This is a genomic window from Mesorhizobium sp. AR10, assembly GCF_024746795.1.
Taxonomy (GTDB): Bacteria; Pseudomonadota; Alphaproteobacteria; order Rhizobiales; family Rhizobiaceae; genus Mesorhizobium.
This window is the reverse complement of sequence record NZ_CP080524.1, coordinates 5,938,881-5,993,684: the sequence shown is the minus strand read 5'-3', so window position 1 is coordinate 5,993,684 and position 54,804 is coordinate 5,938,881. Positions and strand designations below refer to the sequence as shown.

Here is a 54,804-nt window from a genome sequence, read left to right as displayed (position 1 = left end):
CCGGGTGTGAGGACAATCTGAAGGATCGCCGATCTCTGAGCCACAGGGACATCTTTTTTCTTGCCAGTAGCTCAGCCCGATCGCCATCCGCGCCATGCTTGGCAGCAATCGCGTCGTCGGCCCTGTTCGCTCGATAGTCTTCCTTTTGCACAGACATCGTTTCCTCCCAGTCCGCGGCCCGGCGGAGGCACTAGCTGCCGGTGCATCGTAGGAGTCTACCAATTGGGGATTGCATTGGGATGATTTAGGCACAGTCGGGCTACATCTCGCTATTTTCGATGATGCCGGCTTCGCCCTCGCTGAGATGCGCCACAGCAGGGGTATGACGCTGCAGCCGCACGCCTGGCCCTCCTTCTGTCGTTTCGCCATCTGACATGAATACGACTCCAGCCGACTCTAGTGCTGCGCGGAGCGCTTCAAGCTTGGCTAGCGGAGGCGTCCGTCTTCCTTTTTCGAAATCACGAATTGTACCTTCGCTCAGGTTGGCTCTGGCACCGAGCCTCGCCGGCGGCCAATCCAGCAGTCCTCTTGCTGCACGAGATTGTTCGGGGGTCAGTCTGGGCAAGATCCTCTCCACGGAGTTAACGTTGCAAAGGTGGAAACGACTGTCGGCGCCGACCGTTCCTTCAAAGCCGGGATGCGCATTACGTGCGGGGAAATTTCCGAGGAAGTTGGCAGCGTGGCCGGCGCCGCGGGGCGCGCGGCCAGTCTATAGGTTCTAGCGAGCTTTCCGATGGATTCTCAGCCAATTGGAGGAACGCCCGGCGGTGCAACCTACTGCTGCGGTGGGTTCCAAGACGCCCCCGACAGCTTGGCTATACAATCTTCGAGAAGTTCCAGGCGAAACTTGTGCCAACGCAGCTGTTGGCCAAGCTCGGCCATCTTGAACATCCCGATAGAACGAGACGCTTTCTCGGCCAGTTCGCCTTGCAGCGAAGCTATTTGCTCTCGCAGTTTCACGGCTTCAGCGAGCCGCTGATCTCTGACCCAAGCCCGGCCATGCATGTTCCTGACTCACAGGTGAACACAGCGGATGATAGCGCCGGAGAGTTAATCCGCGAGACGTCCAACCTGTACAATTTTATCGGCTGCTAAACTTTCGCGACCTGAGGCGACGGCAGACAATCTCCACCTGACTGGAAGACCTCAAGTCGGCAGCAAGCCAGACCACTGCAGCAGGTGATAGGCCCAGAAGCCAACTAGATACAGCGACAGGAAAATGAAGGCGAGCCGGAGGAACCGGCGGGCTTCGGGGCGGATTCTCGTGTCATGCAACAGGGATGGAGCCCTAGGCCTTCGCCTTCCGCTTAGCTGGCGCCTTAACCGGAACGGCCTGGCGGCCAAGGCCGATAGCTTTCGCCAGTTGCGAACGCTTTGCCGAGTAATTTGGCGCTACCATCGGGTAGTCGTGCGGCGAAGCTCCATTTCGCCCGGTATTCGTTGGGGGTCATGCCCAAAAGGCCAAGGTGGCGCTTCATCGACTTGAACTTGCGACCATCCTCCAAAGAAACGATGTGGTCAGGAAACACCGATTTCTTCGGGTTGACGGCGGGAACAAGCGCCTCAGTAGCTGCAGCTTCAAGCTGCCTAATCCCCGATAGTGACGAGTGAACCGAAGCAATAAGATCCGGCAGCGCCGCTGCTGGTACTGGGTTGTTTCTCACATACGCAGAGACAACATCCGCCGTTAGCTCGGCTAATTCCGCGGCGAGGTCAGCTTCTTGCGTCATCAGTGTTCCTTTATGTGTGACAATCCCGTGGTGCGTTGGTGGCACCTTTCATCACAATGAAGGGAGATGTTTGCAAGCCCCTCTGTAATCGTGTCCAGGTAAATTGGGGCACCAACTGCCAATAGCCCCTTATCAAGGGAAAACTATCTGAAGGCAGCAGTAGGTCCTTACCGATGCCTCGGGAACCACCTCGGGCCTGTGTGCTGGAAGGTGCGAGAGTGGCTATCAGGTACCCTGTGAAAGCAAATAGCCCAATACCTGGGACGTTGAAGCTCAAATCTCACGCGTCAAATGCACAGGCAACAATGCCATCCCAAACGACGTAGTTAGCGCCGCTGCGATGGCCAAAACCTTGCGGCTACGATGGTGAGAAAGCCGGTGATTAGAATCCAGGCTTGCACTTCGCGTTTGCTGGCTGTGAGGAGGCACGATGGCTGCAGCGGTCGAGCATTCTCTGCCTCCACTATCGGTTGGAGATCCGAGCGGCTGCCGAAACGCACCGAGTAGGCTCGCGTGAATTCAGCCCCGAGCAAGAAGATCTCGGACGTGTAGTAAACCCAGAGCAACACGACCAGCAGTGCACCGGCCGCACCATAGGAAGATGCGATCGCACTGGTTCCGATGTACCAGCCGATCAGCGACTTGCCGATCGTGAAGAGCAAAGCGGTCACCACTGCGCCAATTCCGACGTCACGCCACTGGAGGGACCGGTCCGGCAGAATTTTATAGATCGCGGCAAACAGAGCGGAAATCAGAACGAACGATACAATGCCATTTATCGATGCGAGAATGATTGTGCCGAGCGGCAAATGGGCATTGATAGTTGCGCCAAGCGCGGAAATGGCGGTGCTCGCTGCCAATGAAACAAGCAGCAAGAATCCCAACGCCGCCACGAGGCCCAGGCTGGCGGCCCGCGCCCGCACCAATCCAGACAACGACATACCGGCAGGCTCGATCTTCCAGATTTTGTTAAGCGAAAGCTGCATTTCGCCAAACACCCCTGAGGCTGTAACGAAAAGGGTGACGATGCCCACCAGGGTGGCAAAAGTGCCAGCGGTTCTGTGAGATGCGCTTTCAATAGTGGCGCGCAGCAGGTCGGCGCTCTCCGAACCCATGACGCCTGCGATCTCGGCCGACAATGCCACCTGCGCCGCTTCATGACCGATGGCAAGTCCGGCCACAGCGACGACGATCAGCAGTATGGGCGCCAGAGACGTAACGGCATAGAACGCCATCGCCGCGCCGTGGCTCAGAGCGTTGTCGTTGATGAAGCCGGCAATGCTTTGCTTACCGAGAATCCAGGCTTCGCGTAGCAGTCGCATTTCCAGGCACCCCATTTACTTCCCAAGGCACGTCCTCCAGGCCCGCCAATTTCATTTTTGGATACGAGGGCGTTCAGCCCGGCGCGGCGGAAAGAAGCAGGACGGCGCGTAGAGTCGACATTGCATAAGGATGTCACTATATAGCGGCGGCTTCGACCCGCGTACCTCTGGTTGCGCCCACGAAGCAGCAGTAAATGTGCTACGTATTGTGATACCTATTGTGATACAAATCGGTCGTCGTAGCCAGAAAAAGCGAATAGAAACAGTAGCATAGGATCGCAAGCGATCCCAGCCAACGGTACCAGTCTCCTCAAGAATCAAAAACGTGCTGCTTGAACCTCCCATTTCCTTCGGCTCTGTGGACCTTGGACAAGATCGGCTTGCCGGGCGAAGCCGACTCGGTTGGAATGGGGACATGCATCCTTTCCGGGATGGCGACGTTTATGATTACCAACCGGCATAGCCGCCAGGGAACAGCAGTATGAGTGAACATGCGATCGAGTTCTTGCGCGGGTGGATTGGCGAAAAGGTCCAGTGCCAGCCCTCGCCGGCCAAGATCGAAAAGCAGGCCGAGACCTTGGCCAGGGAATGTGCGGCCAAGGCGGCTGAAGCCGGCATACCTCTGGAGGATATCCAGGAAGAAGTCGGCGACATTCAGGAACTGATCGCATCGCGGCTTGAAGAGGCGGCCGAGGCAGACGAGAGCGAAAAGAATTCGAGCAAGCCTGCCGAGTGAGGGTCATGCCGGCAGGAAGCCGGGCGGCCATTTCCAAAACCTGGCTGATGCGCCGCGCAGTCCTATCTCGGCGCAACGTCGCCAAATCTCTCCCCGGGCCCAGATCTCTCCGTGAGCCCAAATCTCTCCGTGAGCCATGTCTTCGGCAGCGCCGGCACGAAATTGCCGTCGCGCCCGGTCATGTCCTCATTGGCGACCAGCGCATTGAGGATCGCTTCCTCCACGCTTTGCACCACCGCATCGAAGAACGGGTTGATGTCGGCGTCCGGTATATAGAAGGCGCCGGCCATCTTGCCCGGCGCGCCCCTGGCAGCATCGGGATTGGCCGTGCTGAAGGCCAGGAAGATATCGCCCGATGTATTATATCCATAGCCGCCGGTCAGCGCCACGCCGAGCGGCACGCGCTTGGCCAGCCGCCTCATCTGATGCGGCATGAATGGCGCATCGGTGGCGATGACCGCGATGATCGAGCTCTTTTCGGCTCGCAGCGTGTTGTCCCGGATCGCCGGCTCGGCAAGCTCGACGCCGGTCCTGATGCCACGCACGACGAGGTTTCGCCGTGCACCAAAATTCGACTGGACGAAGCAGCCGATTGTAAAATGTTCGCCGTTCCAGGCGACTCTGCGCGAAGAGGTGCCCGACCCCGCCTTGAAGCCGAAGGTGATCATGCCGGTGCCGCCACCGACGCTGCCTTCTTCGATCGGCCCGTTTTGAGCTGCATCGAGAGCGGCAAAGACATGCTCAAAGCCCAAGTGATGGCCGTTGATGTCGTTGAGGAAGCCGTCATAGGTCTCGCCCGCCACCGGCAGCGCCCAGGCGCCGTCGAGCGATTGCGGCAGCGTCTTTTGCATCCAGCGCAACGTCGCGTCGCGGCTGACGCCGCAGGAATGCGTGTTGGTGATGGTGACCGGAAAATTGAAGGCGCCGAGTTCATCGATCAGGTGCGAGCCGGTCAGTTCGCCATCGCCATTGCCGCTGAACATGCCGGCGAACACCGGAACCGCCAATTCGCCTATGGGCCGCGGCAGGATCGTCGTCACGCCGGTGCGCACAGGACCCTGGCCGACGACGAGCGGCCCGTCCCCGGAGATCAGCGTCGTATAGCCGACGGCCACATCAGGCACATCGGTGATCGCGTTGAAGCGGCCCGGCGTGCCGTCGAACGGGATCCCGAAAGCGCGGGCACGCGGTTTGCCCGATGGTGTCTGTAGATGCGGGTCGTATGCAGTCATGCCATCCTCTAAAAAAGCGACCCTTGGCTGCCCGGCGCCTTGGATTTGGCCGCTGGTTTGGCAACCGGCTTCGGCCGTTCCGTGCCGCTGGTGGCAACCGCATCCGCGATCCCGTCGGCGAATTCCAGCAAAAGCGCTGCCCCCGACACCACATCCGTCGCCCGCTTGATCACCACGCCGTCGGCGTCCTTGACCAATGCAAAGCCGCGCGCCAGCACCGCCTTGTGCGACAGCGTCGCCAGCAGCCGGTCGGCCTGGGTCAGTTTTCCGCGCAAGCTATCCAGCCGCCTCGAAACCGCCTGGTCCTGTCGCCGCGAAAGCCCGGTCAGGGCGTCTGCCTGCGCTTTCTGTCGCCTTGTGATCGGCGCGGGGGACAGTCGCGTCGCCGTGCGTGAAAATCGCGCGCGCCGTTCGCGCACGATGGCGAAGAACGCTGCTTGCGCGCGGGCGAGATCACGGCCGGTCAGTGTGCGGGCCTCGTTTATGCGTCGCGACAATGTGGCCGGCGTCAGCCGCTGCCCTGCAAGCTTGGCCCGCTTGCGATCGATATTGACGGTCAGCGCCCGGCCGAGGCGGCTCGTCGCTTCGTCCAGACGCCGGCGCGGCAACGCCAGCAACTGGTCGGGCGAGGGCAGCGCACGGGCAGCCGCGCGAGCCGCTTGCCGCTTGCGTTCGAAATTGCGCAACACCGCCGATTTGAGCCGCGCGCCGAGACTGGCAAGCGTCGCTTCAAGGTCTGCTTTGACAGGCACGGCAATCTCGGCAGCACCCGTTGGCGTCGGTGCCCGCACATCCGCCACCAGGTCGATCAGCGTCCAGTCCGTCTCGTGGCCAACGGCGGAAATCACCGGAATGCGCGAGGCGGCAACGGCGCGGGCCAGCGCCTCGTCGTTGAAGCCCCACAAATCCTCGAGGCTGCCGCCGCCGCGCGCCACGATCAACAGGTCGGGGTGCGGGATGGCGCCATCCCATGCCAGCGCGTTGAAGCCGTTGACGGCAGCGGTCACTTCCGCGCCTGCCGTCTCGCCCTGCACCCGCACCGGCCAGACAAGCACATGCAGCGGAAACCGGTCCTTGATGCGGTGGATGATGTCGCGAATGACCGACCCCGTCGGCGAGGTGACGACGCCGATGATGCGCGGCATGAACGGCAGCAAACGTTTGCGGCCGGTATCGAACAGGCCCTCGGCCTGCAGCCGCCGCTTGCGTTCCTCCAAAAGCGCCATCAGCGCACCGGCGCCCGCGGGCTCGAGATTGTCGATGACGATCTGGTAGTTGGACTTTCCGGGATAGGTGGTAAGCTTGCCGGTGGCGATTACCTCTATCCCCTCTTCGGGACGGAATTTCAGCCGGCTCATCGTGCCCTTCCAAACCACGGCGTCGAGCCGCGCACGATCGTCCTTCAGCGCGAAATAGGCATGGCCGGAGGAATGCGGCCCGCGATAGCCTGATATCTCGCCGCGCACCCGCACATTGCCGAAGACGTCTTCGACCGTGCGCTTCAGTGCGCCGGAAATCTCGCTCACCGTGTATTCGGCGGCATTCGTGCGTGATTCGGATGCTGCATCGCTCATGGGTCGATTGGGGGACGGTTGTCCGCCCGCGTCAAGGCGGCTGTGGCCCCATAGCCGATTTCATAACGCGATCTTAAGCCCGATTTGATTGACTCTACGGCAAGGGAGATGGCCCAGGAAGCATGAGCGTACGCCCAAACCGCAGCCCATTGACGTTCCAGGTCACCCTGACGGTGCTGGCGCTTGCCGTTTTCGCGCTGACCATGGTCGTCAGTTTCGGCTTTTACGCCACCATCCAGGCTGACCATGTCTCCCTCGAACGGCAGAAAATCTTTTTCGCCAACGGCCTCAGGGATCAGATCGCGGCGGTGGAGCGCGAGCAGGAAAGTATCGCCGTCTGGGACGATGCCGTCATCAACGCCAAGGCCGGCAATCTGGACTGGATGGTCGAGAATCTCAGCGTCTGGATGTTTTCCTACTACGGCCATAACCGGGTCTATGTGCTGGATGCCGCCAATCGTCCGATCCACGCGATGCGTGAAGGACAGGTGGTGGCGCCAGCCGCCTATGGCGAGGACGAACCCGCTCTGCTGCCCACCGTTGAAAGGCTGCGCCGGCTGATTAGCCAGCCATCCAGCGAAAACGAGGCAGACGCTCCGGTCAAATTGGTCGCCAAAGATCTGGTATCGCTTGGCGGCAAACCCGCCATCCTCAGCATCATGCCGCTGGTGCCAAGCTCCGAGCGTCTCACCCAGGAGACGGGCAGCGAATACCTCCATGTCTCGGTGGAGTTTATCAATGACGTCGTCATCGCCAAGATCGCCGGGAAGTATCTGCTCGCCGGCGCGCGCCTGTTGCCATTGTCGCAGCCGATCGGCTCGGCCGCCATTCCGCTGGTCGATTCGCGTGGTGTCATTCTGGGCTATATCGGCTGGGATCAGGAGCGTCCTGGCCTGACGCTGGTGCGCAAGGCCAGTCCGGCATTGATCGGCGGCGCGCTGCTTGCAGCGAGCGTCCTGGCATTCCTGTTGCGGCGCCTGCGCCGGGCATCGTCCGCGCTGCAGACCAGCCAGGACGAGGCACAGTATCTGGCTTTCCACGACACGCTGACGGGTCTTCCCAATCGGGCTCTGTTCGAGGACCGGCTGCGGCGCGCTTTGCTCACGGCCAGCCACGACACCGCCAGGGTGGCGCTGCTATATCTCGATATCGATCGCTTCAAGCACGTCAACGATACGCTCGGCCATCCGGCCGGCGACGAACTCGTCCGCCAGACTGCCGCCAGGCTCCAGCAGACAATTCGCGAAGTCGACACCGTGGCCCGGCTGGGCGGCGACGAGTTCGCCCTGATCCTGATCGATGTCCGCGATATCAGAACCGCCGAAGATATTTCGGAAAGACTTCTGCTGAAGTTGCAGGAGCCCTTCAAGCTGATCGACGATCAGGTCTTTGTCAGCGCCAGCATCGGCATTGCCTTGTCGACGGGGCCAGATGCCGACGCCGACGATTTGCTGCGCAAGGCCGACATCGCGCTCTACGAAGCCAAGAAGAATGGCCGCGGCCGCTATCAGGTCTTCGCCGGTGACATGGACGACCTTCTGCTGCGCAAGCGCAAGGTGGAGAGCGAGCTTCGCAATGCGTTGAATGGCGGAACCGGCATCAAGCTGGCATATCAGCCGATCTTCGCGACCGATGGCAAGACGATCCTCGGCGCGGAAGCGCTGATCCGCTGGGCGCATGAGGTCCACGGCGCATTGCCGCCGGCACAATTCATCGCCATCGCCGAAGAACGTGGCATGATCGGCCAGCTCGGCAAATGGGTGCTGCTCGAAGCTTGCTACTTTGCCATCGGCACCGAATTGCCCTGGGTGGCCGTCAACGTGTCGCCGCTGCAATTGCGCGACGCCGGTTTCGCCGAGCAGGTTGCCTCGATCCTTGCCGAGAGCGGGCTGGCGCCGAGCCGCCTGCAGCTTGAGATCACCGAAAGCGTGCTTTTGGAGAACAACGATACGGTCAGGATGGTTCTGGCTGCCTTGCGCAAGTCGGGCGTCGGCATCGTGCTCGATGACTTCGGCACCGGTTATTCGTCGCTCAGCTATCTGCGCCGCCACGCCATCGACAAGCTCAAGATCGATCGCTCGTTCGTGCGCCTTCTCGACGGCGACGGCAGTTCAGCGGCGATCGTCAAGGCGCTGATCGATCTCGCCGGCGCCCTCAATGTCGAGGTCACCGCGGAAGGTGTCGAGACCGAGGAGCAGAAGGCGCTGCTCGTCGGCATGGGTTGCCAACAACTGCAGGGCTACCTGCTGTCGCCACCGCTGGAGTCGGCTCAATTGCTGAGCCTTCCGGGTCTGTCGCCCAGCGACGGCAGCGAGCAGGCGGCCGCCCGCGCCTGACGCATGTTGCCCAAAAGCCTGCCCTCGGGCTTGACCCGAAGGTGCGCAGCGTTTTGGGACAACAACCTGCATAAAAACAAAGACCAAAGCGCGTCGCGACGCGCTTTGGAGCATTGTGAGAACCGTCCTACCAGCCGGGCAGAATCTGGTTCGGCTTGGTCCGCTTGATCTTCGTGAAGGCGAGCGCGGCAAAGTCGAATGTTCCGGTGTCTTCGCCGAGCGGCACGGAAATATTGTCGAGGCTTTCCGAAATGTGACGGGCAAGCGCGTCGACAATCTCCGGCCGTGAGGTCTGGCCGCGCATGATGCCGATCCGGCAGTCGGGCAGGGCGCCGAAGCCGTCGGCCTCGCCCAGCACCCGCATGCCGGGCCGAAGCGCGCACTCCGGCAGCACCGAGATCGCCAGGCCGGAAAGCACCGCGGCGGTGATGACCGTCGCCGAAAAGCTGGTGAACAGGATGCGGTAGTCGCGAGCCTGCCGGTCGAGCACGTCGACCGCGGCGCGCCGCCAGATGCAGTTCGGCCGGCCGAATGCCATCGGCAGAATTTCCTGCTCATGCGTGGTATGGTTGGCCGAGCTGACCCACAGCAGCGGTTCGCGCCGCACCACTTCCGACTGGCCACGCGTGTCGTTGTGGGTGACCAGCGCCAAGTCGAGATTGCCGCGCTTGATGTGCTCGACCAGCCCAGGCGTCGGCTCGCAGATGACGGTCAGTTCGACACGCGGATTGGAGCGCGTGAACCGCGCCATGATCTCGGGCAGGAAGCGATCGGCATAATCGTCCGGCGTGCCGATGCGGATCGTGCCTTCGAGGCGCCGGTCATCGAAGGCGGCCAGGGTTTCGCGGTTGAGATAGAGCAGCCGTCTGGCGTAGGAGAGCAGCTTGTCGCCTTCCTCGGTCAGCCTGTTGGTGCGCCCGTCCTTCTCGAACAGCGGCTTGCCGATCCGCTCCTCCAGCCGGCGCATCTGCATCGACACTGCCGACTGGGTCCGGTGCACCTCTTCGGCCGCGCGGGTGAAGCTGCCGGTGTCGGCAATCGAGATGAAGGTCTGCAACTGATCGAGATCGAGCGGCGCTTTCATCGGTCCAATCCATCACTAGAGTTGATGCTAAAGATTAGAAACATTCGTTGGATTAATCAATCGCGTGATGGCAAATTCGCATTGTCCACATGAAGGCATGTGAATCGAGACCGGAACGGCCGCTGTCGCCAGCGCCAGCGCCGATCGCCTGGTTTTGTCCCGTTCGAGTCTGAAGGAGACCGACATGACCACGTTTGATTTCGCCACCGAGACCTCGCGCATCACTTCGCGTCCGGCCGTTGCGACGCGCGTGGCCAATGCCGTCTCCAATGTCTACCGCGCCTGGAAAAACCGCCGCGCCTTCTATCGCCTTGGCGAGATGTCGGACGCCGAACTCGCCGATATCGGCCTGACACGCGCCGACCTTCACGTCGCCGTCGCTGTACCGTTCGGCCGCGACCCGACGGTGAAGTTGCGTTCGATCGCGACGGATCGCGCCGAGACGATCGAGGATCTCGCCCGCAAGGTGGCCTGATCGCGCTGGTTGCGTGCCCTTTCGGCTGCGTTGAACCTTTTTTGAGGCTCGGCGCGACCAAGGACTATCGCAGGCTCCCCACTCCCTGCCGGTTCCCCGCCGGCTCGCCTGCACATTGCCCGGTCCTCCCAGGACCGGGCTTTTCTTTTTTTGGCCGGCGCTGAAGTTAGATGCTGGCCGCTTTGTCAGGCTATCGCCGATCCATCCCCTTCTTGAACTGGTCGAAGATCGATTCCATGCCCTTCTGGTAGTCGTCGCGCTGCTGGGCGCCGGTCTCGAACATCTTGCCGAACAGATCGTCGAACGGGTTCTTGGGCCTGCCGCTCGGAGTGGTCTGCGGCTGTGGTGCCTGGCGCTGCTGGCGCGCCTGAGGTTGCTCCGGCGCCGGCTGCCCGCCGGGCATACCGCCGAATCCGCCACCACCGCCTTGCCGCAGCATCTCCTCGAAGATCTTGCCGAGCGGGTTGTCGCCATACGGGCTCTGTGTCTGTTGCGGCTGGGTTTGCTGCGGCTGGCTTTGCGGCTGTTGGCCACCGCCGCCGAACATATCCTGCAGCACCTTGCCGAGCGGATTTTCGCCATAGGGATTGGGCGCCTGCTGCGGCTGGCTTTGCGGCTGCTGCGCACCGCCGCCGAACATGTCCTGCAACACTTTGCCGAACGGATTGTCCATCGGGCTCTGAGGCTGCGGCGCCTGGCGCTGCTGCGGCGCTTGCGCGTCTCCACCTGCCTGCCGCATCATCTGCTCGATGATTTCGCCGAGCGGATTGCCGCCGGCGCCGAAGCCGCCCGCCGCTTGCATCTGATTGGTGGTCTGCTTGAACAGTCCGCCCATCATCATCGAGGCGATGGCGGGCAGCATCTGCTGCAAGACCTGCTGGCTGACCCCGGTCGCCTGTGCGGCCTGGCTGGCAACGGCGCGCGACAAATCCTTCGAGCCGAACAGATGCCCCAGAATGCCATTGCCTTCGTCGAGACCCTGCGGCGAGAAGGCTCTGGTTGCATCCTCGAAATACTTGGCGTGCTGGCCGCTCGCCATCGCCGTCATGAAGGCGCCAAGCCCGTAGGGATCGGCGGTGTTGCGCCGCAGCCCTTGTGAAAAGGCAGGCAGCAGCGCCTCGACCGCCGCTTGCGTCTGCTGCTGCGAAAGCCCGAACTGTTGGGCGAGCGCCTGCATGCCATTGCCGTTCTGGGCTTGCGCCAGCATGTCGAACAAGGAAGGCATTGGGTTCTCCTCCGAAAAATCCTCGTAGGAGAGCCTAGTTCGTTTCCGTCACCGATTGAAGCGGCTTTTCCCGAGCCGCCGGCCAACCGGATAGCGAAACGCTAGTACGCATACTCCATGAACACCGGCTCGATCGAGCCGCCCCAGCGCGTATGGTAGGCGGAGAGCATCTCTTCGGCGCTGGTCGTCCCGCGCGCGACAACCTCGTCCAGCGTGTTGAGGAACGAGGTCTCGTCGTAGCCGTCGCGGTTCTTCCGGTTGCGGTTCTTCAGCCCCATGCGTGAGATGACCAGCACGTCGCGCGCTATTTCGCGCAGGGTCCCGTTGCGGAAAGGCGCGGAAATGCCCTGTTCCGGCACCGCGTTGCGCATCGCCAGCACTTCCTTGTAGGTCCAGCTCGAGGTCAGCGCCTCTGCTGCATCGAGCGCCGCCTCGTCATAGAGCAGCCCGACCCAGAAGGCCGGCAGTGCGCAGATGCGCCGCCACGGCCCGCCATCGGCGCCGCGCATTTCAAGGAAGCGCTTCAGTCTGACGTCGGGGAACAGCGTCGACAGATGGTTGGCCCAGTCGCCCATCGTCGGCAGCCCGTCCGGCACCTCATTGCGTGCCGCACCCGCCATGAACTGGCGGAAGGTGACGTGCGTCATGTCGTGATACTGGCCGTCGCGAATGACGAAGTACATCGGCACGTCGAGCGCCCATTCGACATAGTCGGCGAAGCCGAACTCGGGCGAGAAGCAGAATTCGAGCAGACCCGAGCGCTGATTGTCGGTGTCGCGCCAGATGTCGCCGCGCCAGCTCTGCAGCCCATTGGGCCGGCTGTCGGTGAACGGCGAGTTGGCAAACAGCGCCGTCGACAGCGGCTGCAGCTTCAGCGAAACCTGCATCTTGCGGCGCATGTCCGCCTCGCTCTCGAAGTCGAGATTCACCTGGATGGTGCAGGTGCGATACATCATGTCGAGGCCTTTGGCTCCGACCTTGGGCATGTAGCGCGTCATGATCTCGTAGCGCGACTTCGGCATTTTCGGCGTCTCGGCCAACGACCATTTCGGGCTGCCGCCAAGGCCGAGGAACCGGATGCCCATCGGCTCGGCGATCTCGCGCACCTGCGCCAGATGCGCATTGCCCTCGCGGCAGGTCTGGTGGATGCTCTCCAGGGGCGCGCCGGACAGTTCGAACTGGCCCCCGGGCTCAAGTGAGATCGCGCCCTGGCCGGTCGGCTCGACCAGGCCAATGATGCGGCCGTCATCGATGATCGGATCCCAGCCGAGTTTGTCCTGCATGCCTTCGAGAATGGCGCGGATGCCGCGCTCACCGCCATAGGGCACTGGCGCGTTGCCGTCGATATAGAAGGGGAATTTCTCGTGCTCGGTGCCGATGCGCCATTTGTCGCGCGGCTTGTTGCCTTCGGCGAGGTGCTCGACAAGCTCGTCGACGCCTTCGATGGGCCGGAAATCGGTAGTGTCGCGCGCCATGAAAGGCCCCTCCCGCGCATGACCCCGAAAATCGTTATCGATTTTCGGAAAGGATCATGCGCCAAACCAAAATGCTACAGCGTCCTATGCGCGTCTAAAAGGACGCGCGGCGCTGTAGGCGGCGGAACAACCGCCGGCGCTAAATGGACGAAATGTCAGCAGCCGATCAAGCGAAAAATCCTGAGCCACAGCTCAACAGGAATTGATCACCAATCACCAATCGTCGCCTGCATCACCGCCAGTGCCGCCACCGCCGCCGTGTCGGCACGCAGGATCCGCGGCCCGAGCGGAATGGCGGTGACGAAGGGCAGCGTCCTCAGCATCTTGCGCTCGTCGTCGGAAAACCCGCCCTCCGGCCCGACCAGAAGCCCGAGCTTCTTTTCCCGCACCGCCTGCAGCGCGGGCAAGGGATTGTTGGTCGAGGCGTCCTCGTCGCAGAAGATCAGCCGCCGCTCCTTGTCCCAGCCGGCCAGCAGCCGTTCGAACTTTTCCGCCTCGCGCACCTTCGGCACCGCCAGTATGCCGCATTGCTCGGCCGCCTCGACGACATTGGCACGCAGACGATCGATGCCGGGTTTTGCTACCTGTGTGTGCTGGGTGATCACCGGCTGCAGGATGCCAGCACCCATCTCGACCGCCTTTTGCATGAGATAGTCGAGCCGCCCCTGCTTCAGCGGTGCGAAGCAGTAGACGAGGTCGGGCAGCGGCGGTTGCTGCCGCTGTAATGCCAGCACCTTCAGCCGCACCGCCTTCTTGTTTTTCCCGGCGATTGCCGCCGACCATTCGCCGTCGCGGCCATTGAACAAAAGGATTTCGGCGCCTTCGCCGAGCCGCAGCACATGCAAGAGATAGTGGCTCTGCTGCTGGGCGGCATCGAACTCGATGTCTGGCCCGAGATCATCCGGCACGAACAGCCGCTGCATCTTGTAATTGGCGCGCATCGCCGAGGAATGGGCGAGCCGGCCCTTGGCGTCAAGCCTCGGCCGTCGCGGACCACACGGGTTGATAGCCTTGCCTCAGCACGGAGACAGTGGTCGCTGGTGTAAGCACGCAAAGCGGACGGGCGGCAAGGTCGTCGAACCTTGTCGCATCACTATAGCCCGCAAACGACCATCGCAGTGTCCGGCCGCCGCGCAAGGCGTAGGCGTTGCCCCCATCCGCGATCATGGTGCCGTCCGGCAACCCGGCAAGCTCTTCCGCAGCCAGCATCGGCGGGCGGCCACCCGAGGCCAGCCGCTCCTTGTGCAGCCGCTTATCGACCTGCGGCGCGCGCGGCTCGGCTATGCCGAAGGCCTCACCGAAGCGCCGGACGAAATCCATAGCCCGTGCGCGCTGGCAGAAGAAGCAGGGCCGATGCCCGGCGGCAAGCGCCGTCACCTCGTCGAGGAAAAACAGCTCGGTCCAGCCGGGTTTGCCACCCAATTGGTCGTCGCTTTGCCGGTTGCGACCCATCGGCTCGCGCCGCACATTGCGGAATTTGCAGACGCAGATGATCCACGCCTGCAGCGCCCAGCGCTTCCTCAACAGCGTCTTTGTATCGGGATCGTGGATGATGCCACGATTGCCGGTGAACAGGCCGCGTTCGGGCACGGCGTGGACGGCGCCGAATGGATCGACCCGGTTCTGCAGTGGCATAGGTGCTCCTTCTTGGCTGCAAGGCTGGCGACATGATATCGCTCGTCGCATCATTTTGATGTCAGCAGGTTTTTTCATGCGGGTGCTGGTGGTTCAGAACTACGACAATACTGGCCTTGGTCAGGTCGGTGCCGCCCTTGCCGAGGCGGGCGCCGATCTCGACCTGCGCCGGCCTTACCAGGGTGACGCCTTGCCGGAAGATGCCACCCAGCATGACGCCATGGTGGTGCTTGGCGGCGGGCAGAACGCGCTGGCTGACGACGACTATCCCTATTTTCCCGCGCTGCTCGAATTGACCCGCGATTTCGCCGACAAGGATCGCGCCGTGCTTGGCATCTGCCTTGGCGGCCAGTTGGTCGCCCGCGCCTTCGGTGGCGAGAACCGGATCGGCGGCGCCAACGAATTCGGCTGGTGCGGCGTGTCGCTGACGCCGGATGCCAAGGCCGATCCGGTGCTCGCGGCACTCCCTGAAAAATTCCCCATCTTCCAGTGGCACGACGACACGTTTGCGCTGCCCGAAAGCGCGGTGCGGCTGGCCGGCAACGAAGTTGCCGAGAACCAGGCGTTCCGCGTTGGCCGCGCCATTTATGGCTTCCAGTTCCATTTCGAAGCCGACCGACCGATGGTCCGCGACTGGAGCACGTCCTTCGCACCGCTGATCGCCGAGCGGCATCCCGACTGGAGCGACCGGCTCGACGGAGAAATGGCCCGCAACGGGCCGGAAGCCGATGCCGCCGGCCTGGCCATCGCCCGCGCCTGGGTGGCGACGATCTGACGGTTCCCCCTGCGTGGTAAATTTGGCACGCGGCGCGAAATCCACCGGGGATAACGTGTTTCGTCCTTGGATTGTGTCCGCCCGCTACCCTAGAAGGCACGCGCTCTGCATCTTCCGTGCAACCGCGATGAACCTTTTGTGTGACCCGCGCGACACACCGCCGATACAGAACATGTCTAGAAGCCGCAAATCGTCGAAACTTTTAGACGCTTTTTTCGTTTCAACCCATTGGTAACCGCCGCGTGCACAGATGCAGAAAGCTCAACAAGAGATGACCTCCGTGAAAGCAGCGCTTTTGTCCTTTGTCATGCTGTCTGCCATCGTGGTGTGCGGCCTCGGCATCTATACCGCCGACGCAGCCAACGACCATCAGGCTGTCGACGGCTACGGCGTCACCGCAGCCCTTCGTTAGAACTCTCTGCCCGCACCCTCAGGATACGTTTCTCCGCGCCGTCCACGACGAGCGCGGTGAGGTTTCCCGACTGCCAGGCGAGCGTGTCGACATTGACGCGATTGGCCATGACTTCGGCATCGGGCACCGGCGTGTGGCCATGCACGATGATCTTCGGGTAGAGGCCGGGATGGTTGTGGAAGATGTCGCGGATCCAGATCAGGTCCTGCGGGCTCTGCTGTTCCAATGGAATGCCGGGTCTGATGCCGGCATGGCAGAAGTAGAAATCTCCGAAAATCAGTGAAAACGGCAACGAGCGCAGAAGGTCGACATGGCTCTGCGGCACGGCCTCGACCAGAGCTGCGTGTCCTTGCCGGAGAGCCGCCTCGGCCTTGCCAAACCAGGCGCTGCCTCCGGTAATCGTTACGCCATAAGATTGCGCCGTCTGGATGCCGCCATAGCGTATGAAAAGTCCATCCGGATCGGGGGATTTGAGGAAGTCGAGAAAGCCGATGTCGTGGTTGCCGGCGAGCATCAGGTGGCGCGGATCGCGTTTATGCGCGTCGATCAGGAAATCGATGACGCCCTTGGTATCAGGCCCACGGTCGACATAATCGCCGAGATGGATGACGCGCCAGTCGGAAGGCTGGTCCTGTTTGATCTCCGCCTCGATCCGGCGGTGCATGGCGGCCAGCAGGTCGAGCCGGCCGTGCACGTCGCCGATAGCGTAGAGGCGCACGCCCTCTGGTCCGCGCGCGTCGAGAAAGTGGATGCCGGGTTTCGTCAATGCCTGCGTCGTCTCCGTGACGGGACCGTCAGGGAGACGCTAGGGCCAATCGGTGAACAACGTCCTAGCGCCGAAGCTGGTCTTTGCCCATGTCGGTCACCAGACGTTTTCCGCACAGTGCCAGCGTGATGTCCATCTCCTTGCGGATGATTTCCAGCGCCTTGGTAACTCCTTCCTTGCCGAGCGCACCAAGGCCGTAAAGGAAAGGCCGGCCGATATAGGTGCCCTTGGCGCCGAGGCAAAGCGCTTTCAGCACGTCCTGGCCCGAGCGGATGCCGCCATCCATGTGCACTTCGATCGTGTCGCCGACCGCATCGGCGATCTCTTCCAGCGCCATGATCGATGACGAAGCCCCGTCGAGCTGGCGTCCGCCATGGTTGGAAACGATGATCGCGTCGGCGCCGGTCTTGGCCGCCATCAGCGCGTCTTCCTTGTCGAGGATGCCTTTCAGGATCAGCTTGCCGCCCCAACGCTCCTTGATCCAGGCGACGTCATTCCACGACAGATGCGGATCGAACTGTTCCGTCGTCCACGACGCCAGGGAACTGAGGTCGCCGACGCCCTTGGCGTGGCCGACAATGTTGCGGAAGGTGCGGCGCTGGGTGCCGAGCATGCCGGCGCACCACCGCGGGCGGATGGCCATATCGACGATGTTCTTCAACGTCAGCTTGGGCGGCGCCGAAAGCCCGTTGCGGATATCCTTGTGGCGCTGGCCGAGGATCTGCAGGTCGAGCGTCAGCACCAGCGCCGAACACTTCGCCGCCTTCGCCCGGTCGATCAGGTTGAGCACGAAATCTTTGTCGCGCAGCACATAGAGCTGGAACCAGAACGGCTTCGTGGCCACCGAGGCGACATCCTCGATCGAGCAGATGCTCATCGTCGACAGCGTGAACGGCACGCCGAATTCTTGCGCCGCCTGCGCCGCAAGCATCTCGCCGTCGGCGTGCTGCATGCCGGTCATCCCGGTTGGCGCCAGCGCCACCGGCATCGCCACCTTCTCGCCGATCATGGTCGATTCCAGCGAGCGATTGTCCATGTCGACCAGCACGCGCTGGCGGAACTTGATCTTCTGGAAATCCTCCTCGTTGGCCCGGTAGGTGCCTTCGGTCCAGGCGCCGGAATCGGCATAGTCGAAGAACATCGTCGGCACGCGGCGGCGCGCAAGGTCCTTGAGATCGGCAATGGTGAGGATGGTGCTCATGGGCTTTCCCGCTGGTTCTTCGCTAATTGTTTGTCCAATGTTCCGGTGCTTACGGGCGCTTCCGTGCCGGTTCGCTGTCGTCGCCTTCCGAGCGCTGCCTGAGCCGCAGCCGCGACACGCGTTGCCACTCGCCGCTGCGCTCGGCCTCGGCCATTGACCGTTCGACGTAGGAGATGTGATCCATCGCCGCCTGTCGCGCCGTGGCCGGATCGCCGGCCTTCACCGCCGTGTAGATCGCCCGATGCTGCGCCAGCAGCGCCTCACGCGCGCCGGGCACGGTGAACGCCAGCAACCGGCTCCGGAACACGCCTTCCGACAGCAACCGGTAGCAGGAGCGCAGCGTGTGCAGGAGAATGATGTTGTGCGCGCATTCGCAGATGGCGTGGTGGAACTCGACGTCGATTTCTGCCTCGTCGTCGAAATCGCCGGTGCGGTGCGCTTCGTCCATGCGCGCCATGATGCGGTCGAGCAGTGCCAGATCGTCCGATGTGGCGCGCCGTGCTGCATATTCGGCCGCGACGGCCTCGATCTCGCGGCGGTATTCCAGATAGTCGGTTACCGCCTTGCGGTGCATCGAGATCAGGTCTGTCACCGGCTTGGTGAACAGCTGACCGATGACATCGGCGACATGGGTGCCGCCGCCGGGCCGCGTGGTCAGCAACCCGCGTCCTTCCAGCGCCTTCAGCGCATCGCGCAGGATCGGCCGCGATACCTCGAACTGGCGCGCCAGCTCGCGCTCGCCCGGCAACCGGTCGCCGGTGCGCAGGACACCCTCGAGGATAAGACTCTCGATCTGCTGCACCACCTCGTCGGCGGTGCGGGAATGCTCGATCCTGGAGAAAATATCGCTCAACGGGGCGCCTGGGACTTGAACCGGTGTCGCGCAGGATAAAGCCTGTGTCGCTAACTGGTCAAATTATTTATCCAATTCGTCCAATCGGGCCGGCTTCGACGCGGCGGCGGCATATCGTGTTCGGCTAAACTTGCAGTTTGCGTCTCCTGGCGATTGGCTCTAGAGGGACGCTATGCACGAAGGGTTCTAAGAAGCCCGGGGGACCAGCCGTGTCAGACGACCCGTCCAATCTCGAATTCCAGCCGCGCACCAAGGGCAGCGTGATGGGTTTTCCGGCGCATGAGGGGCGACCCGGTGCGCTTGGCGAAGTCCATGCCCGGCCTCACCCGCTCATCGAGAAGCCGCGCGTGCTGGTGCAACTCGCCTTCATGACCGAAGGCGGCTCCGGCGTTGACCAGGCCGTGCTTTCCGAACTGTCGCGGCGTCTCGGCATTGCCGCGCCGGACCGTCAGGCTCGCCACCACGCTATGAAATGGGGCAAGGGCACGCTGCGTTGGGAGCGGCATACCGAATTCTCGACCTATCTGTGGGAAGGCCCGCTTGCCGAAAGCGGCAGGTCGCAGGAAGACTCACCCTTTGGCAACGGATTCTCGCCGCCGGGCACGGTGATCTCCGGCATCAGGCTCGAAATCCGCCGATGGACGCAGGCGAGCGAAAAGCTGATCGCCGGCTTCGATCCGACCAGTCTTTGCTATTCGCTGGTCGAGCGCGGCAATGCCGCCATCGTCACCGATTTCCGCCAGGATGGCGACGGCCTGACCCGCATTCTGGTGCTTGATCGCGGCCTGACGCAGGCTCGTACGGGCGCGCTGTCGCAACGGTTGATCGACATCGAGACCTACCGCACGCTGGCCATGCTTGGCCTGCCGCTGGCGCTGACGCTGTCGGGACGCGCCCGCCGTATCGAGGACAGGCTGGCCCAGACGACCCGTGAAATGAAGGTTGCCGAAACCCGCGACAGCCAGACGCTGCTGGCCGACCTGACCGAGCTTGCCGCCGAGCTGGAGGCCGACGCCGCTTCCAGCCTCTACCGCTTCGGCGCCAGCCGCGCCTATGACGGCATCGTCGTCGAGCGGCTCGAGGCGCTGGAAGAGGAGGCCGTGCCCGGCTACGACACCTGGGGCGGCTTCCTGCAGCGCCGCGTCGCGCCTGCCATGCGCACCTGCCGTTCGATCGAGGAGCGCCAGGCCAATCTGTCGCGAAAGCTCACCCGCGCCACCACGCTGCTGCGTACCTGGGTCGACGTCGAGGTCGAAAAGCAGAACCGCGATCTGCTGGCGTCGATGAACAACCGCGCCCGCCTGCAACTGCGCCTGCAGCAGACGGTGGAAGGCCTCTCGGTGGCTGCCGTCTCTTACTATGTCGTCGGTCTCGTCAGCTATGTCGCCAAGGGTGCTTCGATCTTCGGCCATGCCTTTGCGCCGGAACTCATCACCGCCGCCTCGGTGCCGCTCGCCCTCCTGCTCGTCTGGTGGGGCGTGCGCCGTGTCCGCCGGATGCACTCCGAGCCTGCCAAGCAACCGGGTGAATAAGCCCTTTGCTGGAGAGGCGTTGACCAAGCTCCCTGACGTCCGGCTTTCAGCGGCAGATTGCCGCTGCGGAAGGCTGTCCTGGTGTCGGCCCCAGATTTTGGCCACAGCAGGATTTGCAACAGGCGTCCGTCGCTGGTAAAAGATTTTTACCAGTCGAGCGAAGGAAGCTGCTGATGTCCGGCCTTGCCATGCCGAAGCCAGACGACGCCACGATGCGCCGGCGTCACGAGATCGTCGCCGATATGCGCATCATCGTGCCGGGCGAAGGTGTCGTCGACGCGACCAATGAGATGCGCGCCTTCGAGAGCGACGGGCTCACCGCCTATCGGCAATTGCCGCTGGTCGTGGTTTTGCCCGAAACGGTGGCGCAGGTTTCCCGGGTGCTCAAATACTGCAACGACCGCAACATCCGTGTCGTGCCGCGTGGCTCCGGCACGTCTTTGTCCGGCGGCGCGCTGCCGCTCGAAGACGCGGTGCTGATCGTCATGAGCCGCTTTAATCGCATCCTCGCGATCGACTTTCCCAACCGCATCGTCGTCGCCCAGCCGGGCGTCACCAATCTCGGCATCACCACCGCCGTCGAGCAGGAGGGCTTCTATTATGCCCCCGATCCATCCTCCCAGATCGCCTGCTCGATCGGCGGCAACGTCGCGGAGAATTCCGGCGGCGTCCACTGCCTGAAATACGGCCTCACCGCCAACAATGTCCTCGGCATCGAGATGGTGCTGATGAACGGCGAGGTGATCCGCCTCGGCGGCAGCCATCTCGATGCGGAAGGCTACGATCTGCTCGGTGTCATGACCGGCTCCGAAGGTCTGCTTGGCGTCGTCACCGAGGTGACCGTGCGCATCCTGAAGAAGCCGGAGACGGCCCGCGCGCTGCTGATCGGCTTCCCGACCAGCGAGCAGGGCGGCCAATGTGTCGCCGACATCATCGGCGCTGGCATCATCCCAGGCGGCATGGAGATGATGGACCGGCCAGCGATCCACGCCGCCGAGGATTTTGTCCATGCCGGCTATCCCTTGGATGTCGAGGCCCTGCTGATCGTCGAGCTCGACGGGCCGGGCGTCGAGGTCGATCACCTGATCGGCCTTGTCGAAGCCATCGCCTACAGGAACGGCTCGACCACCTGCCGCATTTCGCAGTCGGAACAGGAGCGGCTGAGCTTCTGGGCCGGGCGCAAGGCGGCCTTTCCGGCGGTTGGCCGCATCTCGCCCGACTACTACTGCATGGACGGCACCATCCCGCGCAAGGAATTGCCGCGCGTGCTCGCCGGCATGCGTGAGCTCTCTGACAAATACGGGCTCGGCGTCGCCAACGTCTTCCACGCCGGCGACGGCAATCTGCACCCGCTGATCCTCTACGATGCCAACGTGCCCGGCGAACTCGACAGAGCGGAGAGTTTCGGCGCCGACATATTGCGGCTCTGCGTCAAGGTCGGCGGCGTGCTGACCGGCGAACACGGGGTCGGCGTCGAGAAGCGCGACCTGATGCCGGAAATGTTCAACCAGATCGACCTCGACCAGCAGATGCGGGTCAAATGCGCTTTCGATCCCAACCATCTGCTCAATCCCGGCAAGGTATTTCCGCAGCTTCGCCGCTGCGCCGAACTCGGCCGCATGCATGTGCACCGGGGTCAGGTGGCGTTTCCGGACATTCCGAGGTTTTGAGGGGCATGTTGGCGCTTGAACACCCCCCTCTGTCCTGCCGGACATCTCCCCCTCAAGGGGGGAGATTGGCAGCTTCGGCGCGCCACCGTCCCCCCAACGTTGGAAATTGGCGAAACCCGACACGCCATCCGATCTCCCCCCTTGAGGGGGAGATGTCCGGCAGGACAGAGGGGGGCGCGAAGGCACTCGACGTATCTTCCTTCGAAGTGATTGTGTTCCCATGACCACCTTCACCCCATCCACGTCAGCCGAAGTCCTCTCCACCGTCGCCTGGGCGGGGGCGGAGGAATCACAGCTCGAAATCCTCGGCCATGGTTCCAAGCGCGGCATCGGCCGTCCGCAGCAGAGCGAACACACGCTCGACCTGTCGAAACTAACCGGCGTCACGCTCTATGAGCCGGCTGAACTGGTGCTGTCGGCAAAGGCCGGCACACCGCTTGCCGAGATCGAAGGACTGCTGGCGCAAAACGGCCAGCAACTTGCTTTCGAACCGATGGACTACGGCTCGTTGCTCGGCGGTGAGCCGGGAAAAGGCACCATCGGCGGCGTGCTGGCCACCAACCTCTCCGGTCCGCGCCGGCTGAAGGCGGGCGCGGCACGAGACCATATCCTCGGCATATCAGCGGTTTCCGGTCGCGGCGAAGCCTTCAAGTCCGGCGGCCGCGTGGTCAAGAACGTCACCGGCTACGACCTGTCCAAGCTGATGGCCAACAGCTGGGGCACGCTTGCCGTGTTCACCGATGTCACCTTCAAGGTACTGCCGGCAGCCGAAACCGAAGTCACGCTCGCCATCCGTGGCCTGCTCGACGATCACGCTGCCGCCGCCATGGCTCTGGCGCTTGGCTCGAGCGCCGAGGTGTCGAGCGCTGCCCATCTGCCCGAACGGGTCGCTGCACGGGTTGCCGGCGGCAGTCTCGGCAGCCATGCCGCGACGCTGCTCCGCGTCGAGGGTTTTGGTCCGTCCGTCGCCTACCGCATCGCTGCACTGAAATCCCTGCTGAAGAATGCTGGTCCGCTCGAGGAGATTTCGGGCGAAGCCTCGCTGAATGTCTGGCGTGATATCAGAGATTGCGTGCCTTTCGCCGATGGCTTGGAAAAGCCGGTCTGGCGCGTCTCGATGGCGCCGGCCCAAGGCCACCAGATGGTGCTGGCGCTACGCATGCAGGCGGCGGTCGATGCCTTCTATGATTGGCAGGGCGGATTGATCTGGCTGCGCATGGAGCATGGCGATCCCGAGGCGGGTCTGCTGCGCGGGCTCGTGAGACAATATGGTGGCGGTCACGCGACACTGGTGCGCGCCGCCCCTTCGCATCGCGCCGCTGTGCCGGTGTTCGAGCCGCAGGCGCCGCAACTGGCGGCGCTCTCCGCCAGGCTCAAGGCCGAGTTCGACCCCAAGGCCATCCTCAATCCCGGTCGTATGGCGCCGGGCGCTGGCTCTGCTACTCTCGGCCCGGCAACCGAGGGAGAAGCACCATGAGCGACATCAATTCCGGCCAGAACGACAAACCCGCACCGCGCCAGACCGACCGCTGGCTGGAGCCAGGGCCGACCAACGCGCTGGTCATCTATATCCTCTACCTCGCCGGCCTCGTCATCGGCATCACCGGCATTGTCGGCATCGTTCTGGCCTATATCAACCGCGGCAAGGCCGGCGGCTTCGTCGAGAGCCACTACACCTTCCTGATCCGCACCTTCTGGATCGGCCTGCTCTATGCGCTGATCTCGGTTGTGCTGATGTTCCTCATCATCGGCTTCGTGCTGATGTTCGCTGTCGGCGTCTGGTTCATCGCTCGTTCCATTCTCGGCCTGCAGGCGCTGCAGCGCGGCGAGCCGGTGAAAAACCCAGAAAGCTGGTTCCTCGGACTTTAGGATTCTTTGCGTGCAGACCAATTTCTCGCTTGCCCAGCTTGCCGATCCGCATGTCGCGGAATCGGAGAAGATCCTGCGCAAATGCGTACATTGCGGCTTCTGCACCGCCACCTGTCCGACCTATGTGACGCTGGGCAACGAACTGGATTCGCCGCGCGGGCGAATCTACCTGATCAAGGATATGCTGGAGAACGGCCGCCCGGCCGACAAGGAGATCGTCACTCATATCGACCGTTGCCTGTCCTGCCTTGCCTGCATGACCACCTGCCCGTCGGGCGTCAACTACATGCATCTGGTCGATCATGCCCGCGCCCATATCCAGGAAACCTACAAGCGCCCGCTGCTCGATCGCCTGACGCGCGCCATGCTGGCCTTTGTCCTGCCCTACCCGTCACGCTTTCGTGCTGCGCTGAAGTTGGCGAAGCTCGGAAAACCGTTTGTCGGTCTGTTCGAAAAGATCCCGGCGCTGAAGCCGCTGGGCGCCATGCTCAAGCTCGCTCCGGCGTCGATTCCCAAGGCGTCGCCCACAGCTCTGCCGGGGGTGCATGCCGGGCAGGGCGCGAAAAATGGGCGCGTCGCTCTCCTCACCGGTTGCGCCCAATCCGTGCTCGATCCCGCTATCAATGACACGACGATCTCGCTGCTGACGCGGCTCGGCGTCGAGGTTGTCGTGCCCCGGGGCGAGGGCTGCTGCGGCGCGCTGGTGCATCATATGGGCCACGAGGAGGCAGCACTTGCCTCGGCCAGGCAGAATGTCGACGCCTGGACGCGTGCGATCGAATTAGGTGGGCTCGATGCCATCGTCATCACCGCGTCCGGCTGCGGCACCACCATCAAGGATTATGGCTTCATGCTGCGCCTCGATCCGGCCTATGCCGACAAGGCCGCGCGCGTCTCATCATTGGCGAAAGACATCACCGAATATCTGGCAAGCCTCGACCTGCCGGAGCCGGTGCGGAAGCCCGGCACCATCGTCGCCTATCACTCCGCCTGCTCGATGCAACATGGCCAGAAGATCACCCGCCAGCCGAAGGAGCTTCTCAGCAAGGCGGGCTTCGTCGTGCGCGAGCCGCGTGAGGGTCATCTGTGCTGCGGCTCGGCCGGCACCTACAACATCCTCCAATCCGAGATTTCGGCAAAGCTGCGCGACCGCAAGGTCAGGAATATCGAGGCGACGGGTGCTGAAATCGTCGCCACCGGCAATATCGGCTGCATCACCCAGATTGCTTCCGCGGCAAAGATGCCGGTTGTGCACACGGTAAAACTGCTCGACTGGGCCTATGGCGGGCCGAAGCCGGAGGGTGTTTTGGAAAACGAGCTGGTCGCTGCGGAGTAACGCTCCGGCGTCGCCGGAACCTTCACCCGGAAACGAAAGGGCAGCGCGGTTTCCCGCGCTGCCCTTTCGTGACTGACCGCATCCCCACACGGCCCGTCCCCCGTTAACTCATCGCCAGTCTAAGCACGTCTCCCAAAACCGCGCTATGGCTTGAGGGCAACAGCACGCCAAAAACTACTCAGCGCTGCCTAACCGGCTGATTCGCAGTCACTATATCACCACCACGGTCGTTCCGACATTGACCCGTTCATAGAGATCGACCACGTCCTCGTTGCGCATACGTATGCAGCCCGAAGACACTGCGCCGCCGATCGTCCATGGCTGGTTGGTGCCGTGGATGCGGTACTCCGTCGAGCCGAGATAGAGCGCGCGTGCGCCGAGCGGGTTTTCTTCGCCGCCGGCAAGATAGGTTGGCAGATAGCGGCCCTTGGCCGCCTCGCGCTTGATCATCTGCGCCGGCGGCCGCCAGTCCGGCCAGACGCGTTTGTTGGTGATCTTGTGCGTGCCGGACCATTCGAAGCCCGGCTTGCCGGTGCCGACGCCGTAGCGCCGCGCCTTGCCGTTCTTCTCGACCAGGTAGAGGAAATTCTGTGTCGTATCGATGACGATCGTGCCCGGCTTCTGCGGCCCGTCATAGGCGACTTCCTGCGGCAGGTAGACCGGGTTGATCTGCGGGCGCATGACCATGCGCTTGGCCGGCGGCTGCACGGCTGCGGTGCGCAACTGGTCTCGTTGCGCCGGTTGCGCATAACGCAGGCGCGGCTGCTGCACCACTTGCCGGTTCTGGCGCACGATGCCGGGGGCGCGGCCAAGCTGCAGCACCCATGGCGCCGAAAGGTCGGGGCTCACCATCACCGGCGGCCTGTCGGCATAGCGGTCGTCGGCGCTGGAGGACGTGGCGCCGGCGGCAAGAATGGCCGCGGCGCCGAGCAGGGAAAGCAGAACTGTCTTCATCGGAACGCACCTTGATCGTCGAACATTTCGGGGCGCAAAGCCTCCCCGATGTCGCGAGCATTGGCGGCAAGCAGCAACCGAAACATGAATCGGAATGCGTAAAATGCGGATCTGTCGGTAAAGCTTTTGGTGTGGTTACCGGCTGGTTCAGGAATCTGGTAAAGCCCGAGTAAAGCGGCGCAAAAGCGCATTAACGAATGGGTTTCTCGTGATGGAAAATGAAAACACCGGCCTGCTCGTTGGCCCCGATGGTGTCACGCGCTGCTTCTGGCACGGCAATCTGCCGGACTATCTGCATTACCACGACCATGAATGGGGCCGGCCGGTCGCCGACGATCGCAGGCTGTTCGAAAAGATCTGCCTCGAAGGCTTCCAGTCGGGCCTGTCGTGGCTGACCATATTGCGCAAGCGCGAGAACTTTCGCGAGGCCTTTGCCGGCTTCGATATCGACAAGGTTGCTGCCTTCAACGACAAGGATGTCGAGCGGATGCTCGGCAATGCCGGCATCATCCGCCACCGTGGCAAGATCGTCTCGACCATCAACAACGCCAAACGCGCGCGTGAAATGGCCGACGAGGCCGGCTCGCTTGCCGCCTGGTTCTGGAAATTCGAACCGGGTCCGGACGAACGACCCGAGATTGTCGATCTCGCCCATCTGCGCGCCAACCCGACCACGGCGGTTTCGGTGCGGATTTCGAAGGAATTGAAGAAACGCGGCTGGAGCTTTGTCGGCCCGACCACCGTTTACGCTTTCATGCAGGCCATGGGACTGGTCAACGACCATCTCGAGGGCTGTGTCTGCCGCGAGAGGGTGGAGGCGGAACGGAAGGCGTTCAAGAGGCCCAAGTGAACTTTCTACCTCCCCCTTGCGGGGAGGTCGCGCCGAAGGCGCGGGTGGGGGTGCGGAGCTCGAAAGTCCCCCACCCCGACGCTGCGCGTCGACCCTCCCCACTAGGGGGAGGTAAGTTCAGGTGCCGCTGGCGCCGGTGAGGAAAAGCCCGGCGACGATGGCCGCCAGCGCGGCGAAGGCCGGATAGATCACCAGCAGGCCGGTCATCAGTGCGTCGCGCACCGTGGAGCTCTGGCGCTCGATAGCGGCAACTTCGAACGGCCCCACCATTTGGCTGGTGGCTCTCGGTGCATGGCCATCGGCCGGCCGCAACCGAACGGGCAGCTCGCGGGCGCTGCTTTCAGTGATGTCTAAATGTCTTGACGCGGCCATGGCCCCGAACCCTTTGTTTCGGCGTGCTTTATCGGCTGAGATTGTGTCGGCACGATGCCGCACCGATGGCGGAATTGTTTCATTTTCAACGGGGTTTGTTTCAGGAAAAATGCAAACCCTTGCCGCTCCCGGCTGCATCGGTTAGGACACGCGCGCCGCGGAAATCGGCAATTTTGCCGATCCACGGCGCGCCACGAAACACCGAGTACCCATCCCATGGCCGACAAATCGGAAAAGACGAAAGCGCGGCTGCCGCGCGGATTTGCCGACCGCAGCGCCGACGACATCCGTGCCGTCGAGAAAATGATGGCGACGATCCGCTCGGTCTATGAACTCTACGGTTTCGAGCCGGCCGACCAGCCGCTGATCGAATACACCGACGCGCTGGGCAAATTCCTCCCCGACCAGGACCGGCCGAACGAAGGCGTATTCTCCTTCCAGGACGATGACGAGCAGTGGCTGTCGCTGCGCTACGACCTGACCGCGCCGACGGCGCGTTTCGTCGCCGAGAACTACGAGCGCTTGCCAAAGCCCTACCGCAGCTATCGTTCTGGCTGGGTGTTCCGCAACGAGAAGCCAGGTCCCGGTCGCTTCCGCCAGTTCATGCAGTTCGACGCCGACACGATCGGCACGCCGGGAGTGGCGGCGGATGCCGAGATGGCGATGATGATGGCCGACGTCATGGAAGCGCTCGGCATCAAGCGCGGCGACTACGTCATCCGGGTCAACAACCGCAAGGTGCTCGACGGCGTACTGGAGGCGATCGGCCTCGGCGGCGACGAGAATGCCGGGCGCCGGCTGACCGTGCTGCGGGCCATCGACAAGCTGGACAAACTCGGGCCGGAAGGTGTGAGACTTTTGCTTGGACCGGGGCGCTGGGATGGCGTCAACGAGGGTGAAGGCGACTTCGCTAAGGGCGCCGGGCTGAATGATATGCAAGCCGAGGCCGTTCTTTTCGCGACGGCGAAGAATGACGAGCCTCGCCAGGATTCCCAGGTAAGCGCCAACGCGGTCTTCCAGGAAGGCGTTACCGAACTTTCGACGATTGAGGCCTTGGTCAGGGCTGCGGGATACGGCGAAAACCGTATTGCCATGGACCGTTCCGTCGTCCGTGGCCTCGAATACTACACCGGCCCGGTCTTCGAGGCCGAGCTGCTCGCCGAGATCCCCAACGAGGACGGCCAGATCGTGCGCTTCGGTTCCGTCGGCGGCGGCGGGCGCTATGACGGTCTGGTCTCTCGCTTCCGTGGCGAGCCGGTGCCGGCGACGGGCTTTTCCATCGGCGTCTCGCGCCTGATGACGGCGCTGAAGAACCTCGGCAAGCTCGACACGTCGGACGTCATCGCTCCGGTCGTCGTGCTGGTGATGGACAAGGACACCGAAAGCCTCGGCCGCTACCAGAAGATGGTCGGCGAGTTGCGCGCCGCCGGCATCCGCTCCGAAATGTATCTCGGCGGCGCCGGCATGAAGGCGCAGCTCAAATATGCCGACCGTCGCGGCAGCCCGGTCGCCATCATCCAGGGCGGCGACGAGCGCGCCAAGGGCGAGCTGCAGATCAAGGATCTGATCGAGGGCGCGCGCATGTCGGCCGAGATATCAGACAACGCCGAATGGCGCGCCGCACGGCCGGCGCAGGTGACGGTGGCGGAAAGCGAACTGGTCGTTGAGGTGAAGAAGATACTCGCGGCGCAGGCAGCCGATCGCGCGAAGGGTGGCGCTTGAACACCCCCCTCTGGCCTGCCGGCAATCTCCCCCTCAAGGGGGGAGATTGGATGTCGCGTGGGCTTTCGCCAATTTCCAGTGTTGAAGAAGAGGTGCCGAGCCTGAAGCTGTCGATCTCCCCCCTTGAGGGGGAGATGGCCGGCGGGCCAGAGGGGGGTGCCTCGCGCCCATCCTGTCCATGACCTCCCGCTTTCCCGCCATCGCCGCGGACATCGCAAAACTCTTCGCCGCGCGTGGCACGCATGCGGTCGAGGTGGCGGTGCTGCAGCCGGCCGACCCGTTCCTCGACATGGCCGGCGAGGATCTGCGCCGCCGTATTTTCCTCACCGAAAGCGAGACCGGTCAGACACTGTGCCTGCGGCCCGAATTCACCATTCCCGTCTGCCTCGACCATATTTCGAGCCAGGCCGGCACACCGCGCCGCTATTCCTATCTCGGCGAGGTCTTTCGCCAGCGCCGTGAGGGCGGCAATGAATTCTTCCAGGCCGGCATCGAGGATCTCGGCGATCGCGACACGGCGCAGGCCGATGCGCGGTCGCTGGCCGATGCGCATGCGCTGCTGTCGCTGGTGCTGCCGGGCCAGCCCTTGAAAATCATGCTCGGCGATCAGACCATCTTTGAAGCCGTGCTGGCGGCGCTCGGTCTGCCGCGCGGCTGGCGCATGCGCCTTGCCCGCGCCTTCGGCTCGGCGTCTATGCTGGAGGCGGCCCTGGCCGACCTGGCCAACCCGCCGCGCAACGGTCAGCTCTCCGGCGCGGTCGCAGCCCTCGTCCTCGACGGCGATCTTGAAGGCCTATCGACGCACATCGCCGGCGGCATGGAGGAGGCGGGGCTGTCGGCATCGGCCGGGCGCTCGCCCTCCGACATCGCGCGGCGGCTGATCGAGAAGGCCGAGTTGCGCAGCGTGCGGCTGTCGAACGAGGCGTTTTCGGCACTGAAGACTTTTCTTGCCATCGACGTACCGCTCGATGGCGCGGCTCAGGCGCTCGAAACCTTCGCGGCCGGTGCCGGTCTTTCCTTGGGTGTGGCGCTGGAGAATTTTGCCGCCCGTGCAAAATCGATCGAGGCGCTTGGCCTGCCGATCAAAACGATCCGCTACGACGCCGCCTTTGGCCGGCCGCTTGATTATTACACCGGCCTCGTCTTCGAGATCGCGGCGCAGGATGGCGAACGGCCGCTGGCCGGTGGTGGCCGCTACGACCGGCTGCTGACACTGCTCGGCGCGAAAACGCCGATTCCCGGCGTCGGCTTTTCCGTCTGGCTCGATCGTATCGAAGCGCTGCGGGAGAAGGCTTGAATGATCACGCTGGCAATCCCGTCGAAAGGCCGGCTAAAGGAGCAGGCGCTGGAGGTGCTGGCCAAGGCCGGGCTTGCCGTCAGCCTGCCCGGCGACGAGCGCAAATACCGCGCCCGCATCGAAGGCGCCGAAAGCATCGAGGTGGCGTTCCTGTCGGCCTCCGAAATCGCTGGAGAGATCGGCCAGGGCTCGGTCGATCTCGGCATCACCGGCGAGGATCTGTTGCGCGAAAACATTGCCGACTGGGAAGCGCGCGCGGAAATCATTGCCCGCCTCGGTTTCGGAAATGCCGATGTCGTGGTGGCGGTGCCCGACATCTGGCTTGATGTCGATACCATGGCCGATCTCGACGATGTCGCTGCCGACTTCCGCCAGCGCCATGGAAGGCGGCTGCGCATTGCCACCAAATACTGGCGGCTGACCCAGCAATTCTTTTCTCTGAAGCACGGCATCCAGGTCTATCGCATCGTTGAGAGCCTGGGCGCCACCGAGGGCGCGCCGGCGGCGGGATTGGCCGATGTCATCGTCGACATCACCACGTCAGGCTCGACGCTGCGCGCCAATCATCTGAAGGTGCTGGCCGACGGCGTTGTGCTGAAGTCGCAGGCTTGTCTGGTGGCATCCAGGAAAGATCGTGCGGCGGCGGATGAAGCCGTGCTGCGCGACATCGCCGCGAAGATGAGCGCCCTCCCTCCCCCTTGAGGGGAGGGTGGACAGCCGCCGAAGGCGGATGGACGGGAGGGGTCATCGCGGCAGTGCTTGAGGCGAGACGACCCAACCCGCCTCGCTTCGCTCGGCACCCTGCCCTCGAGGGGGAGGTGCCCCGCTCCCATCGACGGGATTTCCACCGCCCCGGCAGGCTGATAGGCTCGGCTCCGTCTGCGGAGGAGACGGCGATGGCGATCCATCTCGACGAGTTGAAGAATGCCACCCACCTGCGCGGTCGCACATTCGTCGCGCCGATAGACGGTAGGGCGCATGTGTCGGGCGAGCGCACCGTGCCGCTGCTGCACCAGACGATTCCCCAGCTGTTTTCCGATACCGTCAGCAAATACGGCACACTCGATGCCGCCGTCTTCGTCGACCAGGACAAGCGTTTCACCTGGAGCGAACTGTCCGACACCGTAGATGCGCTGGCTGCCGGTTTCCTGGCGCTCGACCTCGAAAAAGGCGATCGCGTCGGCATCTGGTCGCCCAACCGCTGGGAGTGGCTGGTGACGCAGTTCGCCACCGCGCGCATCGGTCTGATCCTGGTCAACATCAACCCGGCCTACCGGCTGACCGAATTGGAATATGCGCTCAACAAGGTCGGCTGCACGGCGCTGGTCACGGCCGCCAAATTCAAGACCTCCGACTATCTCGGCATGATCGAGACGCTGGCGCCAGAGATCGCCACGGCGACGCCGGGCAAGCTCAAGGCGAAGAAGTTGCCTGCGCTGAAAATCGTCATCCGCATGGGCGACGAGAACTCGCCCGGCATGTTCAATTTCGGCGACGTGCTGGCGATGGCTGGACGCGACGAGCATGACAGTCTCGACCGCATCTCCGAGAAGCTGAAACCGGGCGAGGCCATCAACATCCAGTTCACCTCGGGCACCACCGGCGCGCCCAAGGGCGCGACGCTGACCCACAACAACATCGTCAACAACGGCAATTTCGTCACCTCGGCGATCAAGCTTACCGTCGACGACCGGCTGTGCATCCCGGTGCCGCTCTATCACTGCTTCGGCATGTCGATGGGCACGATGGGTTGCGTCACCAAGGGCGCGACCATGGTTTTCCCGGGCGAGGGGTTCGATGCCGGCGCCACGCTGAAGGCTATTGCCACAGAGCGCTGCACCGGCCTCTATGGCGTGCCGACCATGTTCGTCGGCCTGCTTGACCATGCGGATTTCGCCTCCTTCGATCTCTCCAGCCTGCGCACCGGCATCATGGCCGGCTCGCCCTGCCCGATCGAGGTGATGAAGAAGGTGGTGTCGCTGATGCATATGGCCGAGGTGACCATCGCCTATGGCATGACCGAGACCAGCCCGGTGTCGTTCCAGAGCAGCGTCGACGACCCGCTGGAAAAGCGCGTCTCTACCGTCGGCCGCATCCACCCCCATGTCGAGGTCAAGGCCATCGATGCCGATGGCGCCACCGTCGCGGTCGGTGTGCCGGGCGAGCTCTGCACGCGCGGCTATTCGGTGATGAAGGGCTATTGGGACGACGAGGAGAAGACCCGCGAGGCGATCGACAGCGACGGCTGGATGCATACCGGCGACCTCGCCACCATCGACGCCGAGGGCTATTGCAACATCGTCGGTAGGGTCAAGGACATGGTCATCCGCGGCGGCGAGAACGTCTACCCGCGCGAGGTCGAGGAGTTCCTCTATCGCCATCCCAAGGTCAGGGAAGTGCAGGTGTTCGGAATTCCCGATGCAAAATATGGTGAGGAACTGTGCGCCTGGATCGTGCTGAGGCCGGGCCAGATCGCCACCGAGCAGGAGATCAAAACCTTCTGCGCCGGCCAGATCGCGCATTACAAGATCCCGCGCTACATACGCTTCCGCACCGAATTGCCGATGACGGTGACCGGCAAGCCGCAGAAATTCCTGATGCGCGAAGCGATGGTCGAGGAATTGGGGTTGGTGGCGCAAAAGACGGCGTGAGCATAGGCCTCCGAAGTTTCGCAGAACGCACAGGGCTCGGATGAGTGGTTTCGGACGATCGGTGACTTCTTATGCGATGCCCTTGGCCGCCCTGGTGATGGCCGTCGCAGTCAGATCCAGCGGGCTGTCGGTGGACCAGGGTTCGCCGAGCGCCAGGATCCTTGTCGGAGCCCTTTCGAGTGCGATCATGTTCACCACCATTTTCGTCGTGCTCGACCACGCCGAGGCGGTGGCGCGGCGGGTAGGGGAACCGTACGGCACGCTGGTGCTGACCTTTGCCGTGACGGCAATCGAAGTGTCGATCATCGTCTCGATGATGCTGCATGGAGAGAACAACCCCACGTTGGCACGGGAGTCCGTCTTCTCAACGGTGATGATCACATCCACCGGCGTTGTCGGCATGTGCCTCGCTCTTGGCGGCTGGCGTCATCGCAAGCAGGCAATCGTCCGGCAAGGGACCAGCGCCTATCTGGCGGTCCTGGCCGCACTGACCGTCATGACGCTTATTCTGCCGACTTACACGCGAACGACGGATCCAGGCACCTTTTCAGCAGCTCAACTTGGTTTTGTCAGCGTCCTGTCCGTGCTGCTTTATGCAGGGTTTGTGTTCGCCCAGACTGTCCGGCACCGCGACGACTTCCTCGAAGGACAAGCACACGATGTTTCGGTACGAACTGCCCCTCACCAAAGCATCTCTGCCAACGCTCTGCTCCTGATGATCGGGCTGATCGGAATTGTCATGCTCGCCGAGCAGGTCGCCGCAAGTGTTGAAGATGCGCTCGTTGCCTACCAGGTGACCCAGGCTGACGCCATTGTGGGGGCATTGATCGCGGGGTTGGTTTTGATGCCGGAGGCCATTTCGGCAGTTCGTGCTTCACTCAACAATGAGCTGCAGCGCGGCTTGAATGTTGCGATGGGTTCGGCCTGCGCAACAATTGGTTTGACAATACCGGCGGTCGCAGCCGCCAGCCTGCTGACGGGAAGGGGTTTGACTCTGGGGCTTACCACGATTGACACCGTACTTTTGATCCTGGCGCTGTTCATATGTAGCGTAAGCTTCAGCAATGAAAGGACGACATTCCTGACCGGCATGGTTCATCTTGTGGTGTTTTGTACGTATGTGTTTCTGATATTCGTGCCGTGAAAAATTTGGCGCAAGCTGGCGTCCTGGAAGGTCACTTTGCGGACAGCTCTTTGGGTTGGTCCCCGAAGCGCCGACAGACGCTTCGGGGTTGACGCAGCTTTATTCACTTGCTTGTCGCTGCCTGTTCGATGAGTGCAGCGACAGCCGCAGGCTTTGATACATAGACGGCATGGCTGCCGGCGGTTTCTGTGACGGTCGATCCGGCGCGCCCGGCCATCATGCGCTGCGCCGCCGGCGGGATCATACGGTCGTTAGTCGCGACTAGGTAGTAGCTCGGCTTGGACTTCCATGCCGGATCGGTGACTGCGCCAGTCAGCGCTTCGACGCCCCACGGAACCTGTGAATCGGCCATGAACGATGCCACGTCGGCGTCCACATCTGCGGCGAACGAGGCGGCGAATTTGTCCTTGTCGAGGAAGAGGAAACCATCCACGGGAGGCAGGATCGGCGGCACAGGCGCGCCGGCAGGCGGATTGGCGATCAGCGAGGAAACGGACTCACCCTTGTCCGGGGCGAACGCGGCAATGTAGACAACAGACTTAACCTTCTCGTCCGTGCCGGCTTCGCTGACGACGACGCCACCGTAGGAATGGCCGACGAGAACGACAGGACCGTCCTGTTCGGCAATCGCGCGCCTGGTCACCGCCACATCGTCAGCCAGCGAGGTCGTCGGGTTCTGAACGATGGTGACGTTGTAACCGTCCTTCTTCAGGATGTTGTAAACGCCTTGCCAGCCTGAACCATCGACGAAGCCGCCATGGACGAGAACGACGTTCTTTACGCTTGTCGGCTGTTGTGCGGCGGCAGGTGTGAGAGCGGTTGCCGCCAGTGCGAGTGTCGTAGCGGCGGCGATGAGGGTGGTGGTCATTTCGGTGTCTCCTTGTGTTTGTCACGATAATCATTATCGCGATAATCAATTCATACACACGCCCATCCGCCTTGTAAAGCGATTTCTTTATCGCGATATCATTTTTTGTGGTAACGGATATCCGCGCCACCAAAATGGAGACCACAATGGCCAACGACCCAGTGCTGCCGCTTGATGGCCAGCTTTGCTTTTCGATCTATTCCGCCTCGATTGCCATTCAGCGCGTCTACAAGCCGATGCTGGACGAGCTTGGCGTCACCTACACACAATATCTGGCGCTGAGCACCCTTTGGGAGCGCGACGGGCTAACGATCGGCGCTATCGCCGACAGACTGGCGCTGGAACCAAGCACGATCACGCCGGCAGTCAAACGCCTCGAAGCCGCGGGCTTTGTCGATCGCCAGCGCAGCACAACGGATGAGCGGCAGGTGCAGGTCCATCTGAGTAAGAAGGGCGCCGACCTTCACGCCAAGACAGGCTGCCTGACGGCCGCCCTCCTGCTCAATTCTGGCTTCACTGTGCCCGAAATGATCGAGCTGAACCGTAAAGTGCAATTGCTGCGTGACGGCATGAGAGGCGCTGCCGCCCCAACTGCCGTCGCGTAGTCCTTCGCCACTGCGCCTGCTTTCGCCGGCAGCGATCCTACCACGATTTCAGGCGTGACGGCGAGCCCGTGCGCCACCCCTTGCAGCAGTGTCATCAGGCTGGTCGCGCTTTAGCTTGCAATCGCCACCCGGCGACACCCCATGGAATTTTTTGGCATGCATGTCACACTGGCAGTCCTTGCCTCGTCATGATCTCGCAACCAACAGAAGGAAGCCAATCATGACTGCCAGACTAGAACCTTTTGCCGCTGCCCCCTCACTTATGAAGGAGTGGCACCGCACATCGCTGGCCATTGCCGCCAGCCTCGACCCGGGCCTCGCCGAACTGGTGGAGATCCGCGCCTCCCAGATCAACGGCTGCGCCAACTGCATCAATATGCACACGACCTATGCCCGCGAACGGGGTGAGACCGAGCAGCGAATATACCTGTTGTCGGCCTGGCGCGAAGCGCCCTGCTACACCGATCGCGAACGGGCAGCACTCGGCTGGACCGAAGCCCTGACACGGATCTGCGAAGGCCATACGCATGTGAGCGCCTACGAGGCCCTGAAGGGCCACTTCACCGAGGAGGAACAGGTGCAGCTCACCTTGATGATCAACATCATCAACGGCTGGAACCGCATCGCGATCGGCTTCGGCGGCTGGGCCGATCCGGCAGCCGTGAAGGCCGGTTCCACGGCGGTCGCTGCCAAGGCGGTCGCGGCTTGACGGCGAAGCCAACACCAGAGGACGCAGCGGCGGCGTTTGATCCGCTGCGTCCAAAACTCATGCGCGTCGCCTACCGCATGCTCGGCTCCGTCGCCGACGCCGAGGATATGGTGCAGGAGGCCTTCATCCGCTGGATGAGGGTCGACCGCGCAGAAGTGCGCGAGCCCGAGGCGTTCCTGCGCCGCACGCTGACGCGCCTCTGTCTCGACCAACTCAAATCCGCGCGACGCCAGCGCGAGACCTATGTTGGTCCCTGGCTTCCCGATCCCGTCGTCGAAGAGGACGAGGTCGAAGACGTCACCTTGCCGCTGATGCTGGTGCTGGAGCGTCTGTCTCCGCTCGAACGGGCGGCGTTCCTGCTGCACGATGTGTTCGGTCTGGGATTCGAGGAGGTCGCCGAGACCATCCAGCGCGACCCTGCCGCCTGTCGCCAGCTTGCGGCCCGCGCGCGCAGCCATGTCCGCGACGCTCGGCCGCGTTTCCAGATGGAAAGGCAACGCAGCCTGGCACTGGCCGAGGCCTTCTTCGCCGCCTCGCGCAGTGGCGACATGAAGGCGCTTGGAAGCATGCTGGCGGCCGATGTCAGCTCTCATGCCGATGGCGGCGGCAAGCGTCCGGCAGCCACGGAGCCGATCCTGGGCTTCGATGCCGTCATGAGCCAATACGAGCGTGTGGCAGCCTGGCTGCGCGAGAATGGCTCGGAACTCGTTCGGGTTGGTTTCATCAACGGACTGCCTGGCTTCATCAGCCTGGAAGCCGATGGCGAACTGCAGACGACCGCGCTCGAAATCGAGGACGGAAAGATCGCGGCAATCTATGTCGTGCGCAACCCCGACAAGCTCAGGCATCTGCATTAGCCGGTGAGGCCGTGTCAGTCGGTTCGCCGAGTGCCTCTGCCAGCACCTGCGGCGGCAGCTTTTGCGCCAGCGCGCCGGCAAGTTTCGTCTCGAGGTCGCGCAGCCTGCCGCCGAGCGACGGCATGCCAGCGGCGCCGAACGCTTCGATGTAGCGGCCGGCCTCGCCCTTGGCGAGCAGTTCGACGAGCACGTTGTCGTCGATCCAGAGTTTTACAATCCTGAACAGGCCAGTCTCGACCTCCTGGGTCCTCCAGCCCTCACGTGCGGCGGCGGCCTGGATTGCGTCGCTGCTCACCGCGGCGGAGACAAGCACATGCGCCGTGACCGGTTCGTGGGGCGCGGGGCGCTGGCGGATGCCGAGCGGCGCGTCCGGATCGAACACGGTGCTGGCCGGCAGGATCTCCAGGAAGGAGCCACGGTCGTCGCCCGCGACAACCAGCCAGGCGCCGTGCGGAAAGGGCGGTGTCGGCGCCCTGACGGCGGTGGCGCCCATCAGCTCGGCGAGGACGTGGGCGGCGTGATTGGGATCGCGCACGCCGAAGGACATGTGGTGGATCATGACGGATGGTCTCCTGTCGTGACATCGCGGCGTTCTTCCGCCCGCGCATCGCGCAAGCTCACGCACGCCTGTTTGCGCGCGTCGTCGATCAAGGTTTCGGCAGCCCACTGCGCGGCTTCTGCGGCAGCATTGCCGGAGAGCTGCCAATTGTCCTTCATAGTCTCCCAACCCGTAGCCGAAGCGATCACTGTGATGGTTGCGAGCACGCGGGTCGCCGCCGTCTCGGGGAGCGGGGCGATGACCTCGCGGAGGGCTTCGGTGAATTTCTTGCGCCGTGCCTCGGCATGCGCCAGCCGCACAGCTCGGCCATAGGGATTGTGCAGCATCGCCCTGACCAGCGGCTCGTCACGGTCGAAGGCAGCGTAGAGCCCCAGTATGTGCGAGACCACCTCGGCTGGCGTGGTTGGCGGCGCCGGCATCTCGATCTGCCTGTTGGTCCACTGCCAGAAGGCGCAGAACAGCGCCTCCTTGTTCTCGAAATAGCGATAGAGCGTGCGCTGCGGCACTCCGGATTCGCGGGCCGCGAGGTCGAAGGTGACCTCCTCGCCGCGGCGAAGCAGGGCCGCCACACCCTCCAGGATGCGTTCCTCGGTCATGGCGGCAAGCTCTTCGCGCGGCGACGGACGAGATGATGATGTCGTGTTCATGGCAGTACAAATGCCATATCGGCAGTAGTACTGTCAACATGTCGGAGTATGGCCTGCGGCACCGCCATGGGCACGACCGAGCTCAAGCGGCCAGCACAGCCGCATCCAGCCCGCGTATGATCTTGGCCAGCTCGACGCATTCGTCGTGCCGCACCTTGTTGCGCCGCCATGCCATGCAGATCGTGCGCTGCGGCATCGGTTCCTGGAACGGCACGATCTTCAGGTCGGGGATAGTGCTGGCCGGCCCTGCCGCCATTTCGGGGATGAGCGTGACGCCGAGCCCATGCGCCACCATCTGCAGCAGCGTCGTCAGGCTAGTCGCGCCATAGCTAGCCATCGCCACCGGCCGCACGCTGCCGCACAGGGCGAGCGCCTGTTCACGCAGGCAGTGGCCTTCCTCCAGCAGCATCAGCCTTTCCAGCGCCGGGCTTTCCGGCGGCACCGGCGGCGAGGCGAAAGCAGGATCGCCGGCCGGCACGGCAAGGAAGAACCGGTCGGCGAAAAGCGCTTCGGTGATCAGGCCGGGATGGTCGAGGGGAAGTGCCGCGATGAAGGCATCGAGCCTGCCGGAGTTGGTGTCCTCGAGCAGCGAGGCGGTCACCGCCTCGCGCAATTCGAGCTGCAAGGCCGGGAATTGGCGTTTCAGCTCCGGCAGCACATGCGGCAGAAGATAGGGCGCCACAGTCGGGATGATGCCGAGCCGGAAGCGGCCTTCCATGGCTGGACGGCCGCGTCGGGCTGTGGTTTCGATCTCGCGGATGTCGGTAAGGATGCGCTCGATGCGCGGCAGCATGGCCAGTGCCTCGTCGGTCATCCGCACCGATTTGCCGCCGCGCTCGAACAACCGGCAGTTCAGCCGCAGTTCCATCTCCGCGATCTGTGAGGACAGCGCCGGCTGGCTGACGCCGGCGAGTTTTGCGGCGCGACCGAAATGCAGGGTCTGCGCCAGCGCCTCGAAATAATGCATCTGTCGCACGGTGAGACCAATCATAAGGAAAACCTATCGCAACAAACAGGAAAGGCAATTTGTTTTTATCGGCAAGGCGGCCTAGTCTGGAACCATTCCAGAGTGGCGTGGCCGCTGGGCCTGCCCGGAACATTCAGCAAATCGGAGAGCAAAGATGGACGCACAAACCGATGACAATAGCGCGGGCAAATGCCCGGTCGTGCACACGACGGTTGCCAGGGCCAACCGCGACTGGTGGCCAAACCAGCTCAATGTCCAAGTGCTCCACCAGCAGTCCCCGCTGTCCGATCCGATGGGCGAAGCGTTCGACTATGCCGAGGAGTTCAAAAGCCTCGACCTGAACGCCGTGATCGAGGACCTTCATGCCTTGATGACGGACTCGCAGGAGTGGTGGCCGGCCGACTTTGGCCACTACGGGCCGCTGTTCATCCGCATGGCATGGCACAGCGCCGGCACCTACCGCATCGGCGACGGTCGCGGCGGCGCCGGAGCCGGCCAGCAGCGCTTCGCACCGCTGAACAGCTGGCCGGACAACGTCAACCTCGACAAGGCCCGCCGACTGCTGTGGCCGATCAAGCAGAAATACGGCCGCAAGATCTCCTGGGCCGACCTGATGATCCTCACCGGCAACGTGGCGCTGGAATCGATGGGCTTCAAGACGTTCGGCTTCGCCGGCGGGCGCGCCGATGTCTGGGAGCCCGAACAGGACATCTACTGGGGTCCGGAAGGCAAGTGGCTGGCCGACGAGCGCTACAGCGGCGACCGCGATCTCCAGAACCCGCTCGGAGCCGTGCAGATGGGCCTGATCTACGTCAACCCGGAAGGGCCGAACGGCAACCCGGATCCGCTGGCCTCCGCGCGCGATATCAGAGACACCTTCGCGCGCATGGCGATGAACGACGAGGAGACCGTCGCGCTCATCGCCGGCGGACACACTTTCGGCAAGACCCACGGCGCCGGCGATGCGACGTTGGTGGGCGTGGAACCGGAAGGCGCCGACATCGAGCAGCAGGGCCTCGGCTGGGCGAACAAATTCGGCACCGGCAAGGGCGGCGACGCGATCGGCAGTGGCTTGGAAGTGACCTGGACCACGACGCCGACCAAGTGGAGCAACGACTTCTTCGACAATCTGTTCGGCTTCGATTGGGAACTGACCAAGAGCCCGGCCGGCGCGCACCAGTGGACGCCGAAGGGCGGTGCGGGCGCGGACACGGTGCCGGATGCGCACAATTCGGCCAAGCGCCACGCGCCCTCAATGCTGACCTCCGATCTCGCCCTGCGCTTCGATCCTTCCTACGCAACGATCTCGAAGCGCTTCCATGAGAATCCGGACCAGTTCGCCGACGCCTTTGCCCGCGCCTGGTACAAGCTGACCCACCGCGACATGGGCCCGGTCGCGCGCTATCTCGGCCCGCTCGTTCCCAAGGAAGAGTTGCCCTGGCAGGACGTCATTCCCGCAGTCGATCATGTCCTGATCGACGAGCAGGACGCTGACGCCTTGAAGGCGAAGATCCTTGTGTCAGGCCTTTCGGTGCCGCAACTGGTGTCGACAGCATGGGCTTCGGCCTCGACGTTCCGTGGCTCCGACAAGCGCGGTGGCGCCAACGGCGCGCGTATCCGCCTGGCGCCGCAGAAGGATTGGGAGGTCAACCAGCCGGCGCAGCTGGCGAAGGTGCTCGAGAAGCTCGAAGCGATCGGCAATGAGTTCAATGCGTCGCAGACCGGCGACAAGAAGGTCTCGCTTGCCGACCTGATCGTTCTTGGCGGTGGCGCGGCAATCGAAAAGGCCGCAAAAGACGCCGGGCAGGAGGTGAACGTCCCCTTCACGCCGGGCCGCATGGACGCCTCGCAGGAGCAGACGGACATCCACTCCTTTGCGCCGCTGGAACCGACCGTTGACGGCTTCCGCAACTATGTCAGCGGCAAGCAGCGCTTGTCCCCCGAGGAGGCGTTGGTGGACCGGGCGCAACTGCTGACGCTGACGGCGCCGGAGCTGACGGTTCTCGTCGGCGGTCTGCGCGTGCTCGGCGCCAATGCTGGGCAGTCGAAGCACGGTGTCTTCACCAAGCGCCCGGAAACCCTGAGCAACGACTTCTTCGTCAACCTGCTCGACATGGGCACGGAGTGGAAGGCGACATCGGACGCCAAGGACGTGTTCGAAGGGCGCGACCGCAAGACCGGCGAAGTGAAGTGGACCGGCACCCGTGCGGACCTCATCTTCGGTTCGCACTCGCAGCTGCGCGCCATCGCGGAAGTCTATGCGACCGCGGATGCGAAGGCGAAGTTCTCGAAAGACTTTGTGGCGGCGTGGACCAAGGTGATGAACGCCGACCGTTTCGACATCGCCTGAGCCGGGAAGGCTCTGTCCAAACAAAAAGGCGCGGGCCAGGTCCGCGCCTTTCTTGATTCAGTCTTCGACGGTCAGTCCTTTTCGAAGATGCCGGCCTTGGCGACCAGGCCGGCGATGGCGCCGCCGATCAGCGGGGCAACGATGAACAGCCAGAGCTGGCCGAGCGCAGCGCTGCCCGAAAACAGCGCCGGACCGATGGAGCGGGCCGGATTGAGGGACGTGCCCGTCACCGGGATGATGGCGAAGTGCAGCCCTGCCAGCGTCAGGCCGATGACCAGCCCGGCAAAAGCCGTGCTGTGCTTTTCAGCGGTCACGCCAAGGATCACCGTGACGAAGGTGAAGGTTCCGATCAACTCCCACAGGAACGCCGAGCTGACGCCCCATTTCGTCGTGTCCCAGCCATTGGCGCCGAATCCGCCGGTGTGGCCGCCAACCTGACCGGAGACGATGATCCACAATGCGAGCGAAGCGAGGATGGCGCCGATGATCTGCGCGATCCAGTAGGGAACCACATCCTTGGCCGGCAGCCGGCCGGCAAGGAACACGCCGAGCGTCACCGCCGGGTTGAGATGTGCGCCCGAGATGGGTCCGATCGCATAGGCCGCCGCAATGAGGCCGATGCCGAACGCCAGTCCGATGCCTTCCTGGCCGAGCGGCAGCGCGCCGCCGAAGCCGCCCGTCACCACAGAAGCCGTGCCGATGAATACCAGTAGAAAAGTTCCTAGAACTTCCGCCAGATAAGTCTTCATTGCGCTCTCCTCGTATCGATCCGCGGCTCCGCCTTTTCTGCGACGCGAATCATGGCGGGAAGAGTATTCCCAACCAGAAAAGTTTGAAAGCAGAGGGGTTGCACCAGCCCGCACGCTTGTGCACGCCAGTTATGCGCATTAGAGATCTTGCATGTATTGATCGAATTGTTTTGTTCCGGCGGGCGTACGCTCGCTTTGTTCGATCGGCCAACCCCATCCACCACGTCCGGAATTCTCCGCTCCCTGCGTGATCGTCTGGCCAGCGGTGAAACAGAACTGCTTCAATCATGGCATGAAAGGCTCTAAGAGCAGGGCCGGAATCAATTCGCTGGTATTGGAAGACGACAATGAGACTGGGCGGACGGCTGGCGGCAGCCATCGAAGTGCTTGAGGACATTGGCCGGCGCCACCGGCCGGTGGCTGATGCACTGAAGGACTGGGGCCTGTCGCACCGCTTCGCCGGCGGCGGCGACCGCGCGGCGATCGGCAACATCGTCTATGACGCGTTGCGCCGCAAACGCTCCGCCGGCTGGCTGCTCGGTGAAGATACGCCGCGCGCCATAGGCTTCGGGGCGCTGCTGCTTGAGTGGAACCAGACGGCGCAGTCGTTGAACGAGGCGCTCGACGGCGACAAGTTCGCGCCGCCGCTCTTGAGCAGCGACGAGTTGAAGGTGGTTGCCGACCGCCGACTTGCCGATGCGCCGCCGGCGGTGCGGGCGGACATTCCCGACTGGTGCGAGCCGCTGTTCGAAAGAACCTTCGGCGAGAACTGGGTCGACGAAGGTGCTGCCCTTGCCACACGTCCGCCGCTCGACCTCAGGGTCAACACGCTGCAGGCCGATCGCAACAAGGTGCTGGCCGAACTGGCCGAAACCGGCGCCAAACCCGCGCGGATCGCGCCATACGGCATCCGCATCCCGCCGATTGACGGCGCCGGCAGGCACCCGAACGTGCAGGCCGAGCCCGCCTTCCAGAAAGGCTGGTTCGAGGTCCAGGACGAGGGCTCGCAGGTCGCCGCAGCACTTGCCGGCGCCGAGGCCGGAATGCAGGTGCTCGACTTTTGCGCCGGCGCCGGCGGCAAGACGCTGGCGCTGTCGGCGGCGATGGACAATCGCGGCCAGGTGTTTGCCCATGATTCTGAAAAGGCGCGGCTGGCGCCGATCTTCGATCGCATGCGTCGCTCGGAAAACCGCAACGTGCAAATCGTCACCAAGCCTACGGAACTCGCGCCGCTCGAAAACCACATGGACATTGTCCTGGTCGATGCGCCCTGCACCGGCAGCGGCACCTGGCGGCGCCGGCCCGACGCCAAATGGCGGCTGACGCAAAGACAGCTCGACGCACGCAAGGGCGAGCAGAAGGCTATCCTCGACGCCGCAAGGATCTTCGTCAAACCGGGCGGGCTTCTGGTCTACATCACCTGCTCGGTCTTCGATGAGGAGAATGGCGAGCAGGTCACTGCGTTCCGCGATCGCAACATCGGCTTTGTCCCGGTCGATCACCGTGCGCTCTGGGACGGTCGTTTTCCGGGTCACGAGGCGGCCGCGCGCATCGGTGCCGCGGGGGATATTTCGCTGTCGCCGGCGCTGAGCGGCACCGATGGGTTTTATTTCTGTGCGTTGCGCAGGGCCGCCTAAGTTTCTGTCCGAAACCTCCCCACAGCGGTTTCTCGTCTTTCGACGACAGACGAAGCCGATTGCTGCAGTGCAGCAAAAGCATTTGCCTGTCGCCCATGCCTCTGCGATAAGCTTTTTTCAGTTAAATCAAGGCGACAGCCATGGCAGCAAAGATCGTACCCGCCCCGGACTATGAGGATCGCGTCAGGACGTCCTTCGCCCGCCAGAAGGCGATGGCGACCATCGGCGCCGAACTGACGCTGGTGACGCCCGGCATCATCGAGATCGAGATGCCCTATTCGGGCGCACTCACACAGCAGCATGGTTTCCTGCATGCCGGCGTCATCTCGACGGCGCTGGACTCGGCCTGCGGCTATGCGGCGTTCTCGCTGATGCCGGAAAATTCCACCGTGCTGACCATCGAGTTCAAGGTCAATCTGCTGGCGCCGGGCAGGGGCGAGCGCTTCCTGTTTCGCGGCTCGGTGACAAAGCCAGGCCGCACCATCATCGTTGCCGACGGCCAGGCCTATGCTTTCGCCGCCGATGGCGAGGCCAAGCTGATCGCCACCATGACAGGGACGATGATGACGGTGGTCGGACGGGACGGGATCGAAGGGTGAGCGATGAGCAAGGCCGTTCAAGTCGCGGGCCAGTCCGTTCTCTTCGTCATGGCGGCGCAGGCTGAATACGGTCCACACCTGCAGCGGCTGTTCACGCCGCTGATGACCGGCGTTGGGCCGGTCGAAGCCGGCGTCAGGCTGGGCGCGGAACTGTCGCGGCTGAAGTTTGAAAAGGCGCTGCCGGATCTCGTCGTCTCGCTCGGTTCGGCGGGTAGCAGGACGCTGGAGCAGACCGAAATCTACCAGGCCGTTTCGGTCTGCTATCGCGACATAGATGCCTCGCCGTTGGGCTTCGAGAAGGGCGCGACGCCGTTTTTGGAACTCCCGGTGACCGTGCCGCTGCCGTTCCGGATTCCGGGCATCAGGGAAGCGACGCTGTCGACCGGCGGCGCGATCATCACTGGCACGGCTTACGATGCGATCGCCGCTGACATGGTCGACATGGAAACCTTCGCCTGCTTGCGCGCCTGTCAGCTGTTCGGCGTGCCACTGATCGGGCTGCGTGGCATCTCCGACGGGGCTGCCGATCTCAGGCATGTTGGCGACTGGACCGAATATCTCCACGTTATCGATGAAAAGCTGGCGGACGCGGTCGGGCGCCTCGAACGGGCGATCGGGTCCGGCGCGCTCGAGTTTGGTCCATCGCACGAGGACGCCAGATCCGATTGAGGCAGACGCCTCGCAACCCATTGCGCCGACTCATTTCTTTCTCTAAACGCTCGCCATGAAGACAGCCAATCACCCCGACACCGTCCTGATTGTCGATTTCGGCAGCCAGTTTACGCAGCTCATCGCCCGCCGCATTCGCGAGGCCGGCGTCTTTTCCGAGATCGTGCCGTTCCAGTCGGCCGAGGCGGCGTTCAAGCGCATCAATCCGAAAGCGGTCATCCTCTCCGGCGGCCCGGCTTCGACCGGTGACATCGGCAGCCCGCGCGCGCCGCAGATCGTCTTCGACGCCGGCGTGCCGGTGCTCGGCATCTGCTATGGCCAGATGGCCATGTGCGTGCAGATGGGCGGCGTTGCCGAAAGCTCGGATCATCGCGAATTCGGCCGCGCCTTCGTCGAGATCGAGAAAGACAGCCCGCTGTTCGAAGGCCTGTGGGCGCCCGGCCAGCGCCACCAGGTGTGGATGAGCCACGGCGACCGCGTTATCTCCTTGCCGAATGGGTTTGAGGTGCTGGGAAAGTCGGAGGGCTCGCCCTTCGCCATCTTCGGCAATGTCGCGCGCAAGATGTACGGCATCATGTTCCACCCAGAAGTGGTGCACACGCCGGACGGCGCCCGGCTGCTTCAGAATTTCGTCCACAACATTGCCGGCATCGAGGGCGACTGGACGATGCGCGCCTATCGCGAGCATGCGGTCGAGACCATCCGCAAGCAGGTCGGCAAGGGCAAGGTCATCTGCGCGCTTTCGGGCGGCGTCGATTCCTCGGTCGCGGCCCTGCTCATCCACGAAGCGGTCGGCGATCAGCTCACCTGCATCCTTGTCGACCATGGCCTGATGCGCAAGGACGAGGCCGCCGGCGTGGTGGCGATGTTCCGCCAGCACTACAATCTGCCGCTGATCCTGGTCGATGCTTCGGACAAGTTCATTTCAGCGCTGGAAGGCGAGTCGGACCCCGAGAAAAAGCGCAAGACCATCGGCCGGCTGTTCATTGAAGTGTTCGAGGAAGAAGCCAGGAAACTCGGCGGCGCCGACTTCCTGGCACAAGGCACGCTCTATCCCGACGTCATCGAAAGTGTCTCCTTCACCGGCGGCCCGTCGGTAACGATCAAGTCGCACCACAATGTCGGCGGCCTGCCGGCGCGCATGAATATGCAGCTGGTTGAGCCGTTGCGGGAGCTGTTCAAGGACGAGGTGAGGGCGCTCGGCAAGGAACTCGGCCTGCCGGAAAGCTTCATTGGCCGGCATCCCTTTCCCGGTCCGGGTCTCGCTATCCGCTGCCCGGGCGGTATCACGCGCGAAAAGTTGCAAATCCTGCGCGAGGCCGACGCCATCTATCTCGACGAGATCCGCAAGGCTGGCCTTTATGACGCCATCTGGCAGGCATTCGCGGTGCTGTTGCCGGTGCAGACCGTCGGTGTGATGGGCGATGGCCGCACCTATGAATTCGTCTGCGCGCTGCGTGCGGTGACCTCGGTCGACGGCATGACCGCGGATTTCTACCACTATGACATGGCATTCCTGGGTGCGGCCGCCACCCGCATCATCAACGAGGTGCGCGGCATCAACCGCGTCGTCTACGACGTCACCTCGAAGCCGCCCGGCACCATCGAGTGGGAATGATTCAGGCCCACTCAGACGCCGCCGAAAATACGCCAATCTGCGACGTAACGTACTGAAAGCAAACATAAATCCTTTCAGAGACAATCAGCGACAATCGGTGCGCTAGGATTGGCTTTGACGGACCGCTTGACGGACCTTCCGCATATTGCCCACTCGATTTTTTCTGAGTACCGTCAGAGTCAATGAGGCTCGTGACGGTACTTTTTTGTGCCTTAAGGCATTGAAGAAAAAAGGTATTTTCTGTCACGAAGCCTCTAAATTGTCCTGACGGTACTTTTCAGGAGGCAACGGGAATGTTGACGGACATCGCTCTTAAAGCGCTGAAACCAAAAGATAAAATCTACAAGATTGCTGATCGTGACGGCATGTATGTCCGCGTCATGCCCAGTGGCGCGATCTCGTTTCGGCTGGATTACAGGCTGAATGGACGCCGCGAGACCGTCTATCTGGGCAGGTATGGCAGAGATGGAATCTCGCTCGCGTTGGCACGAGAAAAGTGCCTCGACGCAAAGCGCGCTATTGGCGATGGCCGATCGCCGGCGATCGAGAAGCAACGTGACAAGCGTCGCCTGAAAGAGGCGAAGAGCTTTGGCGAGTTCGGGGAGAAGTGGCTCACTGCCGCCCCGATGGCCGACAGCACCCGCGCCATGCGGCGCGCCATCTTCGAGCGGGAGCTTCTTCCGACTTGGCGCAATCGCCTGCTGACGGAGATTACGCCGGATGACCTGCGAGCCCATTGCGGCGCTATCGTTGAGCGTGGCGCCCCGGCGACCGCCATTCATGTTCGAGACATCCTGAAGCAGATCTACGGCTTCGCGATTTTGCACGGGGAGAAGGTGGCCAATCCGGCTGATGAAGTTGGGCCCGCGTCAATTGCTACCTTCGTGCCGAAGGACCGCTCGCTTTCGCCCTCGGAAATTCGCGTGATGCTGAAACAACTGGAGCACGTCGCCACAATTCCCACGATCCGTTTGGGCATGCGGCTTTATCTGCTCACCATGGTGCGCAAGAGCGAGCTGCAGGACGCGGTGTGGGACGAGGTCGATTTCGAGAATGCGGTCTGGACGATCCCGAAGGAGCGCATGAAGCGATCAAAGGCGCACAACGTCTACCTGTCACGCCAAGCGCTCGACATCATGATTGCCCTGAAGACCTGTGCGGGAAATTCCAGATACCTTCTTCCATCGCGGTACGATGCGGACGCCCCGATGTCGCGTGCCACGTTTAATCGGATCACCTACGCAGTCGTCGAACGGGCGAAGGCGAACGGACTGCCTCTGGAGCCGTTTACGGTTCATGACCTGCGGCGAACGGGCTCGACCCTGTTGAATGAGCTCGGCTTCAACAGCGATTGGATCGAGAAATGTTTGGCGCACGAGGACGGGCGCTCGTCGCGAGGTGTCTACAATAAGGCTGAGTATGAAGTTCAACGCCGCCACATGATGCAGGAATGGTCCGACATCGTGGATGCCTGGGTCGATGGCAAGAAGTTCGTCCCCACGCTCATCCCGCCATCGATGCCGATCCTGGCGCCCGATCCGGCGCTTTAACTGGACGAGCCCGTGCCGACGGAATGCTAGGAGAATTGGCCTTGAACGACGGCTTGAAGCCTGCGGCACAGTCTGCAGCACTTCTGTCTGAAAAGCTTAAATATTGGCTATTGTACTCTGTTTACCCTAAAAAAGCTGATATTTTAGTCGTTTTTCGCTGGTGCTTCGTCTAGAGCCCCCATCAGATGGATCGTCTTCCCCTCGCAAAGGGAGCACAGTCCAGCCTGCCATTCCCTGAGCATCTTTGCGCCGACCTCAGGGAAGCGGGATTCTTCAAAATAGGCCTTCACCCTTCCGGAAACGTCTGAGAGCGCGTCGCAGGTCTGCTCTACGATCTCCGCTACGCGCCCCAGTCGGAGGTTCGCGCGGGTGACGCCCAAACGGTCAAGCCTCTTTCGGTCGGGCCACGCAGTGGAGCCGTCGAGGGTGAGCGCCATTGCATCGTTCTTGATGTAGGCCCTTGTCGTGATGAGGTCATACACGGGAGCCAGCCGCACCGGACTGTCCGCGTCTTTGTAAACGACGCCGAAATTCTTCAGGTGTGCGTCGCCATTACGGATGCCGCAGTTAATCACAAACAGGCGGAAGGCGACTTCCAATGACCCGACTGCATTTTCGGGAGAGACGAACTCTTTGATCCGCTTGAAGAGCTTTGTTTCGTACCCTCCGTTGTACTTGTCCTTGCTGGTTACGCCGTTCAGCACACAGAAGTCCTCATATCCGGAGTACGAGCCGTCGGTCAGGTCGAATCTCTCGACCACGAGAGCCATACCATCCTCGGATAGTCGGTAATCGGGCACCTCGAGACCAACTTGCTGAGCTGCCATAAGGCAGAAGAACTCGTTTGCAGCCAATTCGGGATACTCGTCGGGATCCCACATTTTAACGATGTGGGTAGCTCCGCGGACGCTAAGCGACTGGCGTTCGTCCGACGGATCATCCTCCCTGGCTCGCACCAGGACCTTCGGCTGCACTCCAGCGACCCCTGAATGGACTGCGTATGTTTCAAGGAGCTCGTTATAGAGATCGCCTGCCCGACGGGCGCGCAGCAGGTCGTCAATGCTTCGGAAGGGGACATCCTCCACCAGCTCCTCTTCCATACCAGTGAAGCGGATACGGCCGATCTGCGACCGGCCGACAACGGACAGCAGGTCGATGTCGTCGAAGTGGCCTAAGGCCTTCGCGAAGGCCGCCCTGATCTTCCCTTCAAGTGCCCCCTCAGGAAGGTTCATGTCGAAAATGGGAAGCAGCCCGAACTCCGAATTCCATGACTCGGTCCGCTTGGGCATTGTGAGCGACACCGCGTCGCGGCCGTCGGCCTTCACATCGTACACGAAAGTCGAGCCACGCTTGCCGGATCTATCCAAGACGCCGGCTGGCTTGCTACCTACCCACACGCGCAGCATCGTCTTCCTCCATGATGTCTTCCAGCGTGGGGCGCTTGTTGTTGAAGGTCGTCAGCCGGAAATCGAGCCCTACAATGTTCATGAGCGTGAGCACGCCTTTGAAACCCATGTCAGATACCCTGCCGTTCTCAAGCGCCTCGATCCTCGCCCGGCTGAGCCCGGAAAGTTCGGCGAGCTTTTCCCGTGTCAGCTTGCGCTGCTTTCTGGCATTCTTGATCTCATTGCCAAGATCGTTCAGGTCGATCATTTTCGCCTCACAAATTAGCCGTTTTGAGCTATTGTGAAGAAAATAGCTTATATAGTGGCTGTTTTCAAGGTGTGATGGCCGTAACTTCAGACGGCATCATGCCGATCTTAAGCAGCAAGCCGAACACGCTTTTGCTCCTGGTCATCGCCATCATGCCGCCGGCGTGATCGTGCCGACATGATCATCGCTGATCTTCGGCATGGTGATCGAAGCCCCGGCCAGCAGCGATGCGGTCAGAGCTATCGGCAGGCCAGCCGCGGCCGTGACGCTCAATCCGACAGCGGGCACCTGCGTCGGAATTCACCTGGCTCTTCAGCAGATACGGCTGATCGTCGCCGATGTCTCGCATTCCGTCATTGCCGAACAAACTATCCCCATGGATCTGGACTACCAGCCGCAACAGGCGGCCCAGATGGTCAAATCGGCAATTGCCCAATCTTACAAGGAAAACGGTCTGCCGGTGGCGGGGCTCCTGGGGGTTGGGGTCTCCGTCTCCGGCCCTGTCAGCCGCGATGGAGTGGTGCTGCGTGCGAGCATGGTTCCAACATGGGCCGGCGTCAACATACGAGATGTGTTCGGACCCGTGCTGGAACAGCCGATCTTCGCCGACAACGAGAGCAACTGCTCGGCCATTGCGGAGATGATGTGGGGTGCGGCCATCGGCCATGACGATTTCGTGCTGTTCAAGATCGATCTGGGTGTCGGTGGGGCCATTGTCCAGCATGGCCGGCTGGTGACTGGCATCGCCGGCGGCGCCGGCGAATTCGGGCACATCAGCATCGATCCCGGCGGCGATCTTTGCCGGTGCGGCAATCGCGGATGCCTGGAGCTCTATGCGAGTTTTGCCCGGCCACTGGAACAGATTTCGCGTATCGTGCGGCGGCAGGTCACCATGGACGATGTCATCACGATGGCCGAGGAGGGCGACGTCAGGGCGTTGCGGATGATCGAGGATACCGCCGAGATCGCCGGCCGGGGCCTCGGCTTGATCGGCTCGGTGCTCAATCCGCCGCTCATCATCATCGGGGGCCACATGGCTTTGGCGGGCGACATTCTGTTGACGCCGCTGATCGCGTCCTATGAACGCCACACGCTCATCAAGTCCCGCGATATCGCTCCGGCCCTGCGCACGCGGATAACTGTTGGCAAGCACACCGAGAACGATGCATTGCTGGGCGCGGTCGGCCTCGTGCTGAGACACCAGACGAAGGAACTGTCGCTCGGCTGATCGGCTTGGGTCAAGTCGCGACATCGGACCTTGGAGGCTGAAGGTCCACGATTGTCCCTCCCTGACCACAAGCGGACCTACTGCTTCGGGCCCAAACCAGCCACGCTCTACCCTTGTGGTCAACAAGCGAGGCGAGATGGACCTGGAGGCTCGCGCCGGAGACGCCTGCCACGCAGTCGAAGTCCTGCAGCACCTGCTTCAGAGTCAGTTAGACAGTCCTACCTTTGCGATGCTCGTCCGCAGCCAGGAGTGGAAAGCGTCATTGTGATTCTTTTCATGCCAGACCATCAGGGTATCGATCGCAGGCAATTTGAACGGAAGCTCGGTTATGGCGAGGGGATAGGCGTCGGCGTAATGTGCAGCCAGGCTGCGGGGGCACGTCAGCAGATAGTCGGTATCCCCCAGAATCTGGGCCGGTGTGAGGAAATTGCCGATCCGCACCGCGATCGTGCGCTGTTTCTTCCTTGATTGAAGATACTGGTCGACGGGTGCGAAAACGCCGGGTGGTACTTCGATCTGGAGGTGCTTTGCCTTCAGATAATTATCAAGCGCTCGGCCTGTACCGAGATAGGGATTTTCCTTCGCACAAACGCAGACAAAGCGGTCGGTGAAGATCGTTCGCTGGCGTAAACCGGCAGGAAGGTCCGCGAAGTAGGCAGCGATGGCGACGTCGAAAGCGCCTGATTCCAGCTCCGCCTTGGGAAAGCCGCCGGAGAGCGATCTCGTTTCAAAACGCAGGCCGGGTGCCAGCTGCTGCGCCATTTTCATCAGCGCCGGGACAGCTCGCGCCTCGAAGTAAGCGGTCGAGGCAATCACCACAGTGCGCTGGAGGCCTGCAAGGTCGAGTTCCGCGGCGCCTTCGTAGAGGGCGCCTGTGCGTTCGATGACCTCACGCACCGCCGGCAGGAGCGTCTCGACGCGAGGCGTCGCGATAAGGCCGCGCTGACCCCGCACGAAAAGCGCATCACCGAATTGTTCGCGCAGCCTGGCAAGAGCGTGGCTGAGCGCAGGCTGACTAAGCCCGAGGCGTTCGGAAGCCCGGGTCAGATTGAGCTCCTCCCCCACCACAAGAAGGATTGGCAGAAGGTTCAAATCTCTCGTTCTGATATTCACCATACGAATAGCTTAGATGATGACGTTCGATTGGGCAAATATCAAGCGTGAGGGCACAATGAAGGAATAGCGCAACAAGGAGGCCCAATAATCAATCTTCCGAAAAGGGCGGCTATTTCTACATGGATGGCGGGATGGTCCACGAGGCCTGGGTGCCCGCTGGTGCCAAGGCGATCATCGTGCCGGAGGACGGCTGGAAGGTCGGCTGGACCGAGGGCACGCGGACGGCCACCGACCTCGGCAAGGGCATGCCGCCTTCGCAGTGAATTCAAACCTCTCATTCATGGAGCTTGACATGACCAAACCGCTGAACATCCTTGCTATCACCACCGCCGTCAAAGGTGCGGAGGAGCGCCTGCGTGCCGCGCAGGAAATTCTTGTTGCCGAAACTGTCAGGGAGCCTGGTTGCCTGCGCTACGAGCTGAACCAGTCGCTCGACGACGGACGCATCCTTGTCTTCGTGGAAAGCTGGGCGAGCGAGGAGGCATGGCGCGACCATATGCAGGGTGCGGCGATCAGGCGTTTCCAGATGAGCGGAGCGCCCAACCTGTTCGCGGATTTCCAGCTCCACAGGCTTGCGCCTGTTACAGGCGGGCGAGCCGAACAGGCAGCCTGAAACCGCGCTGACTTCAGACCGACTTCATAGGAGACGAACGCCGTGGACCTGAACCTGATTAACCAGACAGCCCTTGTGACCGGTTCGACCGGCGGGATCGGCTTTGAGATCGCGCGCAGGCTTGCCGCCGAAGGCACCGATGTGATCGTATCGGGACGTGGCAAGGAGAAAGTCGATGCCGCGGTTGCCAGGATCAAGGATGCGGGCGGCAGCTCAGTTCGCGGCGTCGTCGCCGACGTGACAACTGCAGATGGCGCGGCCGCTCTGCTGGATGCAGTCGGGCGGGTCGACATCCTCGTCAACAATCTCGGCATCTATGAAAGCAAGGCATTCAGCGAGATCACCGACGACGATTGGATGCGCTTCTTTGAGGTCAATGTCGTGAGCGGGACGCGCCTTGCGCGTGCGGTTTTTCCGGGGATGCTTGAGCGCAATCAGGGGCGCATCATCTTCGTATCGAGCGAGTCGGCGCTTTCCGTGCCCCACGACATGATTCATTACGCCGTCACCAAGACCGCGCAACTGACGATTTCGCGCGGCCTTGCGGAACTGACCAAGGGGACCAAGGTCACCGTCAACTCGGTCATGCCGGGGCCGACCCGCGCCGACGGCATCGAGAGCTTCCTTCGCAGTCAGGCAAGCGACCCGTCTGCTGCGATCGAGTCTATTGAGGCTGAATTCTTCGCAAAGGCGCGGGCATCGTCGCTTCTGCAGCGCATGATCGAGCCTGGGGAAATAGCGAGTTTGGTCGCCTACCTCGCCAGCCCTCTTGCTTCAGCAACTAATGGCGCCGCTTTGCGCGTGGAGGGCGGACTTATCACGACCATTGCCTAATCTGAAAAGTCATATCGGAATCACAATAAGGCAGGAGTGCCCAGCCTCATCTCGTCCGGCGCGCCATTTTAACAAAAATACCAATTGGTTAGCTATCTTTCCTCGGCGGCCGGTGGCGGTACTTTTCGAACCGGCTTGGGCGCGCCGTCGGCCGCCACGAAGAGCCGAACTCGCCGGCTGGACTGGCCAAGAATTCTTGTGGATAGCCGAGTTTTCTCGAGCCTACATCGCAGGCCAGGTCTTGGTCGTCGATGGTAGGGACACGGTTGTTCAGCTACCCCCCGGCAAGACGCGGCAGCAGGAAAATCTCTGCACCCTGCGGCAATTCCTTCGACCAGGTGTCGCGATAGATCGTCCCGTCGATGGCGACGGCGATGCCGCGATCGATGTAGGGCTCGAGGGCGGGATACTGTTCCGCCAGCTTCCTGAACAGCTCCCGAATGTCCTTCGCCTCGATCTCGACCTTGTTCTTGCCTCCGGCGAGCGCGCCAAGCGACCCCCAGAGCGTCACTTCGACCATCAGCCTTCCCGTTCCGCCTCGATCGCCGCCAGGATGCGGGGCGGCGACATCGGGATGTGCGTCATCCGCACACCCGCGGCATTCGACACCGCATTGGCGATCGCTGCCAGTGGCGGCACGATCGAGGTCTCGCCGACGCCGCGCACACCGTAGGGGTGGTTGGGGTTGGGGATCTCGAGGATTTGCGTGTCGATCATCGGCAGGTCCGAGCATACCGGGATGCGGTAG

General features: G+C 62.6%; 53 protein-coding genes and 1 pseudogene (1 of these 54 cut by a window edge). 30 read left to right on the top strand and 24 right to left on the bottom strand.

Going from position 1 to position 54,804, the window contains the following annotated elements:
- The first annotated feature begins 849 nt into the window (after window positions 1-849).
- The gene (locus LHFGNBLO_RS32705) at window positions 850-1,095 is read left to right on the top strand and encodes a hypothetical protein (protein WP_258604244.1); all 246 of its coding nucleotides are present in this window, start codon (window positions 850-852) and stop codon (window positions 1,093-1,095) included.
- A 193-nt stretch (window positions 1,096-1,288) separates the two neighbouring features.
- Here LHFGNBLO_RS32705 and LHFGNBLO_RS32700 read toward each other — a convergent pair.
- Together LHFGNBLO_RS32700 and LHFGNBLO_RS32695 are read right to left on the bottom strand one after the other, a co-directional pair.
- Window positions 1,289-1,730, bottom strand: a pseudogene (locus LHFGNBLO_RS32700) (MucR family transcriptional regulator).
- A 326-nt stretch (window positions 1,731-2,056) separates the two neighbouring features.
- Window positions 2,057-3,052 (bottom strand): YihY/virulence factor BrkB family protein, encoded by a 996-nt coding sequence (locus LHFGNBLO_RS32695; RefSeq protein ID WP_258604242.1) that lies wholly within the window; start codon window positions 3,050-3,052, stop codon window positions 2,057-2,059.
- A gap of 481 nt (window positions 3,053-3,533) precedes the next feature.
- Here LHFGNBLO_RS32695 and LHFGNBLO_RS32690 point away from each other — a divergent pair, with 481 nt between their 5' ends.
- A complete protein-coding gene (locus LHFGNBLO_RS32690) occupies window positions 3,534-3,788 on the top strand; it encodes a hypothetical protein (RefSeq protein WP_258604241.1) in 255 nt (84 codons plus the stop codon).
- 62 nt (window positions 3,789-3,850) lie between these two features.
- Here LHFGNBLO_RS32690 and LHFGNBLO_RS32685 read toward each other — a convergent pair whose 3' ends face one another.
- Both LHFGNBLO_RS32685 and xseA read right to left on the bottom strand, forming a co-directional pair.
- Entirely contained in the window at window positions 3,851-5,020 is a 1,170-nt protein-coding gene (locus tag LHFGNBLO_RS32685; RefSeq protein WP_258604236.1) for a P1 family peptidase, read from the bottom strand.
- An 8-nt stretch (window positions 5,021-5,028) separates the two neighbouring features.
- Complete coding sequence (xseA, locus tag LHFGNBLO_RS32680; protein ID WP_258604235.1) at window positions 5,029-6,594, bottom strand: exodeoxyribonuclease VII large subunit; 1,566 nt, start codon at window positions 6,592-6,594, stop codon at window positions 5,029-5,031.
- A gap of 122 nt (window positions 6,595-6,716) precedes the next feature.
- On the opposite strand from xseA, the gene LHFGNBLO_RS32675 reads away from it, so the two are divergent.
- Window positions 6,717-8,930 carry an EAL domain-containing protein gene (locus LHFGNBLO_RS32675; RefSeq protein WP_258604232.1) on the top strand — a complete coding sequence of 738 codons (2,214 nt, stop codon included), beginning with the start codon at window positions 6,717-6,719 and terminating at the stop codon, window positions 8,928-8,930.
- 127 nt (window positions 8,931-9,057) lie between these two features.
- On the opposite strand, the gene LHFGNBLO_RS32670 is transcribed toward LHFGNBLO_RS32675, so the two are convergent.
- Window positions 9,058-10,014 carry a LysR substrate-binding domain-containing protein gene (locus tag LHFGNBLO_RS32670; RefSeq protein WP_258604230.1) on the bottom strand — a complete coding sequence of 319 codons (957 nt, stop codon included), beginning with the start codon at window positions 10,012-10,014 and terminating at the stop codon, window positions 9,058-9,060.
- Window positions 10,015-10,198: 184 nt separating this feature from the next.
- Here LHFGNBLO_RS32670 and LHFGNBLO_RS32665 point away from each other — a divergent pair, with 184 nt between their 5' ends.
- A complete protein-coding gene (locus LHFGNBLO_RS32665) occupies window positions 10,199-10,489 on the top strand; it encodes a DUF1127 domain-containing protein (protein ID WP_258604228.1) in 291 nt (96 codons plus the stop codon).
- A gap of 190 nt (window positions 10,490-10,679) precedes the next feature.
- Here the strand turns inward: LHFGNBLO_RS32665 and LHFGNBLO_RS32660 are convergent, their stop codons facing one another.
- The 4 genes from LHFGNBLO_RS32660 to LHFGNBLO_RS32645 form a co-directional block, all read right to left on the bottom strand.
- Window positions 10,680-11,714 carry a DUF937 domain-containing protein gene (locus tag LHFGNBLO_RS32660; RefSeq protein ID WP_258604226.1) on the bottom strand — a complete coding sequence of 345 codons (1,035 nt, stop codon included), beginning with the start codon at window positions 11,712-11,714 and terminating at the stop codon, window positions 10,680-10,682.
- Window positions 11,715-11,815: 101 nt separating this feature from the next.
- Window positions 11,816-13,189, bottom strand: a complete 1,374-nt coding sequence (locus LHFGNBLO_RS32655; RefSeq protein WP_258604225.1) for a glutamate--cysteine ligase — start codon at window positions 13,187-13,189, stop codon at window positions 11,816-11,818.
- A 206-nt stretch (window positions 13,190-13,395) separates the two neighbouring features.
- Window positions 13,396-14,130, bottom strand: coding sequence for a 16S rRNA (uracil(1498)-N(3))-methyltransferase (locus LHFGNBLO_RS32650; protein ID WP_258604224.1), 735 nt, complete (start codon window positions 14,128-14,130; stop codon window positions 13,396-13,398).
- A 31-nt stretch (window positions 14,131-14,161) separates the two neighbouring features.
- On the bottom strand, window positions 14,162-14,824 hold the full coding sequence (locus LHFGNBLO_RS32645; RefSeq protein ID WP_258604223.1) for a hypothetical protein: 663 nt from the start codon (window positions 14,822-14,824) through the stop codon (window positions 14,162-14,164).
- Between the two features lie 76 nt (window positions 14,825-14,900).
- On the opposite strand from LHFGNBLO_RS32645, the gene LHFGNBLO_RS32640 reads away from it, so the two are divergent.
- The gene (locus LHFGNBLO_RS32640; protein ID WP_258610009.1) at window positions 14,901-15,599 is read left to right on the top strand and encodes a type 1 glutamine amidotransferase; all 699 of its coding nucleotides are present in this window, start codon (window positions 14,901-14,903) and stop codon (window positions 15,597-15,599) included.
- Window positions 15,600-15,879: 280 nt separating this feature from the next.
- Window positions 15,880-16,011 (top strand): hypothetical protein, encoded by a 132-nt coding sequence (locus tag LHFGNBLO_RS32635; RefSeq protein ID WP_258610049.1) that lies wholly within the window; start codon window positions 15,880-15,882, stop codon window positions 16,009-16,011.
- Here LHFGNBLO_RS32635 and LHFGNBLO_RS32630 read toward each other — a convergent pair.
- From LHFGNBLO_RS32630 to LHFGNBLO_RS32620, 3 genes are all read right to left on the bottom strand, one after another.
- The gene (locus tag LHFGNBLO_RS32630) at window positions 15,992-16,777 is read right to left on the bottom strand and encodes a metallophosphoesterase family protein (protein WP_258604221.1); all 786 of its coding nucleotides are present in this window, start codon (window positions 16,775-16,777) and stop codon (window positions 15,992-15,994) included. The genes LHFGNBLO_RS32635 and LHFGNBLO_RS32630 overlap by 20 nt on opposite strands.
- 64 nt (window positions 16,778-16,841) lie before the next feature.
- Complete coding sequence (locus tag LHFGNBLO_RS32625; RefSeq protein ID WP_258604220.1) at window positions 16,842-17,978, bottom strand: alpha-hydroxy acid oxidase; 1,137 nt, start codon at window positions 17,976-17,978, stop codon at window positions 16,842-16,844.
- A 49-nt stretch (window positions 17,979-18,027) separates the two neighbouring features.
- Window positions 18,028-18,831 carry a FadR/GntR family transcriptional regulator gene (locus LHFGNBLO_RS32620; protein ID WP_258604219.1) on the bottom strand — a complete coding sequence of 268 codons (804 nt, stop codon included), beginning with the start codon at window positions 18,829-18,831 and terminating at the stop codon, window positions 18,028-18,030.
- Between the two features lie 209 nt (window positions 18,832-19,040).
- Here LHFGNBLO_RS32620 and LHFGNBLO_RS32615 point away from each other — a divergent pair, with 209 nt between their 5' ends.
- The 5 genes from LHFGNBLO_RS32615 (at window position 19,041) to glcF (ending at window position 25,238) form a co-directional block, all read left to right on the top strand.
- Window positions 19,041-20,363 carry a DUF3422 family protein gene (locus LHFGNBLO_RS32615; RefSeq protein WP_258604217.1) on the top strand — a complete coding sequence of 441 codons (1,323 nt, stop codon included), beginning with the start codon at window positions 19,041-19,043 and terminating at the stop codon, window positions 20,361-20,363.
- 173 nt (window positions 20,364-20,536) lie between these two features.
- Window positions 20,537-22,033 (top strand): FAD-linked oxidase C-terminal domain-containing protein, encoded by a 1,497-nt coding sequence (locus LHFGNBLO_RS32610; protein WP_258604216.1) that lies wholly within the window; start codon window positions 20,537-20,539, stop codon window positions 22,031-22,033.
- 220 nt (window positions 22,034-22,253) lie between these two features.
- Window positions 22,254-23,510 (top strand): FAD-binding protein, encoded by a 1,257-nt coding sequence (locus tag LHFGNBLO_RS32605; RefSeq protein ID WP_258604214.1) that lies wholly within the window; start codon window positions 22,254-22,256, stop codon window positions 23,508-23,510.
- Window positions 23,507-23,902, top strand: a complete 396-nt coding sequence (locus LHFGNBLO_RS32600; RefSeq protein WP_258604213.1) for a DUF4870 family protein — start codon at window positions 23,507-23,509, stop codon at window positions 23,900-23,902. Before LHFGNBLO_RS32605 ends, LHFGNBLO_RS32600 begins: the two co-directional genes overlap by 4 nt.
- Window positions 23,903-23,912: 10 nt before the next feature.
- A complete protein-coding gene (gene glcF / locus LHFGNBLO_RS32595) occupies window positions 23,913-25,238 on the top strand; it encodes a glycolate oxidase subunit GlcF (RefSeq protein ID WP_258604212.1) in 1,326 nt (441 codons plus the stop codon).
- A 210-nt stretch (window positions 25,239-25,448) separates the two neighbouring features.
- On the opposite strand, the gene LHFGNBLO_RS32590 is transcribed toward glcF, so the two are convergent.
- A complete protein-coding gene (locus tag LHFGNBLO_RS32590; RefSeq protein WP_258604211.1) occupies window positions 25,449-26,192 on the bottom strand; it encodes a L,D-transpeptidase in 744 nt (247 codons plus the stop codon).
- Window positions 26,193-26,403: 211 nt separating this feature from the next.
- Here LHFGNBLO_RS32590 and LHFGNBLO_RS32585 point away from each other — a divergent pair, with 211 nt between their 5' ends.
- Window positions 26,404-27,042, top strand: coding sequence for a DNA-3-methyladenine glycosylase I (locus LHFGNBLO_RS32585; RefSeq protein ID WP_258604209.1), 639 nt, complete (start codon window positions 26,404-26,406; stop codon window positions 27,040-27,042).
- 117 nt (window positions 27,043-27,159) lie between these two features.
- Here the strand turns inward: LHFGNBLO_RS32585 and LHFGNBLO_RS33510 are convergent, their stop codons facing one another.
- Window positions 27,160-27,312 (bottom strand): hypothetical protein, encoded by a 153-nt coding sequence (locus LHFGNBLO_RS33510; protein ID WP_319944196.1) that lies wholly within the window; start codon window positions 27,310-27,312, stop codon window positions 27,160-27,162.
- Between the two features lie 318 nt (window positions 27,313-27,630).
- On the opposite strand from LHFGNBLO_RS33510, the gene hisS reads away from it, so the two are divergent.
- From hisS to LHFGNBLO_RS32555, 5 genes are all read left to right on the top strand, one after another.
- Entirely contained in the window at window positions 27,631-29,136 is a 1,506-nt protein-coding gene (gene hisS, locus LHFGNBLO_RS32575) for a histidine--tRNA ligase (protein WP_258604205.1), read from the top strand.
- Between the two features lie 178 nt (window positions 29,137-29,314).
- Window positions 29,315-30,433, top strand: coding sequence for an ATP phosphoribosyltransferase regulatory subunit (locus LHFGNBLO_RS32570; RefSeq protein WP_258604204.1), 1,119 nt, complete (start codon window positions 29,315-29,317; stop codon window positions 30,431-30,433).
- Entirely contained in the window at window positions 30,434-31,135 is a 702-nt protein-coding gene (gene hisG / locus LHFGNBLO_RS32565; RefSeq protein ID WP_258604203.1) for an ATP phosphoribosyltransferase, read from the top strand.
- 194 nt (window positions 31,136-31,329) lie between these two features.
- On the top strand, window positions 31,330-33,084 hold the full coding sequence (locus LHFGNBLO_RS32560; RefSeq protein WP_258604201.1) for an AMP-binding protein: 1,755 nt from the start codon (window positions 31,330-31,332) through the stop codon (window positions 33,082-33,084).
- A 187-nt stretch (window positions 33,085-33,271) separates the two neighbouring features.
- The gene (locus tag LHFGNBLO_RS32555) at window positions 33,272-34,228 is read left to right on the top strand and encodes a calcium:proton antiporter (RefSeq protein ID WP_258604200.1); all 957 of its coding nucleotides are present in this window, start codon (window positions 33,272-33,274) and stop codon (window positions 34,226-34,228) included.
- A 103-nt stretch (window positions 34,229-34,331) separates the two neighbouring features.
- On the opposite strand, the gene LHFGNBLO_RS32550 is transcribed toward LHFGNBLO_RS32555, so the two are convergent.
- On the bottom strand, window positions 34,332-35,096 hold the full coding sequence (locus tag LHFGNBLO_RS32550) for an alpha/beta hydrolase (RefSeq protein WP_258604197.1): 765 nt from the start codon (window positions 35,094-35,096) through the stop codon (window positions 34,332-34,334).
- A 146-nt stretch (window positions 35,097-35,242) separates the two neighbouring features.
- Here LHFGNBLO_RS32550 and LHFGNBLO_RS32545 point away from each other — a divergent pair, with 146 nt between their 5' ends.
- The 3 genes from LHFGNBLO_RS32545 (at window position 35,243) to LHFGNBLO_RS32535 (ending at window position 37,267) form a co-directional block, all read left to right on the top strand.
- Complete coding sequence (locus tag LHFGNBLO_RS32545; RefSeq protein WP_258604195.1) at window positions 35,243-35,701, top strand: MarR family winged helix-turn-helix transcriptional regulator; 459 nt, start codon at window positions 35,243-35,245, stop codon at window positions 35,699-35,701.
- A 220-nt stretch (window positions 35,702-35,921) separates the two neighbouring features.
- The gene (locus LHFGNBLO_RS32540; protein WP_258604193.1) at window positions 35,922-36,410 is read left to right on the top strand and encodes a carboxymuconolactone decarboxylase family protein; all 489 of its coding nucleotides are present in this window, start codon (window positions 35,922-35,924) and stop codon (window positions 36,408-36,410) included.
- Between the two features lie 59 nt (window positions 36,411-36,469).
- Window positions 36,470-37,267: a sigma-70 family RNA polymerase sigma factor gene (locus tag LHFGNBLO_RS32535; RefSeq protein WP_413774739.1), complete on the top strand. Its 798-nt coding sequence runs from the start codon at window positions 36,470-36,472 to the stop codon at window positions 37,265-37,267.
- Here the strand turns inward: LHFGNBLO_RS32535 and LHFGNBLO_RS32530 are convergent.
- The 3 genes from LHFGNBLO_RS32530 to LHFGNBLO_RS32520 all read right to left on the bottom strand — a co-directional run bounded on the left by LHFGNBLO_RS32530 (window position 37,251) and on the right by LHFGNBLO_RS32520 (window position 39,464).
- A complete protein-coding gene (locus tag LHFGNBLO_RS32530) occupies window positions 37,251-37,826 on the bottom strand; it encodes a hypothetical protein (RefSeq protein WP_258604189.1) in 576 nt (191 codons plus the stop codon). The genes LHFGNBLO_RS32535 and LHFGNBLO_RS32530 overlap by 17 nt on opposite strands.
- Window positions 37,823-38,473: a TetR/AcrR family transcriptional regulator gene (locus LHFGNBLO_RS32525; protein WP_258604187.1), complete on the bottom strand. Its 651-nt coding sequence runs from the start codon at window positions 38,471-38,473 to the stop codon at window positions 37,823-37,825. Before LHFGNBLO_RS32525 ends, LHFGNBLO_RS32530 begins: the two co-directional genes overlap by 4 nt.
- Before the next feature lie 82 nt (window positions 38,474-38,555).
- On the bottom strand, window positions 38,556-39,464 hold the full coding sequence (locus LHFGNBLO_RS32520) for a hydrogen peroxide-inducible genes activator (RefSeq protein ID WP_258604185.1): 909 nt from the start codon (window positions 39,462-39,464) through the stop codon (window positions 38,556-38,558).
- Between the two features lie 130 nt (window positions 39,465-39,594).
- On the opposite strand from LHFGNBLO_RS32520, the gene katG reads away from it, so the two are divergent.
- Window positions 39,595-41,790, top strand: coding sequence for a catalase/peroxidase HPI (gene katG / locus LHFGNBLO_RS32515; RefSeq protein ID WP_258604183.1), 2,196 nt, complete (start codon window positions 39,595-39,597; stop codon window positions 41,788-41,790).
- A gap of 71 nt (window positions 41,791-41,861) precedes the next feature.
- Here katG and LHFGNBLO_RS32510 read toward each other — a convergent pair whose 3' ends face one another.
- On the bottom strand, window positions 41,862-42,539 hold the full coding sequence (locus tag LHFGNBLO_RS32510) for an MIP/aquaporin family protein (protein WP_258604181.1): 678 nt from the start codon (window positions 42,537-42,539) through the stop codon (window positions 41,862-41,864).
- A 347-nt stretch (window positions 42,540-42,886) separates the two neighbouring features.
- On the opposite strand from LHFGNBLO_RS32510, the gene LHFGNBLO_RS32505 reads away from it, so the two are divergent.
- The 5 genes from LHFGNBLO_RS32505 to LHFGNBLO_RS32485 all read left to right on the top strand — a co-directional run bounded on the left by LHFGNBLO_RS32505 (window position 42,887) and on the right by LHFGNBLO_RS32485 (window position 48,612).
- The gene (locus tag LHFGNBLO_RS32505) at window positions 42,887-44,176 is read left to right on the top strand and encodes an RsmB/NOP family class I SAM-dependent RNA methyltransferase (protein ID WP_258604179.1); all 1,290 of its coding nucleotides are present in this window, start codon (window positions 42,887-42,889) and stop codon (window positions 44,174-44,176) included.
- A 140-nt stretch (window positions 44,177-44,316) separates the two neighbouring features.
- Window positions 44,317-44,775 carry a PaaI family thioesterase gene (locus tag LHFGNBLO_RS32500; RefSeq protein ID WP_258604175.1) on the top strand — a complete coding sequence of 153 codons (459 nt, stop codon included), beginning with the start codon at window positions 44,317-44,319 and terminating at the stop codon, window positions 44,773-44,775.
- A 3-nt stretch (window positions 44,776-44,778) separates the two neighbouring features.
- The gene (locus LHFGNBLO_RS32495) at window positions 44,779-45,444 is read left to right on the top strand and encodes a 5'-methylthioadenosine/S-adenosylhomocysteine nucleosidase (protein WP_258604173.1); all 666 of its coding nucleotides are present in this window, start codon (window positions 44,779-44,781) and stop codon (window positions 45,442-45,444) included.
- A 55-nt stretch (window positions 45,445-45,499) separates the two neighbouring features.
- Window positions 45,500-47,062 carry a glutamine-hydrolyzing GMP synthase gene (gene guaA, locus LHFGNBLO_RS32490; protein WP_258604171.1) on the top strand — a complete coding sequence of 521 codons (1,563 nt, stop codon included), beginning with the start codon at window positions 45,500-45,502 and terminating at the stop codon, window positions 47,060-47,062.
- 293 nt (window positions 47,063-47,355) lie between these two features.
- A complete protein-coding gene (locus tag LHFGNBLO_RS32485) occupies window positions 47,356-48,612 on the top strand; it encodes a tyrosine-type recombinase/integrase (RefSeq protein ID WP_258604170.1) in 1,257 nt (418 codons plus the stop codon).
- A 143-nt stretch (window positions 48,613-48,755) separates the two neighbouring features.
- On the opposite strand, the gene LHFGNBLO_RS32480 is transcribed toward LHFGNBLO_RS32485, so the two are convergent.
- Both LHFGNBLO_RS32480 and LHFGNBLO_RS32475 read right to left on the bottom strand, forming a co-directional pair.
- A complete protein-coding gene (locus tag LHFGNBLO_RS32480; RefSeq protein WP_258604169.1) occupies window positions 48,756-50,018 on the bottom strand; it encodes a type II toxin-antitoxin system HipA family toxin in 1,263 nt (420 codons plus the stop codon).
- Window positions 49,996-50,265, bottom strand: coding sequence for a helix-turn-helix domain-containing protein (locus LHFGNBLO_RS32475; RefSeq protein WP_258604167.1), 270 nt, complete (start codon window positions 50,263-50,265; stop codon window positions 49,996-49,998). Before LHFGNBLO_RS32475 ends, LHFGNBLO_RS32480 begins: the two co-directional genes overlap by 23 nt.
- Window positions 50,266-50,464: 199 nt before the next feature.
- Between LHFGNBLO_RS32475 and LHFGNBLO_RS32470 the strand changes: the two genes are divergently transcribed.
- The gene (locus LHFGNBLO_RS32470; protein WP_258604166.1) at window positions 50,465-51,493 is read left to right on the top strand and encodes an ROK family protein; all 1,029 of its coding nucleotides are present in this window, start codon (window positions 50,465-50,467) and stop codon (window positions 51,491-51,493) included.
- A 204-nt stretch (window positions 51,494-51,697) separates the two neighbouring features.
- On the opposite strand, the gene LHFGNBLO_RS32465 is transcribed toward LHFGNBLO_RS32470, so the two are convergent.
- Window positions 51,698-52,585 (bottom strand): LysR family transcriptional regulator, encoded by an 888-nt coding sequence (locus tag LHFGNBLO_RS32465; RefSeq protein WP_258604164.1) that lies wholly within the window; start codon window positions 52,583-52,585, stop codon window positions 51,698-51,700.
- A 143-nt stretch (window positions 52,586-52,728) separates the two neighbouring features.
- On the opposite strand from LHFGNBLO_RS32465, the gene LHFGNBLO_RS32460 reads away from it, so the two are divergent.
- From LHFGNBLO_RS32460 to LHFGNBLO_RS32450, 3 genes are read left to right on the top strand one after another with little or no spacing between them, the layout of a single operon-like run.
- Window positions 52,729-52,872, top strand: a complete 144-nt coding sequence (locus LHFGNBLO_RS32460; protein ID WP_258604163.1) for a hypothetical protein — start codon at window positions 52,729-52,731, stop codon at window positions 52,870-52,872.
- Window positions 52,873-52,901: 29 nt separating this feature from the next.
- A complete protein-coding gene (locus tag LHFGNBLO_RS32455) occupies window positions 52,902-53,222 on the top strand; it encodes a putative quinol monooxygenase (protein ID WP_258604162.1) in 321 nt (106 codons plus the stop codon).
- A gap of 42 nt (window positions 53,223-53,264) precedes the next feature.
- Complete coding sequence (locus LHFGNBLO_RS32450; protein WP_258604161.1) at window positions 53,265-54,056, top strand: SDR family NAD(P)-dependent oxidoreductase; 792 nt, start codon at window positions 53,265-53,267, stop codon at window positions 54,054-54,056.
- A gap of 274 nt (window positions 54,057-54,330) precedes the next feature.
- Here the strand turns inward: LHFGNBLO_RS32450 and LHFGNBLO_RS32445 are convergent, their stop codons facing one another.
- Window positions 54,331-54,576 carry a MoaD/ThiS family protein gene (locus LHFGNBLO_RS32445; protein WP_258604160.1) on the bottom strand — a complete coding sequence of 82 codons (246 nt, stop codon included), beginning with the start codon at window positions 54,574-54,576 and terminating at the stop codon, window positions 54,331-54,333.
- Window positions 54,576-54,804 carry the 3' portion of a xanthine dehydrogenase family protein molybdopterin-binding subunit gene (locus tag LHFGNBLO_RS32440; RefSeq protein WP_258604158.1) on the bottom strand. The gene runs 2,036 nt beyond the window's last position, so 229 of the gene's 2,265 nt are visible here — the last part of the coding sequence; the start codon falls outside the window, past its right edge — the gene reads right to left on this strand; the stop codon is at window positions 54,576-54,578. The genes LHFGNBLO_RS32445 and LHFGNBLO_RS32440 overlap by 1 nt, the downstream gene beginning before the upstream one ends.

Excerpts from the sequence above, each read along its gene's own strand:
- LHFGNBLO_RS32535 (WP_413774739.1), top strand. The coding sequence starts at position 36,470 with ATGCGCGTCGCCTACCGCATGCTCGGCTCCGTCGCCGACGCCGAGGAT.
- LHFGNBLO_RS32570 (WP_258604204.1), top strand. The coding sequence starts at position 29,315 with ATGACCTCCCGCTTTCCCGCCATCGCCGCGGACATCGCAAAACTCTTC.
- LHFGNBLO_RS32665 (WP_258604228.1), top strand. The coding sequence starts at position 10,199 with ATGACCACGTTTGATTTCGCCACCGAGACCTCGCGCATCACTTCGCGT.
- xseA (WP_258604235.1), bottom strand. The coding sequence starts at position 6,594 with ATGAGCGATGCAGCATCCGAATCACGCACGAATGCCGCCGAATACACG.
- LHFGNBLO_RS32660 (WP_258604226.1), bottom strand. The coding sequence starts at position 11,714 with ATGCCTTCCTTGTTCGACATGCTGGCGCAAGCCCAGAACGGCAATGGC.
- LHFGNBLO_RS32645 (WP_258604223.1), bottom strand. The coding sequence starts at position 14,824 with ATGCCACTGCAGAACCGGGTCGATCCATTCGGCGCCGTCCACGCCGTG.
- LHFGNBLO_RS32480 (WP_258604169.1), bottom strand. The coding sequence starts at position 50,018 with ATGCTGCGCGTGTGGGTAGGTAGCAAGCCAGCCGGCGTCTTGGATAGA.
- hisG (WP_258604203.1), top strand. The coding sequence starts at position 30,434 with ATGATCACGCTGGCAATCCCGTCGAAAGGCCGGCTAAAGGAGCAGGCG.
- LHFGNBLO_RS32670 (WP_258604230.1), bottom strand. The coding sequence starts at position 10,014 with ATGAAAGCGCCGCTCGATCTCGATCAGTTGCAGACCTTCATCTCGATT.
- LHFGNBLO_RS32600 (WP_258604213.1), top strand. The coding sequence starts at position 23,507 with ATGAGCGACATCAATTCCGGCCAGAACGACAAACCCGCACCGCGCCAG.
- LHFGNBLO_RS32560 (WP_258604201.1), top strand. The coding sequence starts at position 31,330 with ATGGCGATCCATCTCGACGAGTTGAAGAATGCCACCCACCTGCGCGGT.
- LHFGNBLO_RS32675 (WP_258604232.1), top strand. The coding sequence starts at position 6,717 with ATGAGCGTACGCCCAAACCGCAGCCCATTGACGTTCCAGGTCACCCTG.
- LHFGNBLO_RS32655 (WP_258604225.1), bottom strand. The coding sequence starts at position 13,189 with ATGGCGCGCGACACTACCGATTTCCGGCCCATCGAAGGCGTCGACGAG.
- LHFGNBLO_RS32530 (WP_258604189.1), bottom strand. The coding sequence starts at position 37,826 with ATGATCCACCACATGTCCTTCGGCGTGCGCGATCCCAATCACGCCGCC.
- LHFGNBLO_RS32455 (WP_258604162.1), top strand. The coding sequence starts at position 52,902 with ATGACCAAACCGCTGAACATCCTTGCTATCACCACCGCCGTCAAAGGT.
- LHFGNBLO_RS32505 (WP_258604179.1), top strand. The coding sequence starts at position 42,887 with ATGAGACTGGGCGGACGGCTGGCGGCAGCCATCGAAGTGCTTGAGGAC.
- LHFGNBLO_RS32685 (WP_258604236.1), bottom strand. The coding sequence starts at position 5,020 with ATGACTGCATACGACCCGCATCTACAGACACCATCGGGCAAACCGCGT.
- LHFGNBLO_RS32470 (WP_258604166.1), top strand. The coding sequence starts at position 50,465 with ATGGTGATCGAAGCCCCGGCCAGCAGCGATGCGGTCAGAGCTATCGGC.
- LHFGNBLO_RS32690 (WP_258604241.1), top strand. The coding sequence starts at position 3,534 with ATGAGTGAACATGCGATCGAGTTCTTGCGCGGGTGGATTGGCGAAAAG.
- LHFGNBLO_RS33510 (WP_319944196.1), bottom strand. The coding sequence starts at position 27,312 with ATGGTGGGGCCGTTCGAAGTTGCCGCTATCGAGCGCCAGAGCTCCACG.
- LHFGNBLO_RS32510 (WP_258604181.1), bottom strand. The coding sequence starts at position 42,539 with ATGAAGACTTATCTGGCGGAAGTTCTAGGAACTTTTCTACTGGTATTC.
- LHFGNBLO_RS32695 (WP_258604242.1), bottom strand. The coding sequence starts at position 3,052 with ATGCGACTGCTACGCGAAGCCTGGATTCTCGGTAAGCAAAGCATTGCC.
- LHFGNBLO_RS32445 (WP_258604160.1), bottom strand. The coding sequence starts at position 54,576 with ATGGTCGAAGTGACGCTCTGGGGGTCGCTTGGCGCGCTCGCCGGAGGC.
- LHFGNBLO_RS32460 (WP_258604163.1), top strand. The coding sequence starts at position 52,729 with ATGGATGGCGGGATGGTCCACGAGGCCTGGGTGCCCGCTGGTGCCAAG.
- LHFGNBLO_RS32550 (WP_258604197.1), bottom strand. The coding sequence starts at position 35,096 with ATGACCACCACCCTCATCGCCGCCGCTACGACACTCGCACTGGCGGCA.
- LHFGNBLO_RS32590 (WP_258604211.1), bottom strand. The coding sequence starts at position 26,192 with ATGAAGACAGTTCTGCTTTCCCTGCTCGGCGCCGCGGCCATTCTTGCC.
- LHFGNBLO_RS32555 (WP_258604200.1), top strand. The coding sequence starts at position 33,272 with ATGTTCACCACCATTTTCGTCGTGCTCGACCACGCCGAGGCGGTGGCG.
- LHFGNBLO_RS32605 (WP_258604214.1), top strand. The coding sequence starts at position 22,254 with ATGACCACCTTCACCCCATCCACGTCAGCCGAAGTCCTCTCCACCGTC.
- LHFGNBLO_RS32640 (WP_258610009.1), top strand. The coding sequence starts at position 14,901 with ATGCGGGTGCTGGTGGTTCAGAACTACGACAATACTGGCCTTGGTCAG.
- LHFGNBLO_RS32500 (WP_258604175.1), top strand. The coding sequence starts at position 44,317 with ATGGCAGCAAAGATCGTACCCGCCCCGGACTATGAGGATCGCGTCAGG.
- LHFGNBLO_RS32610 (WP_258604216.1), top strand. The coding sequence starts at position 20,537 with ATGTCCGGCCTTGCCATGCCGAAGCCAGACGACGCCACGATGCGCCGG.
- hisS (WP_258604205.1), top strand. The coding sequence starts at position 27,631 with ATGGCCGACAAATCGGAAAAGACGAAAGCGCGGCTGCCGCGCGGATTT.
- LHFGNBLO_RS32495 (WP_258604173.1), top strand. The coding sequence starts at position 44,779 with ATGAGCAAGGCCGTTCAAGTCGCGGGCCAGTCCGTTCTCTTCGTCATG.
- guaA (WP_258604171.1), top strand. The coding sequence starts at position 45,500 with ATGAAGACAGCCAATCACCCCGACACCGTCCTGATTGTCGATTTCGGC.
- LHFGNBLO_RS32525 (WP_258604187.1), bottom strand. The coding sequence starts at position 38,473 with ATGAACACGACATCATCATCTCGTCCGTCGCCGCGCGAAGAGCTTGCC.
- LHFGNBLO_RS32650 (WP_258604224.1), bottom strand. The coding sequence starts at position 14,130 with ATGCGCGCCAATTACAAGATGCAGCGGCTGTTCGTGCCGGATGATCTC.
- LHFGNBLO_RS32625 (WP_258604220.1), bottom strand. The coding sequence starts at position 17,978 with ATGAGCACCATCCTCACCATTGCCGATCTCAAGGACCTTGCGCGCCGC.
- LHFGNBLO_RS32520 (WP_258604185.1), bottom strand. The coding sequence starts at position 39,464 with ATGATTGGTCTCACCGTGCGACAGATGCATTATTTCGAGGCGCTGGCG.
- LHFGNBLO_RS32540 (WP_258604193.1), top strand. The coding sequence starts at position 35,922 with ATGACTGCCAGACTAGAACCTTTTGCCGCTGCCCCCTCACTTATGAAG.
- LHFGNBLO_RS32475 (WP_258604167.1), bottom strand. The coding sequence starts at position 50,265 with ATGATCGACCTGAACGATCTTGGCAATGAGATCAAGAATGCCAGAAAG.
- LHFGNBLO_RS32545 (WP_258604195.1), top strand. The coding sequence starts at position 35,243 with ATGGCCAACGACCCAGTGCTGCCGCTTGATGGCCAGCTTTGCTTTTCG.
- LHFGNBLO_RS32585 (WP_258604209.1), top strand. The coding sequence starts at position 26,404 with ATGGAAAATGAAAACACCGGCCTGCTCGTTGGCCCCGATGGTGTCACG.
- katG (WP_258604183.1), top strand. The coding sequence starts at position 39,595 with ATGGACGCACAAACCGATGACAATAGCGCGGGCAAATGCCCGGTCGTG.
- LHFGNBLO_RS32485 (WP_258604170.1), top strand. The coding sequence starts at position 47,356 with ATGTTGACGGACATCGCTCTTAAAGCGCTGAAACCAAAAGATAAAATC.